The organism is Aminobacter sp. GW821-FHT11F06 (assembly GCF_058808215.1).
Map to the genome: position 1 here is coordinate 1 of NZ_JBXARL010000013.1, position 54913 is coordinate 54913.

The 54913-nt window shown below is 62.5% G+C and carries 54 protein-coding genes, 1 tRNA gene and 1 riboswitch (1 of these 56 cut by a window edge); of the genes, 25 read left to right on the forward strand and 30 right to left on the reverse strand.

Annotated features, from left to right (window positions below; all coding sequences use genetic code 11):
* Positions 1-70: 70 nt before the first annotated feature.
* Positions 71-376: an Arc family DNA-binding protein gene (locus AC1RTB_RS24170; protein ID WP_492881715.1), complete on the reverse strand. Its 306-nt coding sequence runs from the start codon at positions 374-376 to the stop codon at positions 71-73.
* 91 nt (positions 377-467) lie between these two features.
* Between AC1RTB_RS24170 and AC1RTB_RS24175 the strand changes: the two genes are divergently transcribed.
* From AC1RTB_RS24175 to AC1RTB_RS24190, 4 genes are read left to right on the forward strand one after another with little or no spacing between them, the layout of a single operon-like run.
* Positions 468-812: a hypothetical protein gene (locus tag AC1RTB_RS24175; RefSeq protein ID WP_492881716.1), complete on the forward strand. Its 345-nt coding sequence runs from the start codon at positions 468-470 to the stop codon at positions 810-812.
* Positions 805-1020, forward strand: a complete 216-nt coding sequence (locus AC1RTB_RS24180; RefSeq protein ID WP_492881717.1) for a hypothetical protein — start codon at positions 805-807, stop codon at positions 1018-1020. Before AC1RTB_RS24175 ends, AC1RTB_RS24180 begins: the two co-directional genes overlap by 8 nt.
* Complete coding sequence (locus AC1RTB_RS24185; protein WP_492881718.1) at positions 1013-1282, forward strand: hypothetical protein; 270 nt, start codon at positions 1013-1015, stop codon at positions 1280-1282. Before AC1RTB_RS24180 ends, AC1RTB_RS24185 begins: the two co-directional genes overlap by 8 nt.
* A complete protein-coding gene (locus tag AC1RTB_RS24190; RefSeq protein ID WP_492881720.1) occupies positions 1275-2318 on the forward strand; it encodes a tyrosine-type recombinase/integrase in 1044 nt (347 codons plus the stop codon). Before AC1RTB_RS24185 ends, AC1RTB_RS24190 begins: the two co-directional genes overlap by 8 nt.
* A 93-nt stretch (positions 2319-2411) precedes the next feature.
* Here AC1RTB_RS24190 and AC1RTB_RS24195 read toward each other — a convergent pair.
* The 3 genes from AC1RTB_RS24195 to AC1RTB_RS24205 all read right to left on the reverse strand — a co-directional run bounded on the left by AC1RTB_RS24195 (position 2412) and on the right by AC1RTB_RS24205 (position 5780).
* Positions 2412-2486, reverse strand: a tRNA-Glu gene (locus AC1RTB_RS24195).
* 73 nt (positions 2487-2559) lie between these two features.
* Positions 2560-3741: a YcbK family protein gene (locus AC1RTB_RS24200; RefSeq protein WP_492881721.1), complete on the reverse strand. Its 1182-nt coding sequence runs from the start codon at positions 3739-3741 to the stop codon at positions 2560-2562.
* 209 nt (positions 3742-3950) lie between these two features.
* Positions 3951-5780, reverse strand: a complete 1830-nt coding sequence (locus AC1RTB_RS24205; RefSeq protein WP_492881722.1) for a PHA/PHB synthase family protein — start codon at positions 5778-5780, stop codon at positions 3951-3953.
* 99 nt (positions 5781-5879) lie between these two features.
* Between AC1RTB_RS24205 and AC1RTB_RS24210 the strand changes: the two genes are divergently transcribed.
* The 5 genes from AC1RTB_RS24210 to recJ all read left to right on the forward strand — a co-directional run bounded on the left by AC1RTB_RS24210 (position 5880) and on the right by recJ (position 11901).
* On the forward strand, positions 5880-6263 hold the full coding sequence (locus tag AC1RTB_RS24210) for a hypothetical protein (protein ID WP_492881723.1): 384 nt from the start codon (positions 5880-5882) through the stop codon (positions 6261-6263).
* Positions 6264-6308: 45 nt separating this feature from the next.
* Positions 6309-7526 carry an LL-diaminopimelate aminotransferase gene (locus AC1RTB_RS24215; protein WP_492881724.1) on the forward strand — a complete coding sequence of 406 codons (1218 nt, stop codon included), beginning with the start codon at positions 6309-6311 and terminating at the stop codon, positions 7524-7526.
* A gap of 48 nt (positions 7527-7574) precedes the next feature.
* A complete protein-coding gene (locus AC1RTB_RS24220; RefSeq protein ID WP_492881725.1) occupies positions 7575-8888 on the forward strand; it encodes a homoserine dehydrogenase in 1314 nt (437 codons plus the stop codon).
* A gap of 191 nt (positions 8889-9079) precedes the next feature.
* The gene (gene glpX / locus AC1RTB_RS24225; RefSeq protein WP_492881726.1) at positions 9080-10054 is read left to right on the forward strand and encodes a class II fructose-bisphosphatase; all 975 of its coding nucleotides are present in this window, start codon (positions 9080-9082) and stop codon (positions 10052-10054) included.
* 56 nt (positions 10055-10110) lie between these two features.
* Positions 10111-11901, forward strand: a complete 1791-nt coding sequence (recJ, locus tag AC1RTB_RS24230) for a single-stranded-DNA-specific exonuclease RecJ (RefSeq protein WP_492881727.1) — start codon at positions 10111-10113, stop codon at positions 11899-11901.
* Here the strand turns inward: recJ and AC1RTB_RS24235 are convergent.
* The 3 genes from AC1RTB_RS24235 to folE all read right to left on the reverse strand — a co-directional run bounded on the left by AC1RTB_RS24235 (position 11898) and on the right by folE (position 14181).
* On the reverse strand, positions 11898-12863 hold the full coding sequence (locus AC1RTB_RS24235; RefSeq protein WP_492881728.1) for a patatin family protein: 966 nt from the start codon (positions 12861-12863) through the stop codon (positions 11898-11900). The genes recJ and AC1RTB_RS24235 overlap by 4 nt on opposite strands.
* Positions 12864-13052: 189 nt before the next feature.
* Positions 13053-13505: a phosphoribosyl-AMP cyclohydrolase gene (gene hisI / locus AC1RTB_RS24240; protein WP_492881729.1), complete on the reverse strand. Its 453-nt coding sequence runs from the start codon at positions 13503-13505 to the stop codon at positions 13053-13055.
* 37 nt (positions 13506-13542) lie between these two features.
* The gene (gene folE / locus AC1RTB_RS24245) at positions 13543-14181 is read right to left on the reverse strand and encodes a GTP cyclohydrolase I FolE (protein ID WP_492881730.1); all 639 of its coding nucleotides are present in this window, start codon (positions 14179-14181) and stop codon (positions 13543-13545) included.
* 235 nt (positions 14182-14416) lie between these two features.
* Here folE and AC1RTB_RS24250 point away from each other — a divergent pair, with 235 nt between their 5' ends.
* Positions 14417-14857 carry an iron-sulfur cluster assembly scaffold protein gene (locus tag AC1RTB_RS24250; RefSeq protein ID WP_492881731.1) on the forward strand — a complete coding sequence of 147 codons (441 nt, stop codon included), beginning with the start codon at positions 14417-14419 and terminating at the stop codon, positions 14855-14857.
* On the opposite strand, the gene AC1RTB_RS24255 is transcribed toward AC1RTB_RS24250, so the two are convergent.
* On the reverse strand, positions 14854-15768 hold the full coding sequence (locus AC1RTB_RS24255) for a LysR substrate-binding domain-containing protein (RefSeq protein ID WP_492881732.1): 915 nt from the start codon (positions 15766-15768) through the stop codon (positions 14854-14856). The genes AC1RTB_RS24250 and AC1RTB_RS24255 overlap by 4 nt on opposite strands.
* A 94-nt stretch (positions 15769-15862) precedes the next feature.
* Here AC1RTB_RS24255 and AC1RTB_RS24260 point away from each other — a divergent pair, with 94 nt between their 5' ends.
* The 4 genes from AC1RTB_RS24260 (at position 15863) to thrS (ending at position 19612) form a co-directional block, all read left to right on the forward strand.
* A complete protein-coding gene (locus AC1RTB_RS24260; RefSeq protein WP_492881733.1) occupies positions 15863-16027 on the forward strand; it encodes a hypothetical protein in 165 nt (54 codons plus the stop codon).
* Between the two features lie 71 nt (positions 16028-16098).
* Positions 16099-16491, forward strand: coding sequence for a membrane protein insertion efficiency factor YidD (gene yidD / locus AC1RTB_RS24265; protein WP_492881812.1), 393 nt, complete (start codon positions 16099-16101; stop codon positions 16489-16491).
* Between the two features lie 218 nt (positions 16492-16709).
* Positions 16710-17474, forward strand: coding sequence for a class D beta-lactamase (gene blaOXA / locus AC1RTB_RS24270; RefSeq protein WP_492881734.1), 765 nt, complete (start codon positions 16710-16712; stop codon positions 17472-17474).
* Positions 17475-17635: 161 nt separating this feature from the next.
* Positions 17636-19612 carry a threonine--tRNA ligase gene (gene thrS / locus AC1RTB_RS24275; RefSeq protein WP_492881735.1) on the forward strand — a complete coding sequence of 659 codons (1977 nt, stop codon included), beginning with the start codon at positions 17636-17638 and terminating at the stop codon, positions 19610-19612.
* Positions 19613-19701: 89 nt separating this feature from the next.
* Here thrS and AC1RTB_RS24280 read toward each other — a convergent pair whose 3' ends face one another.
* Positions 19702-20670: an RgsD C-terminal domain-containing protein gene (locus AC1RTB_RS24280; protein WP_492881736.1), complete on the reverse strand. Its 969-nt coding sequence runs from the start codon at positions 20668-20670 to the stop codon at positions 19702-19704.
* A gap of 137 nt (positions 20671-20807) precedes the next feature.
* Here AC1RTB_RS24280 and AC1RTB_RS24285 point away from each other — a divergent pair, with 137 nt between their 5' ends.
* Together AC1RTB_RS24285 and AC1RTB_RS24290 are read left to right on the forward strand one after the other, a co-directional pair.
* The gene (locus tag AC1RTB_RS24285; protein WP_492881737.1) at positions 20808-21392 is read left to right on the forward strand and encodes a nitroreductase family protein; all 585 of its coding nucleotides are present in this window, start codon (positions 20808-20810) and stop codon (positions 21390-21392) included.
* Positions 21393-21396: 4 nt separating this feature from the next.
* Complete coding sequence (locus tag AC1RTB_RS24290) at positions 21397-22002, forward strand: flavin reductase family protein (protein ID WP_492881738.1); 606 nt, start codon at positions 21397-21399, stop codon at positions 22000-22002.
* Here AC1RTB_RS24290 and AC1RTB_RS24295 read toward each other — a convergent pair.
* Positions 21999-22874 (reverse strand): HpcH/HpaI aldolase/citrate lyase family protein, encoded by an 876-nt coding sequence (locus AC1RTB_RS24295; RefSeq protein WP_492881739.1) that lies wholly within the window; start codon positions 22872-22874, stop codon positions 21999-22001. The genes AC1RTB_RS24290 and AC1RTB_RS24295 overlap by 4 nt on opposite strands.
* Before the next feature lie 4 nt (positions 22875-22878).
* Complete coding sequence (locus tag AC1RTB_RS24300; RefSeq protein ID WP_109578485.1) at positions 22879-23331, reverse strand: MaoC family dehydratase; 453 nt, start codon at positions 23329-23331, stop codon at positions 22879-22881.
* 147 nt (positions 23332-23478) lie between these two features.
* On the opposite strand from AC1RTB_RS24300, the gene AC1RTB_RS24305 reads away from it, so the two are divergent.
* The gene (locus AC1RTB_RS24305) at positions 23479-24600 is read left to right on the forward strand and encodes a DUF2336 domain-containing protein (protein ID WP_492881740.1); all 1122 of its coding nucleotides are present in this window, start codon (positions 23479-23481) and stop codon (positions 24598-24600) included.
* A gap of 14 nt (positions 24601-24614) precedes the next feature.
* Here AC1RTB_RS24305 and parE read toward each other — a convergent pair whose 3' ends face one another.
* Positions 24615-26675, reverse strand: coding sequence for a DNA topoisomerase IV subunit B (parE, locus tag AC1RTB_RS24310; protein WP_492881741.1), 2061 nt, complete (start codon positions 26673-26675; stop codon positions 24615-24617).
* Positions 26676-26996: 321 nt separating this feature from the next.
* On the opposite strand from parE, the gene AC1RTB_RS24315 reads away from it, so the two are divergent.
* On the forward strand, positions 26997-28100 hold the full coding sequence (locus AC1RTB_RS24315; RefSeq protein WP_492943846.1) for a GGDEF domain-containing protein: 1104 nt from the start codon (positions 26997-26999) through the stop codon (positions 28098-28100).
* Positions 28101-28209: 109 nt separating this feature from the next.
* Here AC1RTB_RS24315 and gcvP read toward each other — a convergent pair whose 3' ends face one another.
* The 9 genes from gcvP to AC1RTB_RS24360 all read right to left on the reverse strand — a co-directional run bounded on the left by gcvP (position 28210) and on the right by AC1RTB_RS24360 (position 37605).
* On the reverse strand, positions 28210-31020 hold the full coding sequence (gcvP, locus tag AC1RTB_RS24320) for an aminomethyl-transferring glycine dehydrogenase (RefSeq protein WP_492881743.1): 2811 nt from the start codon (positions 31018-31020) through the stop codon (positions 28210-28212).
* Positions 31021-31034: 14 nt separating this feature from the next.
* The gene (gene gcvH / locus AC1RTB_RS24325) at positions 31035-31403 is read right to left on the reverse strand and encodes a glycine cleavage system protein GcvH (RefSeq protein WP_492881744.1); all 369 of its coding nucleotides are present in this window, start codon (positions 31401-31403) and stop codon (positions 31035-31037) included.
* Positions 31404-31408: 5 nt separating this feature from the next.
* On the reverse strand, positions 31409-32509 hold the full coding sequence (gene gcvT, locus AC1RTB_RS24330; RefSeq protein ID WP_492881745.1) for a glycine cleavage system aminomethyltransferase GcvT: 1101 nt from the start codon (positions 32507-32509) through the stop codon (positions 31409-31411).
* 148 nt (positions 32510-32657) lie between these two features.
* A riboswitch (glycine riboswitch) is annotated at positions 32658-32744 on the reverse strand.
* A 155-nt stretch (positions 32745-32899) separates the two neighbouring features.
* Positions 32900-33691 (reverse strand): molybdopterin-binding protein, encoded by a 792-nt coding sequence (locus AC1RTB_RS24335; protein ID WP_492881746.1) that lies wholly within the window; start codon positions 33689-33691, stop codon positions 32900-32902.
* 1 nt (position 33692) lies between these two features.
* The gene (locus AC1RTB_RS24340; protein ID WP_492881747.1) at positions 33693-34568 is read right to left on the reverse strand and encodes a cytochrome b/b6 domain-containing protein; all 876 of its coding nucleotides are present in this window, start codon (positions 34566-34568) and stop codon (positions 33693-33695) included.
* A 124-nt stretch (positions 34569-34692) separates the two neighbouring features.
* Positions 34693-35370, reverse strand: a complete 678-nt coding sequence (locus AC1RTB_RS24345; RefSeq protein WP_492881748.1) for a DUF1345 domain-containing protein — start codon at positions 35368-35370, stop codon at positions 34693-34695.
* A gap of 17 nt (positions 35371-35387) precedes the next feature.
* A complete protein-coding gene (locus AC1RTB_RS24350) occupies positions 35388-35861 on the reverse strand; it encodes a YaiI/YqxD family protein (RefSeq protein ID WP_492881749.1) in 474 nt (157 codons plus the stop codon).
* A 146-nt stretch (positions 35862-36007) separates the two neighbouring features.
* The gene (locus AC1RTB_RS24355) at positions 36008-36478 is read right to left on the reverse strand and encodes a GNAT family N-acetyltransferase (protein ID WP_492881750.1); all 471 of its coding nucleotides are present in this window, start codon (positions 36476-36478) and stop codon (positions 36008-36010) included.
* A complete protein-coding gene (locus AC1RTB_RS24360) occupies positions 36478-37605 on the reverse strand; it encodes an S-(hydroxymethyl)glutathione dehydrogenase/class III alcohol dehydrogenase (protein ID WP_492881751.1) in 1128 nt (375 codons plus the stop codon). Before AC1RTB_RS24360 ends, AC1RTB_RS24355 begins: the two co-directional genes overlap by 1 nt.
* A gap of 302 nt (positions 37606-37907) precedes the next feature.
* On the opposite strand from AC1RTB_RS24360, the gene dnaE reads away from it, so the two are divergent.
* Complete coding sequence (gene dnaE / locus AC1RTB_RS24365) at positions 37908-41357, forward strand: DNA polymerase III subunit alpha (RefSeq protein ID WP_492881752.1); 3450 nt, start codon at positions 37908-37910, stop codon at positions 41355-41357.
* Here the strand turns inward: dnaE and AC1RTB_RS24370 are convergent.
* Complete coding sequence (locus tag AC1RTB_RS24370; protein ID WP_492881753.1) at positions 41354-42676, reverse strand: RNA polymerase sigma factor; 1323 nt, start codon at positions 42674-42676, stop codon at positions 41354-41356. The genes dnaE and AC1RTB_RS24370 overlap by 4 nt on opposite strands.
* Positions 42677-43090, reverse strand: a complete 414-nt coding sequence (locus AC1RTB_RS24375; RefSeq protein WP_492881754.1) for a YciI family protein — start codon at positions 43088-43090, stop codon at positions 42677-42679.
* A 191-nt stretch (positions 43091-43281) separates the two neighbouring features.
* Between AC1RTB_RS24375 and AC1RTB_RS24380 the strand changes: the two genes are divergently transcribed.
* The 4 genes from AC1RTB_RS24380 (at position 43282) to AC1RTB_RS24395 (ending at position 46413) form a co-directional block, all read left to right on the forward strand.
* Complete coding sequence (locus AC1RTB_RS24380) at positions 43282-44292, forward strand: methyltransferase (RefSeq protein ID WP_492881755.1); 1011 nt, start codon at positions 43282-43284, stop codon at positions 44290-44292.
* Between the two features lie 104 nt (positions 44293-44396).
* Positions 44397-45350, forward strand: a complete 954-nt coding sequence (locus AC1RTB_RS24385) for an ABC transporter substrate-binding protein (protein ID WP_492881756.1) — start codon at positions 44397-44399, stop codon at positions 45348-45350.
* 31 nt (positions 45351-45381) lie between these two features.
* Positions 45382-46059: a L,D-transpeptidase gene (locus tag AC1RTB_RS24390; RefSeq protein ID WP_492881757.1), complete on the forward strand. Its 678-nt coding sequence runs from the start codon at positions 45382-45384 to the stop codon at positions 46057-46059.
* Between the two features lie 45 nt (positions 46060-46104).
* Entirely contained in the window at positions 46105-46413 is a 309-nt protein-coding gene (locus AC1RTB_RS24395) for a hypothetical protein (RefSeq protein ID WP_492881758.1), read from the forward strand.
* A 26-nt stretch (positions 46414-46439) separates the two neighbouring features.
* Here AC1RTB_RS24395 and AC1RTB_RS24400 read toward each other — a convergent pair whose 3' ends face one another.
* Positions 46440-47768 carry a DNA polymerase IV gene (locus AC1RTB_RS24400; RefSeq protein ID WP_492881759.1) on the reverse strand — a complete coding sequence of 443 codons (1329 nt, stop codon included), beginning with the start codon at positions 47766-47768 and terminating at the stop codon, positions 46440-46442.
* 67 nt (positions 47769-47835) lie between these two features.
* Between AC1RTB_RS24400 and AC1RTB_RS24405 the strand changes: the two genes are divergently transcribed.
* Positions 47836-48411, forward strand: coding sequence for a GNAT family N-acetyltransferase (locus AC1RTB_RS24405; protein WP_492881760.1), 576 nt, complete (start codon positions 47836-47838; stop codon positions 48409-48411).
* A 4-nt stretch (positions 48412-48415) separates the two neighbouring features.
* On the opposite strand, the gene AC1RTB_RS24410 is transcribed toward AC1RTB_RS24405, so the two are convergent.
* Both AC1RTB_RS24410 and AC1RTB_RS24415 read right to left on the reverse strand, forming a co-directional pair.
* Positions 48416-48961, reverse strand: coding sequence for a DUF924 family protein (locus AC1RTB_RS24410; protein WP_492881761.1), 546 nt, complete (start codon positions 48959-48961; stop codon positions 48416-48418).
* A 2-nt stretch (positions 48962-48963) separates the two neighbouring features.
* A complete protein-coding gene (locus AC1RTB_RS24415; protein ID WP_492881762.1) occupies positions 48964-50820 on the reverse strand; it encodes a monovalent cation:proton antiporter-2 (CPA2) family protein in 1857 nt (618 codons plus the stop codon).
* 267 nt (positions 50821-51087) lie between these two features.
* On the opposite strand from AC1RTB_RS24415, the gene AC1RTB_RS24420 reads away from it, so the two are divergent.
* Positions 51088-51354: a hypothetical protein gene (locus AC1RTB_RS24420; protein WP_492881763.1), complete on the forward strand. Its 267-nt coding sequence runs from the start codon at positions 51088-51090 to the stop codon at positions 51352-51354.
* Between the two features lie 72 nt (positions 51355-51426).
* Here the strand turns inward: AC1RTB_RS24420 and AC1RTB_RS24425 are convergent, their stop codons facing one another.
* The 4 genes from AC1RTB_RS24425 to AC1RTB_RS24440 all read right to left on the reverse strand — a co-directional run.
* Positions 51427-51945: a hypothetical protein gene (locus AC1RTB_RS24425; protein ID WP_492881813.1), complete on the reverse strand. Its 519-nt coding sequence runs from the start codon at positions 51943-51945 to the stop codon at positions 51427-51429.
* A 108-nt stretch (positions 51946-52053) separates the two neighbouring features.
* Entirely contained in the window at positions 52054-53142 is a 1089-nt protein-coding gene (locus tag AC1RTB_RS24430; protein ID WP_492881764.1) for a YcjF family protein, read from the reverse strand.
* A complete protein-coding gene (locus AC1RTB_RS24435; protein ID WP_492881765.1) occupies positions 53139-54611 on the reverse strand; it encodes a YcjX family GTP-binding protein in 1473 nt (490 codons plus the stop codon). Before AC1RTB_RS24435 ends, AC1RTB_RS24430 begins: the two co-directional genes overlap by 4 nt.
* Positions 54612-54678: 67 nt before the next feature.
* A protein-coding gene (locus AC1RTB_RS24440; protein WP_492881766.1) for a SixA phosphatase family protein crosses the window boundary here: on the reverse strand, positions 54679-54913 show its final stretch. It continues 269 nt past the right edge of the window; 235 of the gene's 504 nt are visible here — the last part of the coding sequence; its start codon lies off the right edge, out of view — the gene reads right to left on this strand; the stop codon is at positions 54679-54681.

The window sequence follows — 54913 nt, forward strand, 5'->3', positions numbered from 1 at the left end:
TACTGGATTTCGATGGTCAGGGGCGCTCTGCCGTCTATGACCACGGTTTCCGGCTTGCCGTCTTCAAGCGTCAAGTAATCCCCTCATTTTCTTCCGCCGTTACCATTTTCAGCTTTTTCTTGATGGCGACGATCTCGTTTGCCAACACTTCTATGTTGGCTTCAAGCATTTCCATGCGTTTTACATCAGTAAAATTAGGAACGGCACCGTTCCCGATCTTCAGTGACATTTCAAGGCGCTGAATTATTTCAGCGGTCAATGACCGATTGTTTGTGCGGGCAATTTCGTCCAGCCGGTCCCGCAGGTCCGACCCCTCCGGAAATCGTATGAGCAGTTGTTGCCCGGTTTGCTTGCGTCGTTCGTTAGCCATATTCATCCCTATCTCAAAGCTATCTCACTGATGTTGACGACTAACTATCTCATCGATATCTTAAAGCTAGCATAATGCACAGACTGAAGGGAGCCAAATGCCTACCAGCCAACAAGTACAGAAGCTCATTCGCGTATCTCCGGATATGGATTTTTGGCTTCAGATTCGCAGGAAAGAGAACAACCGCAGCTTTAACGCTGAAGTCCTTGACGCCATTCGTGAGGCAATGAAGCGCGACCCGCTTCTCATTTACGTCCGCGAATGCAACGCACCTGATGGCAAGTTCTACAGCGTCGCCGTCTCGCTCGACGGGGATTTCTTAGAGACGGAAGACCGCGAAAAGGCGTTCGTCGCCGCACGCGGCAAGGCCGCAGAACTTGGCCTTTCCCGCAATGCCATCCGTTTTGAAACCGAAGATTTCACGGGAACAGCCCATGCCTGACAACATCGTCAATCTTGCCGACAAGCAGCGCCACATTGCGACCATCCGCTATGCGCTGGAAATCGAAGAGCAAGACGAGGCCAGCGGCGCTTCGCGCAAGGTCGCCATGCTGGCTTTCAATACCTACGAGAAATGCTTTGCCGAGGCTCAACGGCTTGGCATCATCATCGTGGATCACGTCGGCGGCGGAGAACCAGCCAATGCCTGATAGCTCCCTCGACAAGCTCGCGCAGCACAAGTCCCCTCCTTCCGGGGGGCTTGGCTTTCTGAAGATGATCAAGCCGCCGAAGCCCCAGAAGCCCGCATTCACCCTTCCGAAGATGAAGCAGGTGGCGAAGCTGGCCGAGAGCATGGGGAAAGCCGTCACCGGCTTCACGGTCAACGGCGACGGCGGGTTTACCGTGACCACTGCCGAACCGGCCAAAGCCGAGAAGTCGGGCTATTGGGAGAAGGTGCTGAAGGATGGCTAAGCACAAGCGCCCGAAATACGTTCACGCCTACGATGACAGGCACGGCAGGCCACGCATCTACTTCAACAAACCGGGCCAACCCAAAATCCCATTGCCAGGGCCGCTCTATTCGGAAGCGTTCTTCATTGCCTATCACGCGGCCTTGGCGGGCGCTCCGAAGGCCACGGAAGGAGCTGGGGCATCCAAGACCATCAAGGGCAGCGTCAATGACCTGATCGCCCGCTACTACGCTTCGGCGGGCTTCACGTCGAAGGCAGCGGCCACGCAACGGAATTACAAATCCGTTTTGGAACCGTTCCGCAAGGAACATGGTGACGGTCCCGTTGCGGAGATCAAGACCAAGCACATTGACGCCATCCTTGGCGAGGTTGCCGCCCGCTCGACATCGGCGGCGCACAACCTCCGAAAGCGTCTCTTACTCTTGTTCCGGCTGGCTGTGAAATGGGAGTTCCGCGAAGACAACCCCTTGTTGCTTGCCGACCGCGTACAGCACACCACCACGGGTTACGAGACGTGGGAGGAGGAAGACATCACCAAGTTCCGCGAGCATTGGAACATCGGCACGACGCAACGGCTTGCGTTTGAAATCCTCCTGAACACAGGCTTGCGTGTCAGCGATGCTGTGAGGCTGGGGCCGCAACATCTGAAGAATGGCTATCACACCATCGTCACCCAGAAGACCAAGAAACAGGTGAACATTCCAATGCACCCCGAACTTTTGCCGGTACTGGATGCGATCACCGACAAGCACCTGACCTATCTCGCTACGAAGCAAGGCCGTTCGCGGTCATCTAAGGCGTTCACAAACTACGTCATCGATGCGGCGAAGGACGCTCACTTGCCGCCGCATAGATCGGCGCACGGATTGCGCAAGGCCATATGTGTTCGGCTGGCGGAAGTCGGATGCGATGCGCTCCGCATCATGGCAATCACCGGCCACCAAAACCTTGCCGAAGTGCAGACTTACATCGCGGCAGTGAACAGCAAGAAGCTGGCACAAGAGGGCATGGACAAGCTGTCCACGATGGCCGGATGAGAACGGCGGGAGAACAGAAATCTGCTAACCCAGACACCCGGTTAGCACATTCCGCCCGCAAGAGCTTGAAATCATTGGAGGGGTGCGGGGGAGTGGTACGCCCAAGGGGAATCGAACCCCTGTTACCGCCGTGAAAGGGCGGTGTCCTAACCGCTAGACGATGGGCGCGCTCAGGTGAAGCGGTGTATAATTGGCTTGTTCGCAGCAGGCAACCCGTCTTTTTGCTGCTTGCAAAGTTTTTTTAGCTGCCCCTGCGGCAACGCCAGTTCCAGTCGCGCTCAGGTCCAATATCGACGTGAACGGAGTTGGTGTGGCAGTAGGTGCCGACGCCGCCACGGCCCGGCATCGAGCGCAGGAAGGTTGCCAGTTCCCATTTGCCGACGCCGGGAACCTGAATGTCGGCGGCCGCGCAATACATGTGCTGCGAGTTCTTGGCACCGCGCGCGCGACGGTTGCGTTCCGGATTGCGATAGCCGGAGGTGACTATCATCTTCTTGCCGTAGCGCTGCTCGACCGTCTTGAGAATGCGCACCAGAGACGGTTTGAGGCAGGCGACGTCGACGCTTTCGGTCTGCCGGAGCAAGCCGTTGGGGGCGAGTCGCGCCATGCCGGCAGCCGAGGCCACCTGGAGGCCTGGATCTTCTTCTTCGTGCAGGTCGACGTCGCTGTCGTCGTCAATGCCCGACTTGCGCTTGATTTCGAACAGATCGGTGGTGCGCACGCCGGGAAGGGCAAAGTCGCCACCGGACGACGCACCGCCTAGCGAGGCCAGCGCCACCGGCTTGGCATCGGACTTGGCCGAAGCAAGCGTGATGATCGGCTTGGCTTTTTGCTCGGTGGCTGCGGGGGCGGGCGCTGCGGCGGCAGTTGCGATAAGCGGCTTGGCCTTGTGCTCGGCAGGAGCTGCCTTGGCGGGAGCTGAGCCGAAAAACGAAGCAAGGAAGCCCTTTTTCTGCGGCGGTTCGGGCTTTTCGGCTGCCGGGCCGTTGGTCAGGTAAAAGCCCGTATCCTGCTGCACCGGCGGCTTTGCTGTCTTGGCTTCTGCGGTCTGGGGGGCTGCGGCTTCCGTCTTCGGCTGCTCCGCTGCGGCGACGGGTGCTGCCTGCTGCTCAGCGCTGGCGAGCGCGACTTCCGCTGGTGTCGTAGCAGCTGGATTGGCAAGGGGCACGTAGCCGACCTGGTCGGGAAGGGCAGTGTTGCCGTCAGCGTTCATCGCAAGATTGGCGGCCGCGGGCGTCCCGCCGGTGGCGGTCGCGGCTCCAGGCGACGTGGCCTGGCTGGTGGCATCGGCGGTGAGGGCAGGGTTTGCGAGCTGCAGATTGGGCTCGCCCGTTGCGGTGCAAGAAACAGCAAGCAGCGAAACCAGTACGGTCAGCGCAACGCCGCATCGCCGGTCTGCGAATCGCAGTTGTCCTGACGTCAAAGCGGTCCCCTCTCATGCACTGCAGGCCAACGATCACGCTTGGCGATTGAAATCTACGCAACCACGCTTCAAAGCAAGAAGCGGCACCTAGTCATATGGCGATGATCCCCCAGCAACGGAGCTAGGCGCCAAATAAGGCAAGATCATGATAGGCGCCACGTTTTCGCCCCCTTTGTTAAGGGCGTCAACTCACCACGCATTACAGCGAGTTACACGCGGACCTTCACATAGCTGCCAGGGGCATCGCCTAGCACGTGGCCGCTTACGCCAGGCTTGCGCGCCTCGACGCGGGTATCGTCCTTGGCTTCGACCCAGCGCTGCCAGTGCGGCCACCACGAGCCAGATGTTTCGGCTGCGCCCTTGAGCCATGCGTCGAAATCGCCTGTCGGCTTGCCGTTCGACCAGAATTGATACTTGCCGGCGGCAGGCGGATTGACCACGCCCGCGATATGCCCCGAACCGGCAACGACATAGTCGACGTCGCCGCCAAAATACTGGCAGCCAAGGAAGACCGAGCGTGCCGGGGCGATGTGGTCTTCGCGCGCAGCGAGGTTGTAGACCGGGATGGTGATGTCGGCGAGCGAGATGGTGCGGCCGGCAAGTTCCATCCTGCCTTGCGACAGGTTGTTCTCAAGATAGCAATTGCGCAGGTAGAAGGAGTGGTTGGCGGCTGCCATTCGCGTCGAATCGGCATTCCAGTAGAGCAGATCGAACGGCAACGGGTCCTTGCCGCGCATGTAGTTGTTGATGACATAGGGCCAGATCAGGTCGCCTGAGCGCAGCATGTTGAAGGCGGTCGCCATCTTGGTGCCGTCGAGGTAGCCCTTGTCCTTCATCGCCCCTTCGAGCGCTGTGATCTGGTCCTCGTCGACGAACACCTTGAGATCGCCGGCATAGGTGAAATCGACCTGGGTGGTGAAGAAGGTAACCGAGCGGATGCGGTGATCGCCCTCCTGCGCCAGCAGCGCGAGCGCTGCGGCCAGCAGCGTGCCGCCGACGCAATAGCCGATGGCGTTGACTTCGCGCTCGCCGGTCGCCTGCTCGACAGTGTCGAGACCATATTGCAGGCCCTCGCGGATATAGGCCTCCCAGTCCTTCAGGCCGTGGCGCTGGTCGGGATTGATCCAGGAGATGACGAAGACCGTGTGGCCCTGTTCGACCGCCCAGCGGATGAAGGACTTTTGCGGGTTGAGGTCGAGGATGTAGAACTTGTTGATCCATGGCGGGCAGATCAGCAGCGGTCGCTTCACCACCTTGTCGGTGGTTGGCGCATACTGGATGATCTCGGCGACATCGCTGCGGCCGACGACCTTGCCGGGTGTCATGGCGATATTTTTGCCGATCTCGAAGCTGGAATAGTCAGCCTGCCTGAGCTTGAGGTCGCCCTTGCCGGCCATGATGTCCTCGGCGAACATCTTCATGCCGCGCACCAGGTTTTCGCCATTGCTGGCGACGGTTTCGCGGAACAGCTCCGGATTGGTCAGGATGAAGTTGGACGGCGAGATCGCATTGGCGACCTGCTTGACATAGAATCCGGCCTTGTGGCGTGTGTGTTCATCGAGGCCATCGGCATGCTCGACCAGATCGCCAGCCCAACGCGCGGTGACCAGATAGGCCTGCTTGAGGAAGTCGAAGAAGGCGTTGCGGCCCCATTCGGGATCGAGGAAACGCTTGTCGCCGGTGGCGGGTTTCACCGCGTCGTCGACCTCGTCGCCCCCCATACGCTGGACCGACTTGCTCCACACTTCGAGATAGCCGGAAAACAGCCTCGTCTGGGCTTCGAGCGCGCGCTGCGGGTCGGACAGCCAGTATTCGGTGAGCTTGGAGAAGGTCTTGACCATATCGGTCATCGGCTCGGCGACGGTGTCGCGGAGTTCGCCCTTCTCGCGCGGTTCGGCCCAGGCGGAGGCCGCCTTGCCGGCCTGCTCAATCATGCGCGCCATATTGAGCGCAAAGCGTTCGGGATCTTTGACGAGATATTGCTCGACGGAGGAGGGGGAATCGCCGGTTGGCTTGTCCGAATCGTCTACCTTCGCCATGGTCTTTGCAGGTCCTCCCAAAGGGCCCTTTATTGACATACTATCATGTGACGTCTTACCGGGTCCAACGCGCTCTACCGCGCCTGTCGGGGAAACTTTATGACATATAGTGTTGGTCGGCATGTTTTTTTCTGCGCCCGCGCGGTTCTTTTTGCCGGCGTGCTGGCTTTGCCTGTTGCCGCCAGCGGCTGCACCAGCACTGCGGCGACCAGCCCTACGCCGGTTGGCGCCCACGGTGCACAAGACACCGGCACATTTCCCAATCTCAACATCCCGCCGCAGTCCGCGGCCCCTCAACTCACCGAGGAGCAGAAGGCGGCCAAGCTGGCCAGCCTTCATGCCGCGCAGGGGCGCCAGGGCGCCAGGGCGGGCGTTGCTGCAGACAATTCAGCAGCGATGACCACGCTGGCCAGAAAGCATGGCGACGACACGCTGAAGGCCATCGAAGGCGAGTGCCAGGCTATCGACCCTGCCTGCAAATGAGTGTATATCGCGCACGCAAAGCGCCCCCGTTTACCTGGAACTGACATGGAAGAATTTCACAAGGTCCGCCGCCTTCCGCCTTATGTCTTCGAGCAGGTCAACCGGCTGAAGGCCTCCGCCCGATCGCGCGGTGCCGACATCATCGATCTCGGCATGGGCAATCCCGATCTGCCGACGCCGACCGCCATAGTCGACAAGCTGTGCGAAGTGGTTCGCGACCCGCGCACCCACCGCTATTCGTCATCGCGCGGCATTCCGGGCCTGCGCCGCGCCCAGGCCAATTATTATGCCCGCCGCTTCGGCGTGAAGCTCAATCCCGACACCCAGGTCGTGGCGACGCTCGGCTCGAAGGAAGGCTTCGCCAACATGGCGCAGGCGATCACGGCACCCGGCGACGTGGTGCTGTGCCCCGATCCGACCTATCCGATCCATGCCTTCGGTTTCATCATGTCCGGCGGTGTCATCCGTTCGCTCCAGGCGAAGCCGGATGACGGCTTCATTCCGGCGCTCGAACGCGGCGTGCGCCATTCGATCCCCAAGCCGCTGGCGCTGATCCTCAATTATCCGTCGAACCCGACGGCGCATGTGGCGACGCTCGACTTCTACAAGGACGTCGTCGCCTTCGCGAAGAAGAACGACATCATCATCCTGTCGGATCTCGCTTATTCGGAGATCTATTTCGACGGCAATCCGCCGCCTTCGGTGCTGCAGGTGCCGGGCGCGATCGACGTCACCGTAGAATTCACCTCGATGTCGAAGACCTTTTCGATGCCGGGTTGGCGCATGGGCTTTGCGGTCGGCAACGAACGCCTGATCGCCGCGTTGACGCGGGTGAAGTCATATCTCGACTATGGCGCGTTCACGCCGATCCAGGTGGCCGCGACCGCCGCACTCAATGGCGATGGCACCGATATCGCGGAAGTGCGCGAGGTCTATCACAAGCGCCGCGACGTGATGGTCGATGCGTTTGGCCGCGCCGGCTGGGAAATCCCGGCACCGGCGGCAACGATGTTTGCCTGGGCGCCGATCCCCGAGCCGTTCAAGCATCTTGGTTCGCTCGAATTCTCCAAGCTGTTGATCGAGCATGCCGACGTGGCGGTGGCTCCGGGCATTGGCTTTGGCGAGCATGGCGACGACTATGTGCGTCTCGCACTCGTCGAAAACGAGCACCGGATCCGCCAGGCGGCGCGCAACATCAAGCGCTTCCTGACGACCACCGGCAAACAGCCCAACAACGTGGTTCCGCTCGCAGCACATCGCTGAGCGCACCGCGATAATCCTGAAATACCGAAATAAGAGGCGCCGTCGACCATGGCTGAAGCATTGCGTGTTGGAATTGCCGGTCTCGGCACGGTCGGTGCTTCGGTGGCGCGCGTGCTGCGCGACAAGGGAGCCGAGCTCACCCGCCAGTGCGGCCGCGAGATCGTTGTCACCGCTGTTTCAGCCCGCGACCGTTCGCGCGACCGTGGCATCGACCTGAGCGGTGCCAAGTGGTTCGACGATCCGATCGAACTGGCCGAGAAAGCCGACATCGATGTCTTTGTCGAGCTGATCGGCGGCGACGAGGGTGCTGCGCGTGCCTGCGTGCGTGCAGCACTTGATGCCGGTCGCCATGTCGTCACCGCCAACAAGGCGCTGCTCGCCAAACATGGCGTGGCACTCGCCGAAGTCGCCGAGAAGAAGGGCGTTCTGCTCAACTACGAGGCGGCCGTGGCAGGCGGCATCCCCGTCATCAAGACGATGCGCGAGGCGATGGCCGGCAACACGGTCACCCGGGTCTTCGGTATCCTCAACGGCACCTGCAACTACATCCTGACGCGCATGGAAGCAGAGGGACTGACCTTCGACGCTTGCCTCAAGGACGCACAGCGGCTGGGTTATGCTGAGGCCGATCCGACCTTCGACATCGAAGGCAACGACACCGCCCACAAGCTCGCCATCCTGACCAGCCTGGCCTTCGGCTCGAAGATCGCTGCCGACGACATCTATATGGAAGGCATCTCCAACATCACCCAGGCCGACATTCGCGCTGCTGCCGAGCTCGGATATCGCATCAAGCTGCTCGGCGTTGCCCAGCGCACCGAAAGCGGCATCGAGCAGCGTGTGCACCCGACAATGGTGCCGACGGCCTCGGTCATCGCGCAGGTGCACGGCGTCACCAATGCGGTCGCCATCGAGACCGACATTCTGGGCGAGCTGCTGCTGTCCGGCCCCGGCGCCGGTGGTAACGCGACCGCATCGGCCGTTGTCGGTGACATTGCCGATATCGCCAAGAGCCGTCCCGGCTTCCAGCATGGGCCGGTGTTCGGCCGCCCGGCCAAGGAATTGAAGCCTTACAAGAAGGCGCAGATGCGCAGCCATGCCGGCGGGTATTTCATCCGTCTGACGGTGCATGACCGTATCGGCGTGTTCGCGGCGATCGCCAAGCGCATGGCCGACAACGACATTTCGCTGGAATCGATCGTCCAGCACGCCAATGGCTCGGACGGTGCGGCGCAGAAGACGGTGATCCTGGTGACTCACGAGACCACCGAAGCCGCCGTGCGCAAGGCTGTCGACGGCATCACCAAGGACGGTCACCTGACCGACAAGCCGCAGGTCATCCGCATCGAACGTGCCGGCTAAAGCCGGCCTGACGGCGAGGGCGGAAATGCGTCGCCCTTCGGGCAGTCAAGCCTCGTTTCCCTTTCAATCGATTGATATTGTTTCGCTTTCGATAAAGCGGGCAACAGGTCTTGCCGTTGTCATGTGGGTTTGACAATAAGGGCCGGCCCGGTTCGGGCGCTCCGAATTCTTTGACTTCAGGACCCAGAATTATGGCGAAAAGCGTTGTTGCCGGCCTCGACCGGATTCTCACCATGGAACTCGTGCGCGTCACCGAGCGTGCCGCTGTCGCCGCAGCAAGGCTGCGCGGACGTGGCGACGAGATGGCCGCCGATCAGGTCGCTGTCGATGCCATGCGCCAGGAATTGAACCGCCTTGCCATCAAGGGCACCGTCGTCATCGGCGAGGGCGAACGTGATGAAGCGCCAATGCTTTACATCGGCGAGGAAGTCGGCTCGGGCGGCCCGGAAGTCGACATCGCGCTTGACCCGCTCGAAGGCACCACCATTTGCGCCAAGAACCTGCCCAACGCGCTCGCCGTCATCGCGATTGCCGAAAAGGGCAGCCTGCTGTTCGCGCCCGACGTTTACATGGACAAGATTGCTGTCGGCCCAGGCTACCCTGACGGCGTGATCAACATCGACGCTTCGCCGGCCGAAAACATCGCCAGCGTCGCCAAGGCCAAGGGTGTGCCGGTCGAAGAGATCACTGCCTGCATTCTCGACCGCCCGCGTCACGCCAAGCTGATCGAAGCCGTGCGCGCCACCGGTGCCGCCATCCGTCTGATCGGCGATGGCGACGTTGCCGGCGTCATCCACACCACCAACCCTGATGAAACCGGCATCGACATCTATCTCGGTACCGGCGGTGCGCCCGAAGGCGTGCTGGCAGCCGCAGCACTGCGCTGCACCGGCGGTCAGATGCAGGGCCGCCTGCTGCTCGACAGCGCCGAAAAGGTCGCTCGCGCCGCCACCATGGGCATCACCGACCCCAACAAGGTCTATCGCATCGAAGAAATGGCGCGGGGCGACGTGCTGTTTGCCGCAACCGGCGTCACCGACGGCAACATGCTTGCCGGCGTGAAGTTCGGCCGCGATTCGATCACCACCCACACCATCGTGCTGCGTTCGTCGTCCAAGACGGTGCGCGAGATCAAGGCACGCCATCAGGATCTGGAAAAATTCTGATTACGCGCTGGTTCCGGTCGCCTATGGTCGATCCGAAGCGGGTGGACCAGGTTTGAATGGCGACTGAAAAGCGTAATTTCCTCGGCGTTAGGCGTTCGGCCACCGGTGTTTCATGGGAGCACCGGTTGACCGAACGGCAGGATATGTTGGCGCTCGCCATTGCCCAGGGGCATGGCGTGCCCGACATCGTCGCGCGCGTACTCGCCGGGCGCGGTGTCACCGCTGAGGATGCCGAGCGCTTTCTCGATCCGACGATCCGCGACCTGTTGCCCGATCCGGCGTCCTTGACCGACATGGACAAGGCCGCCGAGCGCATTGCCGATGCCGTGCTGCGCAAGGAGAAGGTCGCGATCTTCGGCGACTATGACGTCGATGGTGCGTCATCCTCGGCGCTGATGAAGCGCTTTCTCACGCATTTCGACATCGAATCCGAAATCTATATTCCCGACCGCATTTTCGAAGGCTACGGCCCCAATCCAGACGCGATGCGCGAGCTGATCGGTCGCGGCGCCAGCCTGATCATCACTGTCGACTGCGGCACCAATAGTGCGGCCTCGATCGATGCGGCCAACGAAGCCGGTGCCGATGTGGTCGTGCTCGACCACCATCAGGTCGGCGGCCCGTTGCCGAATGCGCGCGCGGTGGTCAATCCGAACCGCGATGACGATCTTTCCGGCCAAGGCCATCTCTGCGCTGCCGGCGTGACCTTCCTGACGCTGGTCCAGACCGCCAAGGTGTTGAGGCAGAAACTGCCTGACGCCCCGCGCCCGGACCTGCTGTCGCTGCTCGACCTCGTGGCTTTGGCGACCGTTTGCGACGTCGTGCCTCTGACCGGCGTCAATCGCGCCTTTGTCGTCAAAGGGCTGCAGGCGATGCGCCAGCAAAACAATGTCGGCTTGACCGCTCTTGCCCGCGTTGCCCGCATCGGCGAGCCGCTCAACAACTTCCATCTCGCCTTCCTGCTTGGGCCCCGCATCAATGCCGGCGGGCGCATCGGCGATGCCGCTTTGGGCAGCAAGCTGCTCGCCACCGACGATCCGGTCGAGGCCGGAACGATTGCCGAGACACTCGATCGCCTGAACCAGGAGCGGCAGGCGATGGAAACCGAGATGCTGGCCGAGGCGCGCGCCGAAGCCGACGCCGAGATTGGCGCGGGGCCCGGCCCCGCCGTGCTGGTGACGGCGAACACGACTTGGCATCCCGGTATCGTGGGCTTGCTGGCCTCGCGGCTCAAGGATCATGCGCGGCGTCCGGCCTTCGCTATCGCCTTTAACGGAAATGGCATCGGCACCGGTTCTGGCCGTTCGGTGTCGGGTTTCGATCTTGGCCGGATGGTGCGCGAGGCGGTCGACGCCGGACTGCTGGTCAAGGGTGGCGGCCACGCCATGGCGGCCGGCATCACGGTCGAGCGGGCAAAGCTCGGCGAACTGCGTGCCTTCTTCGAGCAGCGGGCCGCGGCGGATGTGTTCCGCCTTCAGGACGAAGAAAGCCTCAAGATCGATGGCGCGCTGGCAGCCGAAGGCGCGACCTTGAACCTTGTCGATGCGCTGGAAAAGGCCGGGCCGTTCGGGGCAGGGCATGTGGCACCCATCTTCGTCTTGCCGCGCCACCGCATTGCCGACGTCCGGCTTGTCGGTACGGCACATATCCGCGTCGATTTGCGCTCAGAGAGTGGTGGCCGCCTGCAGGGCATCGCTTTCAGGGCAGCGGAAACGCCGATCGGCGACTTCCTGTTCAGGAACCGCGACCGCACGGTTCATGTTGCCGGCTCGATTTCGGTCAATCACTGGAATGGCAGCTGCACAGCCCAGTTCAGGATCATCGACGCAGCGTTGGCTGGGCCCTAGCCGAGCACGGCCTGCAGCCGGAGGATCTCTTCCATCTGGGCCTTGGTCGCCTCATAGCCGAGGCGGATGGCCTCGTCGGCACGGTGGAATTCCGACAGGCCGATAAGGCCGAGCTTGGGCTGGATCGAAAGATCGGGCGGATCGCCGGCCAGGCGGGCGCGCGAAATGCGGTCCTGGATGATGTTGAAGGCCTCGACCATCACGCCGGTGATGCCAAGCCTTGTCTCGCGCTCGCTGTAGCCGGGCGTCTCACCTGGCCTTGCCGGACGCTCGACCACCAGTTCGCCAGCGCTGTGCTTGATGACAGCAGCACGGCCAAACAGGTCGTAGTGAAGGTTGACGGCCACCACCAGTGGCTGCTCGTTGGCGCGGCAGACCGAGACCGGAACCGGATTGACCAAAGCACCGTCGACCAGCACGCGCCCGTTGCAACTGACCGGCTCGAACACGCCGGGCAGGGCATAAGACGCGCGCATCGCCTTGATCAGCGAACCGCTCGACAGCCAGATCTCATGGCCGGTGCGGATTTCGGTGGCAACGCAGACGAACGGCTTGGGCAGGTCCTCGAAGGTCACACTGCCCATGTGTTGCTGCATGCGGGCGTCGAGTTTCATGCCGCCGAACAGGCCGTTGCCGCCGAGCTTCAGGTCGAACAGGCCGAATAGCCTGCGCTTGGTCAGGCTGCGGGCGAACTGCTCCAGTTCGTCGAGCCGGCCGGCGAGGTAACAGCCGCCGACCAGTGCGCCGATGGAGGTGCCGGCGATCATGTTGATGCGGATCCCGGCTTCATCCAGCGCACGCAGCACGCCGATATGGGCCCATCCCCGCGCGGCGCCGCCGCCCAGAGCAAGGGAAATGCCGGCCTCTTTTGGATTCTTTTTGTCGCTAGAACTGCCGCCCGAGGAAAAGCCATTGGCTTCCCGGACGTTCTGGCGCGCGTGGAATGACGCCCACTCGAGCATCACAATCTCCCTGCAGCGCCGCGCACCCGTTCGGACGCGCTAACGACGCTGCGACACCTTGAATCGGTGCATGATCCCTCGCGAAAATCGAGTCCAACTTTCGGAGCATGCACAGTCCCACACCCAGACTACATCCAGGCCGTATCGAAATCGTGAATCTTAGTGTCGCAGGGGCGTCAGGAGGGTTCACTATTCTTTGCGGTAGATTTCGTCTGCGTCAAACAGGGGTAGGCTGCCGTCTGAATTGAGTGTCGCGACGCCGTCCTTGAGCCCCACCGTCCGATAAAAGCAGGAACGCCTGCCGGTGTGACAGGTTGCATCGTGGCCGGTAACTTTTACGCGCAGCCACACAGCATCCTGGTCGCAGTCGGTGCGCAATTCGGCGACGTGCTGGAAATTGCCCGATGTCTCGCCCTTCTTCCACAACGAGCCGCGCGAGCGCGACCAGTAGTGGGCGATGCCGGTCTCGATGGTCAGCGCCAGCGCTTCGGCATTCATGTGCGCGACCATCAAAAGCGTGCCATCCGCAGCGTCGGTGACAACGGCGGTGACGAGGCCGTTGGCGTCGAAGCGCGGCGTGAACGTCGCGCCCTCTTCGAGCGCACGCTTGTCGTTGGAAGCTTGGGGAAACTGCAGGGTCATCGCCGGGTCCTAAATCGGGGGCACCGGCGATAGGAAATCAGATCCCGCCGCCGGCTCGCACCATGGTCACGAACCGGACCTGTTCTTCGGGAGTATCCCGGAAAACGCCGGTGAAGGTGGAAGTCAGGGTCGTCGAACCCTGCTTGCGAATGCCGCGCATGGCCATGCACATATGCTCGGCCTCGATCATCACGGCAACGCCGCGCGGATTTAGCACGTCCTGGATGACACCGGCAATCTGCGCCGTCATCGCTTCCTGCGTCTGCAGGCGGTGGGCGAAGATGTCGACCACGCGGGCGATCTTGGACAGGCCGACAACCTTGCCATCCGGCAGGTAGCCGACATGCGCCTTGCCGATGATCGGCACCATGTGGTGTTCGCAATGCGAGTGGAACTTGATGTCGCGCACGATGACGAGGTCGTCATAACCGGCCACTTCCTCGAAGGTGCGGCCAAGCTCGTCGGCCGGGCACATGTCGTAGCCGTTGAACATTTCGCGGAACGCCTTGGTCACGCGCTTGGGCGTGTCGATCAGGCCTTCACGCGCCGGGTTGTCGCCCGTCCAGCGCAAAAGCACCTTAACCGCGGCTTCGACCTCCGCCTCGCTCGGGCGGTCAGTCGCAGGCATATCCATATACGCTGATTGCGGCATCAGCTTCTTGGCAACGGCATCCATATCAGGCGTCTCCAGTAGTCCCTGTCAAAGCAGGGACGAGTTGAACGGACACAGCCACTTTAGGGATCACCGGACCAGTGCCGTACCCAAAGCTGCTCATCTTGCCCTCCTCCCGACGGCATTTCTACTGCCTTGTCGGAAGGCGAGCACAGCCATTATATATGGGTGAAGACGACGATTGAAAGATGCATCAGCGACAAGAGTTGTTCACCACACGCACTCAGAGTGAAAAAAGTTGATCGACGACATCTACAACACGAAAATTCTCGGTTTCGCCGGCAATATCGGCCGGCTCGGGCGTCTCGAAAATCCCGATGCAAGCGCAACGGCTCATTCCAAGCTGTGCGGATCGACTGTCACTATCGATCTCAAGATGGAAGATGGCGTGGTCACCGACTTCGCCCATGTGGTCAAGGCCTGCGCGCTAGGGCAGGCATCGTCATCGATCATGGCCGAACATGTGGTTGGTGCGAGCGCCGATGAGCTGCGCGCGGTGAGAGACGCCATGCTGCGCATGCTCAAGGAAGGTGGCACGCCGCCCGAGGGCCGCTTTGGCGACCTCAAGTATCTCGAGCCGGTGCGTGACTACAAAGCACGCCACACGTCGACCATGCTGACCTTCGACGCGGTGGTCGATGCCATCGGCCAGATCGAGCGCAAACAGGCCGCGGCTTAACAATCCTCGAGATCGCGCAGGCTTTCGGCGAACTCGGCCCTGATCCAGTCGGCGAAGGCCTGTGCGGGCTCTGATAGTTTGCGCAGGTTTTTTGCCACCAGCCAGTAGCCGCCGCACACGACGTTGGTCTCAAACGGTTTGACCAGCGTTCCAGCCTTGAGTTCCTCACGCACAAGCAACAGGTCGCCAAGGGCTACGCCGTGGCCGAGCATCGCTGCCTGTTTCGACAGCGCGGCGTCGGCCAGCAGCGGTCCGCGATCGGGAACAGGGGCTTCGGTGGCACCCGCGGCCTCGAACCAGCGCGCCCAGCCCTGGCGGTTTTCTTCATGCAAAAGCGTGTAGCGGCGCAGATCGCCAGGGCTTTGCAAAGCCGGGCCAGATGCGAGCAGGGCAGGCGAGAGTACTGGCGAATCGACGACCGGCCCCAACAGTTCCGCTTCACTGCGCGGCCACGACGTGTTGTGCGCGCTGAACCGCAAGGCGAGTTCGGCCTGGTCGTTGCGGAAATCGATCAGGCGCGGATCGACATCGAGCACGATGTCGATGTCGGGCCGCAGTTCGCGGAACCTGTTGAGGCGCGGCACCAGCCAACTGGCCGCCAGCGACGGCTCGACGCTGACGCCGGCCACCGATTGCGTACGCGCGCCGGCCAATTCCGACAGCAGCTGATCGATATCGTCGAAGCTTTTGATCAGCTGCTGCAACAGCTTCTGGCCCGGCTCTGTCAGCTCGACGCGGCGGTGATAACGCACGAACAGCGGTAGGCGCAGGAATGTTTCCAGCTCGCGTATCTGACGGCTGATGGCGGCCTGGGTGACAAAAAGCTCTTCCGCCGCGCGGCTGAAACTCAGATGCCGGCCGGCCGCCTCGAAACTTCTCAATGCCGTCAGCGGCAGCCGCCCGCGCTTCATTCGCATAATCTCAGGTTATCCAAGGCGGACGTTATACTCGTTTGAAGCAGACAGCTAGAGGCAGTCTAATCCTCCCATCCAAGGAGGCAAAACAATGCCAACGCTCTTCAACGCTTACGCCGAGATGTTCCGCATCGCGACGTTTCAGCCCGACCATTCCACCCGTAGCGCGAAGCGCTGCGGCGCCGAGTGGAAACAGTTCGCCACCCCGCAACGGCGGTGCCCCCACCGCTGGGCGAAGCTTGGCTGGCTTGCGTGACATGGCGCCGCAGCGCCGTGGTCCTAGAGGCTCAACATTGCGTATGCATGTCGGAATTGACATCTATGATGATGAAATTCCGATCGGCGGAGACGATGGACCACGGCCACGACCACACACACAGCATTGCCGCCCGCGGCCGCAACTGGGCCGGGCCATGGCGCAAGACGCCGGGCCGCGTGCTCGGCACGTCGCTGGTACGGCTTTATCAGCTGACGCTTTCGGGTTTCATCGGCAATTCATGCCGGCACTTGCCGACCTGCTCGGAATACGCCCACGAGGCGATCGCTCGCCACGGCCTGTGGGCCGGCGGCTGGATGGGACTCTTTCGTGTTGTTCGCTGCGGCCCGTGGGGCACCCATGGCATCGACCGCGTGCCGGAAAAACTTGACCGGCGCTACGCCTGGTACACGCCCTGGCGCTACTGGCTCATCAGCAAGAAGCCGCCCGAAAACCGTACGTGACGGCAGTACGTTTGCCGCAGGTTAGCCGGCCTGCGGGCCGCTTTACGATTTGGTTAGCGTAAAGACAGACGGTCCAAGTTTAGTCATATTCGAGACAAGGCGACAGTCTAGGACTTCTGGCACCAACCGCCAGAGGGAATTGCCACGTGCGCCACGCCGATCTCCGCCTCCCGTTCGTCGCTGCAATAGGTTTCATCGCGGCGTCGCTGGCGGCAGCGATGCCAGCCTCGGCAAAGTCGGCCACGCCAAACCAGGCCTTCGAATGCAATCTGATCGTCGATGCGGCAAGTGGCGAGACAGTTTACCAGAGCGGTGTCTGCGACCAGCGGGTCAGCCCGGCCTCGACCTTCAAGCTGCCGCTGGCGCTTGTCGGTTACGACGCGGGCATTCTTGCCGACGAGCATACGCCGAGCTGGGACTACAAGCCTGAGTTCAAGGCGTTCCAGCGAGACCAAAGGACCGTCGATCCGACGATCTGGGAAAGGGATTCGGTTGTCTGGTTCTCGCAGGAGATCACCCGGCGCCTGGGCGACAAGCGTTTCGCCGCCTACATCGACAAATTCGGCTATGGCAACAAGGACATCTCAGGCAATGCCGGCAAGAAGGATGGCCTTACCCATGCCTGGTTGAGCTCGTCGCTGAAGATTTCGCCGGTTGAGCAGATCGGCTTGCTGCGCGACATTGTTGGCCGCAAACTGCCGGTGTCGGCCAAGGCCTACGACATGACCAATGCCATCATGCCGGCATTCCAGGCCGGCGACTGGCATGTGCAAGGCAAGACCGGCAGCGGCTGGCTCCCCAACAAGGCCGGCAAAGTCGACGCGAACCGGCCCTTCGGCTGGTTCATCGGCTGGGCCGAAAAGGATGGCCGCAAGCTGGTGTTCGCGCGTCTGGTCGTCGGCAACGAGCGGGCCAAGACCCGTATGGGCCTCCAGGCACGCGATGATTTTCTGCAGCAGCTGCCGAAGCTGGTGAAGAAGTGAGGTCTGCAGGCAGGCCAAGTTTCACGTCGTAGCGAATTTCAAATCTCATCGCCGTCAGTCTTTACGAGGCGGAAAACTCGCCATAAAAGACCTCTCGCTGCCGGACGTATCCGGCTTTTAACCACCCGCGCTCGTTTGCGGGACTGGATAGGAGAAGAGCTTTGTCGAATTCCGTTTCCCTGACATTTCCCGATGGTTCCGTCCGCGAATATGACGCGGCGCTGACCGGTGCTGGCCTGGCCGAGTCGATTTCGAAGTCGCTTGCCAAGAAGGCCGTCGCCTACGCCGTCGACGGCACCGTGCGCGACCTGTCCGACCCGCTTGGCAAATCGGGCAAGGTCGAGATCATCACCCGCGAGGACCCGCGCGCACTGGAGCTGATCCGTCACGATACCGCACACGTGTTGGCGGAAGCCGTCCAAGAGCTGTGGCCAGGTACCCAGGTGACCATCGGTCCTGTCATCGACAACGGCTTTTATTACGACTTCGCGCGCAACGAGCCTTTCACGCCCGAGGATTTCCCGGCGATCGAAAAGAAGATGCGCGAGATCATCGGCCGCAACAAGCCGTTCACCAAGCAGGTCTGGTCGCGCGACAAGGCCAAGCAGGTGTTCCGCGACAAGGGCGAGGCCTACAAGCTCGAGCTGATCGACGCGATCCCGGAAGACCAGGATCTCAAGATCTATGCGCAGGGCGAGTGGTTCGACCTGTGCCGTGGCCCGCACATGGCGTCGACCGGCCAGATCGGCAGCGCCTTCAAGCTGATGAAGGTGGCTGGTGCCTATTGGCGCGGCGATTCCAACAATCCGATGCTGACGCGCATCTACGGCACGGCCTGGGCTGATCAGGTCCAGCTCGACCAGTATCTGCACATGCTGGAAGAGGCCGAAAAGCGCGACCATCGCCGGCTTGGCCGCGAGATGGACCTGTTCCATTTCCAGGAAGAGGGGCCGGGCGTCGTCTTCTGGCACGCCAAGGGCTGGAAGATGTTCCAGAACCTGGTCAGCTACATGCGCCGCCGCCTCGACCAGCAGGGCTACCAGGAAGTCAACGCGCCGCAGGTGCTCGACAAGTCGCTTTGGGAGACATCGGGCCACTGGGGCTGGTATCGCGATGCCATGTTCAAGGTGACTGTCGCTGGTGACGACACCGACGATGAGCGTGTCTTCGCGCTCAAGCCGATGAACTGCCCGGGTCACGTGCAGATCTTCAAGCATGGCCTGAAGTCTTATCGCGATCTGCCGGTGAAGCTTGCCGAATTCGGCAATGTGCATCGCTACGAACCGTCGGGCGCGCTGCACGGGTTGATGCGCGTGCGTGGCTTCACGCAGGACGATGCGCACATCTTCTGCACCGAAGAGCAGCTGGCGGCCGAGTGCCTGCGCATCAACGACCTGATCCTGTCGACCTATGCCGACTTCGGCTTCGATGAGATTTCCGTGAAGCTGTCGACCCGTCCCGACAAGCGTGTCGGCTCGGACGAGGCATGGGACCACGCCGAAGAGATCATGGGCAATGTGCTCAAGACCATCGAGGCGCAGTCGGGCAATCGCATCAAGACATCGATCAATCCGGGCGAGGGCGCCTTCTACGGTCCCAAGTTCGAATATGTGCTGCGTGATGCCATCGGCCGCGAATGGCAGTGCGGCACGACCCAGGTCGACTTCAATCTGCCCGAGCGTTTCGGCGCCTTCTACATCGGCTCGGATTCGGAAAAGAAGCAGCCGGTCATGATCCACCGCGCCATTTGCGGCTCGATGGAGCGGTTCCTCGGCATCCTGATCGAGAATTATTCGGGTCACTTCCCGCTGTGGTTTGCGCCGCTGCAGGTGGTGGTGGCGACGATCACGTCTGACGCCGATGACTATGTCCGCTCTGTCGTGGCCAAGCTCAAGGCAGCCGGCCTTTCGGCCGAGGCCGATCTGCGCAACGAGAAGATCAACTACAAGGTCCGCGAACATTCGCTGGCCAAGGTTCCGGTCATTCTCGTCTGCGGCAAGCGCGAGGCGGAAGAGACAACTGTCAACGTGCGCCGTCTCGGCTCGCGCGACCAGCATTCGATGACGCTTGACGAGGCGGTTGCCTCGCTTCGCGACGAAGCGACGGCACCGGATCGGCGCGGCGAAGTGCAGGGTTGAGTGGTCAGATACAAGAAGGGCGGCTGTGATGCCGCCCTTTTTATTTGTCTGCTGCGTTCAGCCGGGGAAAATGGCGACCCTCCGCCAGATCAATCAGCACCTTCGTTGGGGTCGATCGCGGCGTCTTCTGAAGCAACCACCTCGACGTCCTGGTTGTTTCCGGCAACGACGGTAAAATCGCGCTGGTAGATGCGGTCGCGGTTCTTGGCGATGATCGTGTAGTCGCCTTCCGAAAGCACCATCGAGGCAAAGGCGCCGACAGCTTCGCGCAGCGGGTCGCCGGATTCGGTCAGCACCGACCATGATGTGTCGGCGATGGCTTCGCCGCCGGCCTCGCGCACCAGCTTGAAGGTGACATCGGCAGCGCGGTGTTCGACGGTTGCTTCAGTGAGCTTGCCTGCCTCGACGCGGATGTCGGAGCGAATGACGGCGTTGACGCTGCCATAGGTCGAAACGACGTGGTAGGTGCCGGAGTTGAGGCGCACCACCGAATTGGGCGCGACATTGGGGATGACCAGCGCGCGTTCGCCGTCGCTGCCAGGGTCGGCTTCGTAGATCGAGAATTTGAGCTTTGCCGGCGGGATACGCACGCCGCCCGAAATCACCGCGTCGAGCTTGAGGCCGCCGGCGTCGAGCACCAGGCTCTCGCGCTTGCCTTGCTTGCCGACGGTGATGCGCTTGGTGGCGCCCGCGCGGCCATAGGAGGCGTGGACGAGATAGCTGCCGGGCGGCAGCTGGAACATGCTGGTGCCGCCTTGCGCCGAGGCAACCAGCGGCAGCTTGCCGTCCGGGCCTGCCTCGGGGCGGAACACGCGCCAGACCAGGCCGCGACTGATGTCCTTGCCCTTGTCGGTCAGCTGAGCGGTAAGCGTGATTTCGCCCTGCGCGCCGGTTGCCAGCGGTTCGTCGCCGCGTGGCGAGGCAAAGCTCGATATGCCGGGCAGGGTCAATCCTTCGAGCGCGGTCGCGCCATCCTGCGCGAAACCAGCCGAAGGCTGCACCGTAAACAGTGTGGCACCCAGAATCGGCACGAAAAGTCGGAAGTATCCCCTGGACATGCCTTGTTTGAAGCGCAAGGCGGTGGCAATTTCAAGGCTATTCCGGCGCGACGGATTCTCAACCGCTATGCGCCGCTGCCAGAGTTGCCGCCATTTCGGCCGGCGCTTCAGCCCAAAACCCAAGGAGCGCCTGCGCCATGCCATCGCCGATCATCGATTTTTTGCTGACCCGCAATTCCGCCCCCATCCCTGAACTGCGGGCGCCTGCGCCTTCCGACACTGAGATCGAGACGATGCTGCGTGCCGCAAGCCGCGTGCCGGATCACGGCCGGCTGGAGCCCTGGCGCTTCATCATCTATCGCGGCGATGTCCGCATCGAGATTGGCCAGAAGCTGGCCGAACTTGCCGAACGCCGCGAGGGTCCGCTTGCGGAAGGCCGGCGCAACCAGGAGCTGGCGCGGTTTTCGCGTGCTCCATTGGTCATTGGCGTGGTGTCGAGCCCCAAGGATCACCCCAAGATTCCGCAATGGGAGATGTTCGTGTCGGGTGGCATGGCGGCGATGAACCTGATCACCGCTGCCAACGCGCTCGGCTATGGCACCAATATGATCACCAACTGGTACTCCGACAACGAGGAAGGGCGCGCGCTACTGGGCCTGGCACCGCACGAGCGCGTCGTAGGCTTCATCCACATCGGCAGCTATGATGGCCCAGCACCCGAGCGGCCGCGCCCGGACGTGGCTAAGCTCTATTCCGACTATTCGGGCCCCTGGGAAGGATAGGCACGTGTTCTACGAGCCGTCGAAAGGCCATGGCCTGCCGCATGATCCGTTCAAGGCGATCGTTTCGCCCAGGCCGATCGGCTGGATTTCGACGCTCGGCAAGGATGGGGCGCTCAATCTGGCGCCCTATTCGTTCTTCAACGCCTTCTCCAGCCATCCGCATCTGGTCTGGTTTTCGTCGGAAGGTCCAAAGGACAGCGCCACTTTCGCGGGCGAGACCAGGGAGTTCGTTGCCAATCTTGTTGGCCGGGATCTGGCTGAAAAGATGAACCGCAGTTCAGTCAATGCGCCGCGTGGCATCAGCGAGTTCGGTTATGCTGGTCTCACGCCTGCGCCATCGCGGCTGGTGGCGCCGCCACGCGTCGCCGAAGCACCTGCCGCGCTCGAGTGCAAGGTGACCGAGATCTTTCGCCCGAAGGGACTGGACGGCAACGACGCGGGTGTGTTCGTCGTCATTGGCGAAGTCGTCGGTGTCCATATCGACGAGGCGTTCCTGACCGACGGGCTGTTCGACACGGTCAAGGCCGGCAATGTCGCGCGCCTCGGCTACATGGATTATTCGACCGTCGACGCGGTCTTTCCGATGCGCCGTCCGCGCTGGGAAGATTAGATACCAGCCGCCTTTGCGCGTGCCAAAAGACGCTCGGCGCGGCGCAAATGCGGGCGGTCATACATCTGGCCGTCAATGCCGACGACGCCAGGATTACCCGCCGCCCGAAAAGCCGCGACCACGGCGTTGGCGTGTTCGAGGGCTTCGCCCGACGGCGTGAACGCCTCGTTGATGACAGCGACCTGGGCAGGATGGATCGCCATCTTGGCGGTAAAACCATCGCGTTCGGCGTCCAGGCATTCGGCGCGCAGGCCTTCGGCGTCTCGGAAGTTGACAAAGACCGTGTCGATGGCCGCGACATCGGCTGCCGCGGCACCCAGCACCGTCATGGCCCGTGCCAGGCGGAACACGTCGGTGTAGCGGCCAGCATTGTCGCGCGTGGCGCGTGCGCCGATCGCGGCTGAGAGGTCTTCCGCACCCCAGGTCAGGCCGGAAATCCGGGTGCTTGCCCCGGCATAGCTCCCGGTTGCGAGCACGCCGCCGGCCGTTTCGGTGATGATCGGAATGATACGGATCGCACCGTCCGGCAGGCCGTTTTCGGCCTCGTGCACACGCAGCTTGGCGGAGAGATGCTGGACATCGGCGCCTGAGTTCGACTTGGGCAGCATGATGCCGTCTGGCGCGATCGGCACGATCGCCCTGAGGTCGTCGTCGGCAAGCCCAGTCGACAGATCGTTGACGCGAACATAGATCGCGGCGCGTGTTTCGGTTCGGTGGCTGGCGATGAAATCGGCAGCGACGCCGCGCGCATGCGCCTTGTTGTCCGGTGAAACAGAATCCTCGAGGTCGACGATGACCACGTCGGCCCCGGAGGAAAACCCGCGTTCAAGCTTCTTTTCCGAATCGCCCGGGACAAACAGCAGGGAACGCATCGCCTCAAGCAGCCTTCTTTTTCATCATGGCCTGGCGCTGGCATTTGGCGACCAGCACACCGTCCTGATTATAAGCGCGATGCAGGAATTCGACGATGCCGCGGTCAGCTTTCGATTTCGATTCGCGCACCGACAGGATCTCGGTCTCGACGCGGATCGTGTCGCCATGGAAGACCGGATGCGGGAAGGTAGTTTCGGTCATGCCGAGATTGCCGATGGTCGTGCCCAGCGTGGTGTCGTGCACCGAAATGCCGATCATCAGGCCAAGCGTGAACAGCGAATTGACCAGCGGCTTGCCCCACTCGCTCTTGGCGGCGAAGTCGAAATCGATGTGCAGCGGCTGCGCATTCAGCGTCATCGTAGAGAACAGCATGTTGTCGCTCTCGGTGACCGTTTTGGTGAGCTGATGCCGGATGACCTGACCAACCACGAATTCTTCGAGATACAGTCCAGCCATCGGCATTTCCTCCTGTTGTGAGGGCTTGATAGGCGTTGCCATGGCAGGCGGCAAGCGGGTTAACGGATATGGTGAACCGTTCGTAAACCTTTTCTTCCTAGGGTCGCTTCTGGGGATTGGCATCGGCTGCCGGGGGCGAAAAAGCGAATGGTTGTCTCGCATTTCTTGCGATGGATCGACACCGCCAAGGTGAGCGAGCGCGTGGCTGCCGCGGCTGCCTTGGCGAGCGCCTATGTTAACCGCGAGATGCCTTTCGAAGACCGCTGTGCCGCCGAAGCGGCCTTGACGTTGCTGCTCGACGATCCGTCATCGAAGGTGCGCCAGGCGCTGGCCGAGGCGCTGTCGATGAGCACGCATGCGCCGCTTCAGATCATTGCGGCTCTTGCCGCTGATCAACCCGACGTCGCGGCAATGGTCATTGCGCGTTCGCCCTTGCTGACCGATGCCGACCTGATCGATCGGGTGGCCTCGGGTTCACCTGCCATTCAGAAGCTCATTGCCGACCGTGCCGTCGTTTCGATGTCGCTTGCAGCCGCAATCGCCGAAGTCGGAGAGGCGGACGCCTGCGTCGTCCTGCTGCGGAATTATGGCGCCAACATCGCCTCGATGAGCTTTCGGCGGATGGCCGAACGCTTTGGTCATGATGCGCGCATACGCGAGGCACTGGCCGCCGATCCGCGCCTGCCATCCGAGTGTCGGCACCTGCTCCTGGTCAAGCTTGGCGAGGCCTTGAGGGCATCGCCCTTCGTCACGGCGCTGATGGGTGCTGCGCGCGCCGAAAAGGTGACACGCGACGCCTGCGTGAAGGCTTCGCTGACGCTCATCGAAGGCACCCGCACCGACGAGCATATGGCGCTGGTGGAACATCTGCGCTTACGCGGCGATCTGACCCCGAGCTTCATCATCCGCATCCTTGCCCACGGCAAGGTCGACTTCTTTGGTGCCGCGCTGGTGGTTCTGACCGGCCGCGACGAGCCAAGGGTGAGAGCGCTGCTGTCTGCCGGACAGGATGTGGCGCTGACAGCCCTTTTCCGCTCCGCTGGCCTTGCCGATGCGACGCATGCGATCATCCTGCGCGCCCTGAAAGTCTGGCGCGAGGTGGCCAATGGCCGCCGTGTTGCCGGTGCCCAGGAAGTCAGCTGGCTGATGCTCAAGGAGTTGGGCGGCCAGTCAGCCGAGGGCGAACTGGCCGGATTGGTGAAGTCGATCCACCTCGAAGCGTTGCGCGAGAATGCGCGTGGCCATGCACTGGCGATAGCGGCCGCCTAAGCAGCCGGCACCACTCAGATATCCAGCACTTCCGTCTGCGCGAATTCGGCACGGTCCTGGATGAAGCGGAAGCGGGCTTCCGGCTTGGTGCCCATCAGCGCGTCGACGGCCGATTTGGTAACGTCTTCTGTATCAAGCACGTCGACCCGCAAAAGCGTGCGCTTCTTGGGGTCCATCGTGGTTTCCTTGAGCTGGCTCGCCATCATCTCGCCGAGGCCCTTGAAACGGCCGATCTCAACCTTGCCGCGCCCGCTGAACTCGGTGCGCATAAGCTCGTCCTTGTGGGCGTCGTCGCGCGCATAGCCGACCTTACCGCCCTGACGCAGGCTGTAGAGCGGCGGCACAGCCATGTAGAGATGGCCGTCGCGGATCAGCTGCGGCATCTCCTGGTAGAAGAAGGTGATCAGCAGCGAAGCGATGTGGGCGCCATCGACATCGGCGTCGGTCATGATGATGACGCGGTCGTAGCGAAGGTCTTCGTCGCGGTATTTCGAGCGTGTGCCGCAGCCCAGCGCCTGGATCAGGTCGGCGATCTGCTGGTTGGCGGTCAGCTTGTCGTGGCCAGCGCTGGCGACGTTGAGGATCTTGCCGCGCAACGGCAGGATCGCCTGCATCTTGCGGTCGCGCGCCTGCTTGGCCGAGCCACCTGCCGAGTCACCTTCGACGATGAACAGCTCGGCACCCGCGGCTGCATTTTGCGTGCAGTCGGCGAGCTTGCCGGGCAGGCGCAGCTTGCGCACGGCACTCTTGCGCGAAACTTCCTTCTCTTGGCGTCGGCGCACGCGTTCGTCAGCGCGCGCGATGACCCAGTCGAGCAGCTTGGAAGCTTCCTGCGGATTGTCAGCAAGCCAGTGATCGAACGGATCGCGGATCGCGGTCTCGACCAACCGCATGGCTTCGACAGTCGCCAGCTTGTCCTTGGTCTGGCCGACGAACTCGGGTTCGCGGATGAACACCGACAGCATGCCAGCCGCCGATATCATCACGTCTTCGCTGGTCATGATCGAGGCGCGCTTGTTGCCGACGAGGTCGGCATAGGCGCGCAGACCACGCGTCAGCACGTTGCGGAAACCCATTTCGTGGGTGCCGCCGTCGCCGGTCGGGATGGTGTTGCAGTAGGAATTGACGAAGCCGTCGCCGCCATACCAGGTGATGGCCCATTCCATCGCGCCGTGGCCGCCCTGCTTCTCGGTCTTGCCCGAGAAGATCTCGCGGGTGACCTGCATCTCGTCGCCGAGCGAGGCCTTGAGATAGTCGCCGAGGCCGCCGGGGAAGTGGAACACCGCCTTGGCCGGCGTCTCGTCTTTCTCCTTGAGCAGCGCGGGATCGCAGCTCCAGCGGATTTCAACGCCGCCGAACAGATAGGCCTTGGAGCGCGCCATCTTGCAGATGCGAGCTGGCTCGAAATGCGCGCCCTTGCCGAAGATGTCCGGATCGGGGTGAAAACGCGTTTTGGTGCCGCGCCGGTTGTGCACGTCGCCGAGCTTTTCCAGACCGCCTTGCGGAATGCCGCGCGAAAAGCGCTGCCGGTAGAGCTGGCGTCCGCGCGCGACCTCGACCTCGAGCTGGTCGGACAGCGCGTTGACCACCGACACACCGACGCCGTGAAGGCCGCCGGAGGTCTCGTAGACCTTGCTGTCGAACTTGCCGCCCGCATGCAGGACGGTCATGATCACTTCGAGGGTCGACTTGCCCGGAAATTTCGGATGGTTCTCGACCGGGATGCCACGGCCGTTGTCGGTGACGGTCAAAAAGCCTTCTGCATCGAGCTCGACTTCGATAAAGGTGGCATGGCCTGCAACCGCCTCGTCCATCGAGTTGTCGATGACTTCGGCGAAAAGGTGATGCAGCGCCTTTTCGTCGGTGCCGCCAATATACATGCCAGGCCGGCGGCGAACCGGCTCAAGGCCTTCCAGGACTTCGATGTCGGCCGCGCTATAGCCTTCGCTGCCATCCTTGGCTGGTGCGGGGCGCTTGGCTGCTGCGGCTGCCTGCACCAACGGATCCGCCGGGCGGGAAACGGGGCGGGGCGGCTGCTTGTCGAGGCTGCCGAAAAGATCGTTGCTATCGTCCATGCTCAATACGGTTTTTCCGATGCTGCGAATCAGTTTGCCAAGTGTGCCAGTTTTGCCAGCATCGCAATAGAAGTTCCTGATATGTTCGTGCGACACGTTGTCGGATGCGACCGCGCCTTGCAACCATTCGTAAACGCTATCCAGAATTGGCGGTTCACCATGACCGATGATTTCGCCTTAGGCGGTTGCTGGGCGGCAAAATGATTAATAACTGCTAGCCGATCAATTAAACAAGAAGGCGGGGGCCTCGTGCTTGATTTCGGTTCCCTTCTGCTCGCGACGGCACTGTCCGGCGCCTGCCTGAGCGGAACGATGCTCGCTATGTGGCTGACCGAACGCCAGGCGAGTTTCGTTCTTACGATGGCGCTCGGGATACTACTTCTCGTCGCCCATGTCATCGCCTTTTGGCAATATGGCCATGATGGCGGCACCTGGCTCGCGCCGCTCGTTTTGGTATTGCTGATAGCTGGCTTCTTCTTGGTTTTCAGCTCCTCGGATCAGTATCTCGACAAGACCCGCCACAAGGTTGTGGCGCTGCCGGTGTTGGCGGCGATGCTTTTGACCAGCGCCGTCACGGCTGCCGGTTTTGATGGCCTGGGGTTTGTGATCGCCTATTCAACCGTCACGGTTCTGCTGGTCATGACCGGCGGCGGTTTCTGGATCAGCGGAGCTCATGACTGGCGTATTCTTGCCGCCGTTTCGATGCTGGCGGGCAGTTGTGCCGTCTCGTTTGCGCTCTGTGCCCTGGTCCTCGCCGTAAACGGCCAATGGGTCCTCGACGGGGCCCCTGACAACTGGGCGGAACGGTTGAACACAGTCGTCGCCGTAGCCTGCATGACGGCACTGGGCGCGTTGACGATCTCGCTCCATCATTTGCGTACTCAAAACAAACTTACCGCCGAGGCGATGACTGACCCGCTGACCGGGCTGATGAACCGCCGGGCGTTGACCACGCTCTATGGCGGCACCCTGTTTGGGCCTTCGATGGCGGTGGCCATGTTCGATTTGGACCATTTCAAACGCACCAATGACGTTTTTGGTCATGCTGTTGGCGACAGGGTGCTGCAGCGCTTTGCCGAAGTGATCAAGGAACATGCGCAGGCCGGCGTGGATGGTTTCAGGCTCGGCGGCGAGGAGTTCGCCATCGTCATGTCAAGGATCGCCGAGGACAAGGCCCTTGAGATTCCGCGCGTGATCGGCACTGCTTTCGGTGCGGAGATCGTGGCGACCAAGCTCGGGCCGCTGCGCAGCACCGTCAGCGTCGGCATCGGCTTTGGCCAGGCAGATGGGAAGGCGCTGGAAGACGTTCTGGCCGCAGCCGACGCAGCGCTCTACGAGGCAAAACGCGCCGGCCGCAATCGGGTCGTCACAGCCAGTTCGTCAGGCAGTGTTCTGGCGTGCGTCCCCGAGCTCCTGTCCGCTTAAGCTCGGCGCTCATCCGGGGTGTCCGTCATGGAGGCCAGTCACGAACTGATCCGCCAAAAAGAAACGGCCGGACAGAGCGTCCGGCCGTTTCGTGGTGCTTTGAACCTGCTTACTCGGCGGCGCCGAGATATTCGCTCAGGGGTGGGCAGGCGCAAACCAGGTTGCGGTCGCCGGCGACGTTGTCGATGCGCGACACCGGCGGCCAGTACTTGGCCACGGTGTCGGGATCGCCGCCCGGATAGGCAGCTTCGAGGCGCGAGTAGGGGTGCTTCCACTCCCCAGCCAGCGTTTCCGTCGCGGTGTGCGGTGCGTTGGCCAGCGGATTGTCATCCTTCGGCCATTCGCCCTTTTCGACCTTGGTCGCTTCGTTGGCGATGGCGATCATCGCCGCGCAGAAACGGTCGATCTCACGCTTGGGCTCGGACTCGGTCGGCTCGACCATCAGCGTGCCGGCAACCGGCCACGACATGGTCGGTGCGTGGAAGCCATAGTCGATCAGGCGTTTGGCGATGTCTTCGACGGTGATGCCCGCACGATCCTTGAGCACCCGGGTGTCGAGGATGCACTCATGCGCGACGCGGCCATTCTTGCCCTTGAACAGCACCGGATAGTACGCTTCGAGCTTGGTCGCGATGTAGTTGGCGTTGAGGATCGCCGTTTCCGTCGCCTGCTTAAGGCCCGAGGCACCCATCATCCGGATGTACATCCAGGTGATCGGCAGGATCGAGGCGCTGCCGAAAGGTGCTGCCGAAACCGCATGAGCGCTGCCGATTTCGACGTGGCCGGGCAGGAACTGCGCAAGATGCGACTTGACGCCGATCGGGCCGATGCCGGGGCCACCGCCGCCATGCGGAATGCAGAAGGTCTTGTGCAGGTTCATGTGGCAGACGTCGGCGCCGATGTCGGCGGGCCGCGAAAGTGCGACCATCGCGTTCAGATTGGCGCCGTCGAAATAGACCTGGCCGCCATGTGCATGAACGATCTCGCAGATGTCGCGCGCGCCTTCCTCGAACACGCCATGTGTCGAGGGGTAGGTGAACATCAGTGCTGCAAGCCGGTCGGCATGCTGCTCTGCCTTGACCTTGAGGTCGGTGACATCGATGTCGCCGTCGTCGAGGCAATGCACAACCACAACTTCCATGCCCGCCATCGCGGCACTTGCCGGGTTGGTGCCGTGCGCCGAAGAGGGGATCAGGCAGATGTTGCGCTGGGTCTCGCCACGCGAATGGTGATAGCGGCGGATCGCCAGAAGGCCGGCATATTCGCCCTGGCTGCCGGCGTTCGGCTGCAGGCTGACAGCATCAAAGCCGGTGATCTCGCAGAGCCATGCTTCAAGATCGTCGGTCATCGCGCGGTAGCCAAGCGAATGGCTGGTCGGCGCGAACGGATGCAGGTTGGCGACCGACGGCCAGCTGACCGGCATCATCTCGGCGGCCGCATTGAGCTTCATGGTGCAGGAACCGAGCGGGATCATCGCGCGGTCGAGCGCGAGGTCCTTGTCGGCCAGCCTGCGCAGCAAGCGCATCATGTCGGTTTCCGAGCGGTTCTCATGGAACACCGGCTGGGTCAGGAACTCCTTGCCGCGCGGCTTGCCCGGCAGCGCGCGTTTGGCCTCGGCTGGAACCTTCGCACCAAACAAGGTGGCGATCGCTTCGAGATCGGCCCCTGTCGAGGTCTCGTCGAAGGCGACCGAAACATGGTCGGCGTCGATGACACGCAGCAGGCGGCCGGTCTTCTCGGCTTCCGCGGCGAAGCCTTCCGCCTTGCCCTTGGCTTCGATGGTGACGGTGTCGAAACGCTTGTCGCCAACCACCGACAGACCGGCGGCCTTGAGGCCTTCTGCGAGACGGCTGGCCAGCGAGTGGATGCGCTCAGAGATCGCCTGCAGCCCCGACGGGCCGTGCCAGATGGCGAAGGATGCCGCCATGTTGGCGAGCAGGGCCTGCGCGGTGCAGATGTTCGACGTCGCCTTGTCGCGGCGGATGTGCTGCTCGCGCGTCTGCAGTGCGAGGCGGTAGCCGGGACGGCCCTTGCTGTCGACCGACTGGCCGACGAGGCGGCCGGGCATCAGACGGGTCAGCTTGTCGGAAACGGCGCAATAGGCGGCGTGCGGGCCACCAAAGCCCATCGGCACGCCAAAGCGCTGCATCGAACCGGTGGCGATGTCGGCGCCAAGACTGGCCGGCGTGTCGGTGACGGTCAGGCTGAGCGGGTCGGAGACGAAGATGACGATCGCGCCGACGGCCTTGGCCTTTTCGATCGCTGCCTTGTGGTCGCCATAGACACCGTTGGTGTCGGGCCAGGAAACGATAAGCGCCGCGGTGTTGTCATCGATGGTTTCGCCGTCGATCTCGGTGCCGAGCGGCTCGGCGCGCGTGCGCACGACGTCGAGGACCTGCGGGTGGGCAGCCCCGGCAAGGGCGACGCGGCTGCGCTTGTCGCGGTGATGGCGCAGCGCGATGCCGACAGCTTCGGCAACCGCTGTCGCTTCGTCGAGCAGCGAGGCGGAAGCGACCGGCAGGCCGGTCAATTCGGCGACCAGCGTCTGGAAGTGGAACAGCAATTCCAGGCGGCCCTGGCTGATCTCGGCCTGGTAAGGCGTGTAGGCGGTGTACCAGGCCGGGTTTTCGAACAGGTTGCGCTGGATGACCGGAGGCACGTTGACGCCGTGGTAGCCGGCGCCAATGAAGCTCTTCAGCACCTTGTTGCGGCCCATCTTCTCGCCGAGCTCGGCGAGTGCTTCATGTTCGCTCGCGGGCGCCGGCAGATCCAGCGGGCGGTCGAGTCGGATCGACTTCGGAACCGCTTGCGAAATCAGCGTTTCCACCGAAGGCACGCCGATGGCGGCCAGCATGGCGCGGGTTTCGGCCGCGCCGGGCCCGATGTGACGGGCCGAAAATGGGTAAGGTGCAGTGGTCATCTCAGGCGATCCTGTCAACCGATATGGGCTTTGTAGCCCGCTTCATCCATCAGGCCTTCGAGCTGGCCCGCATTGGCGATTTTCATCTTCCACAGCCAGCCGTCGCCGGTGGCGGCAGAGTTGACGAGCGCCGGGTCGGAAGAGAGTGTTGCGTTGGCGTCGATGATCTCGCCGTCGAGCGGCGCATAGACGTCGGAAGCCGCCTTGACGGATTCAACGACAACCGCGACGTCGCCCTTGGCAATCTTGCGGCCGGTTTCGGGCAGGTCGACGAAAACGAGGTCGCCAAGCTGTTCCTGGGCGTAGTCGGTAATGCCGACAGTTGCGATGTCGCCTTCGACGCGCAGCCACTCATGATCTTCAGTGTAATAGGTCTTGGTCATTGAAATCATCCTTTGCGATAGCGATGCTGCGTGAAGGGAAGGGAATGGACGTCGACGGGCACCTTGGCGCCGCGCACGTCGGCGAAGACGCGGGTTCCGGCCTTGGCGAGCGGTGTCGAGACGTAGCCCATGGCGACGGGGAAGCCAGCCGAAGGGCCAAAGCCGCCGGAGGTGACGCGGCCGACAGGGTTGCCATCGGCGTCGAAGAGTTCGGCACCCGAGCGCACCGGCTGGCGGCCCTCGGGCTTGAGGCCAACGCGCTTTTGTCCTGCCCCGTCGGCGAGAATCTTGGCGAGCGCGGCTTGGCCGATGAACTTACCCTCAGCGCGCAGGTCTTTGGGGATCGCCCACATCAGGCCGGCACTTGCCGGGTCGGTGTCAGGCGTGATGTCGTTGCCGTGCAGGCAAAGACCCGCTTCAAGGCGCAGGCTGTCGCGGGCAGCGAGGCCGATCCACATGGCGCGCTCGTCGCCGAGCAGCTTGCCCAGCAGTTCGCGGGCGTCGGCTTCCGGCAGGCCGATCTCGAAACCGTCTTCGCCGGTATAGCCAGAGCGGCTCATGAACCAGTTGGCGCGTGGCTCGAAGCCCTGCATGAAGAACAGGTCGTCGGTGGCGATGCCGGCTTGTCCGAGCACGCTTGCTGCTTCCGGGCCCTGGATAGCGATGAAGACGCGGTCAAGCGGTTCGATCTTGGCGTCAAAACCCTTGGCGAGTGCGCGCAGATGCGCCTCGTCGGTTGCGGCGTTGCCGGCATTGGCAACGACCATGAAACGGTGTTCGCCGAGCCTGGTGATGATCAGGTCGTCAATGATGCCGGCCGTCTCGGTGAGGAAGAAGGTGTATTTCGACTGCTTGAGCTCAAGCGCCTTGGCGTCGAGCGGGCAGGCGCGGTTGAGCAAATCGGCGGCACCGGGGCCACTGACCACGAACAGCTTCATGTGGGAGATGTCGAACAGGCCGACATGCTCGCGGGTGTGAAGGTGCTCCTTCATCACGCCGGCAGGGTAGGTCAGCGGCATGTTCCAGCCGGCAAAGGCGCCAAAGCGCGCACCAGCGGCGGAATGCAGGTCTGCAAGGGGTAGTTGGTAGGTATGGTCGCCCGTCATGTCTTCTCCAGAGTCGCACGTGTCCAGCCGCTGCGGCGGCCATTCCGTGCCCCTCTGTCTGAAGCCTGAGAGACTCGCGCTCCGGAACTCTGTCGGCAGCGCTTACACCTTCGGCGCGGGATCAAAGTCCCGACTTTCCAGAGTGTCTTTCCCGTCTACGGTTCTTTTGCCTGAGAGATTTCGGGCGATTTCCCCTTCGGCGACAGCTTCCGCTGTTCTCTCCCGCAAACAGGTAGAGCCGGTTAAGGCCCTCGACGAGTCGTCAATATCCCAAGCACGACACTTTGTCACCTAGAGGCGCAGTGCTTATTCACCGGGAGGATAGTCCCATCCAATACTTCCGGGTAGTGGACGCACAGAACGGTCGGTCGGGTAGTCGGGTGAACACCGTCAGATGCCGCCATACCAGTCATAGCCGCGGTCTTCCCAATAGCCGCCCTTGCCGAGGCCCATGGCACTGAGACTGTCGACCAGTTCGATCTTGTTAACATATTTCGGCATCTTGTAGCCGAGCTGGCGCTCGACCCGCACGCGCAGCGGCGCCCCGTTCTCCACCGGCAGCGGCATTCCGTTCATGCCATAAGCGAGAATCGTTTGCGGATGGCGCGCGTCGATCAGGTCGATCGAGCCGTAATATTTGATGTCGCCCGACAGGCTTTGCTCGATCGTGTCGAGGCAGTGGAAGACCACATAACGTGCCTGTGGCTTGACCACCGCTTGGTCGAGCACCAGAGCCATCGGCACGCCGGTCCATTTTGCGATGCAGCTCCAGCCTTCGACGCAGTCATGGCGGGTGATCTGGGTGCGCGAGGGCATATCCATCAGTTGTTGCCGCGACAGCGACAGCGGCTTTTCGACAAGGCCTACGACCTCCAGCCGCCAATCGGCGAAGTCGTTGGACTGGAGCCCCAGATAGACGCTGTCATTGGGCGCTGTGATGCCGTTCGGCCGCTGCGGCTGGCGGATGTCGGCCTCGGTGAATTCCTGGGCGAGCGAGTCACGACCGGCGATCAGTCGCTGGGCGCGGTAGGTCAGGTCGTTGGCTCCGGTGAGGAAGTTGCGCACTTTGCTGTCGCGGTCCTGCAGGAAGTCGAAGGCATCGCAGCCCGACAGCGCAACGGTCGATGCCCCAAGCGTGGCGGCGGTGAGGAAACGCCTGCGGTTGAGCTGGAACTTTGGCATGTCAGGCGCTCCCTTCGGGACGGTCGTTTTCAGGCGGGTCGGTGCGATACCAGCCGGTGATGATCGAGCGCAGTTCGTTGATCGGCCCTGCCGCGAGGATCATCAGCATGTGGATGACGAAGAAGCCGACGATCAGCGTCATGGTGACGAAATGGATGGTGCGTGCCGTCTGCCGCCCGCCGAGCAGGTCCGCGAGAAAGGGGATCGCGGCGTTCATGCTGGGCGACATGGCGAGCCCGGTCAGGATCATCAGAGGCAGCAGCACGAACAAGACGCCGCCATAAGTGAGCTTCTGCAGTGTGTTGTAGTCGCGGCTGTGATGGAATTTCAGCCTGGCGTGGTCGGAAATGTCCTTGGGCAGTTGGCGCAGGTCTTTGACACCGGGTGCGAGATCGCGGCGCAGATGGCCGTTGAGCAGGCTGGCAAAGAGCCAAACGAGCAGCGTGCCTGATAAGAGCCAGGCGAAGAAGAAATGCACCACGCGCCCGGTCGCAAGGTCCTGGCCGGAGGGAATTGTCGCCCATGCCGGGAAGGCGCGGCCACTCGGATTGTCGGCCGGACCGGAAAGCCCAAGCACGCCCGACGTGTTGAAACGATGTCCGAGAATTGTGGTGTAACCGACTGGTCCTGTTGCTGTATTTTCCGCACCGATGGTCAGCACGTCATTGTTGAAAGCAAAGCCTGATTGCTGGCCGATATAGAGCGCGGGGTGGGCGTTGAAGATCTGCAGGCCACTGAGCAGCAGGAAAAACAGCGACAGCGCCCAGACCCAGTGGGTGAGGCGCGTCCAGCGCGTTTGCCGGTAGACGAGTTCGCCATCGGCGATCGGCGCGGGCTGCTCATCCGCCTGCTGCGCCATACGTGCCTGGCTTTCCATCGCACCTGACCTCCTGTGGCCTCAGCCATCACGGGGCGCCATTTTACGCCCCTTCGGAAGTGATTACGCTTGGAGATTGGGATTTGTTTCGTTGCCGCGATGATATTCGCGTGAAACTGGCGGCTCAATTGCCAAGCGTGACCGCCAGATTGACGGCCGCCGCCACGATCACCGTGTTGAAAAAGAACGATACGACGGAGTGCAGGATCACCATCCGGCGCATGCGCGTTGTGGTGATGCCGGTGTCGGCGGTCTGCGCGGTCATGCCGATGACCACCGAGAAATAGAGGAAATCCCATCCCTGGGGCGGCTCGTCGCCGGGAAACTGCAACCCGCCGACCGGCTGCTTGACTGGCCGGCCCCTGGCGTCGCGCACTTCGTCGTCGTCGCGCCAGTAGACGTGAGCGTAATGCAGGGCGGCCATTGTGTGGATGGTGAACCAGCCAAGCGGCAGCGACAACAACGCTATCAGAAGTTCAAGCGGTGGGTGGCGGTGGCCGCCATTGATGATGAGGAACAGCGAGCCGACGGCGACGGCGACGACAATAAAGGTGACGGCAAAGATGACCCGCACCGGCAGGTCGCTGGCCCGGGCCCTGCGGCTGAGATAGGTGGCCGTCAGATGCGGCATGCGCCGCAGCATCATGCCGATATAGACAATGAAAAAGGCGTCCGCGCCGATCGAATATGCGATCGCGATCTTGAAATAAAGCGCGATGGCCAGCGCCACGATGCCGACGCATGCGGACAAGCCAAAAGGCAGGAGGCGGTTGGTGGTAATCTTGTTGGGCAAAGTGACCATGGCTGGCGCTGACGATTTCAGCCCGGTGTGGCGGATTTGAGCGCGCGCCGCAAGATACGATCGAGTTCTCCAAGAAAACGCGAACGGTCCTGCGGTGAAAAGGAGGCGTTGTAGCCCTTGCTCTCGCCGGTTTCGCGCAGATGCTGCTTGAGGTCGCGCATGGCCACCGCCATGCCGATGCTTTCGGGCGTGAACGGCCTGCCGGTTGGCCCCAGCACATGGGCGCCAAGCGCTACCGCTCTGGCAGCCAGCGGAATATCGGCGGTGACGACGATGTCGTTGGCGTGTGCATTCTCGACGATCCAGTCGTCGGCTGCATCCGCGCCCTTGGAGACGACGACGTTGCGGATCATCGGGTCGCGTGACGGCCTGAGCCCACCATTGGAGACGAAGGTGACGACAACATCCAGCCGTTCGGCGACCTTCACCACCTCGTCCTTCACCGGACAGGCGTCGGCATCGACATAGATGACAGGATGCGTATTGGTCATTCAGGCTCTGGTTCCGGCAAGCGCGGTGTTTGGCTATGGTCCGTCTCGTCCAACGGGAGCGAGGTCGAACATGGCATATGTCATCAACCGCGAGCAATGGTTGAGCCGCCCGGCACGCGGCAGCGACGCGGCTGGCCGGCTGGGTTTCAGGCTGGAGGGCTGACCGGCCGCAGCATGTCGATGTGGGGAATATCGTCTTCCAGATACTCTTTCGAGACGGTAGCAAAACCGAAGGAAGCATAGAATTTTTGGAGATGGCTCTGCGCCGACAATGCGATCGGGCTCCCCGGAAACAGCCGCTCGCAGGCGGCGATCGATTCGGCCATCAGCTTGTCGCCGAGCCGCCTGCCGCGATGCTCGGGTGACACGACGACCCTGCCGATATAGGCCGGGTCGTTGGGGTCGGACGGGGCGATGATGCGCGTGCTCGCCAGCAACTCCGTGCCGGCCAGCAACCTGAGATGCAGGGCATCGGGGTCCTGGCCGTCCAACTCGGGGAACGCGCATTTCTGTTCGACGACGAATACGTCGATGCGCATTTTCAGCATCGCATAGAGGTCGCGCGGAGTTAGTTCGTCCAGGCTCCTGACGTCGACCTCATATGCGATCCCGCTCATCAGTAAACCACGACGCTGCGGATGCTTTCGCCTGAATGCATCAGGTCAAAACCCTTGTTGATGTCTTCGAGCTTGAGCGTATGCGTGATCATCGGGTCGATCTGGATCTTGCCTTCCATGTACCACTCGACGATCTTCGGCACGTCGGTGCGGCCGCGCGCGCCACCAAAGGCGGTGCCTTTCCAGGTCCGGCCGGTGACCAGCTGGAATGGCCGCGTCGAGATCTCCTGGCCGGCACCGGCGACACCGATGACGATGCTCTCGCCCCAGCCGCGATGGCTCGCTTCCAGCGCCTGGCGCATGACCTTGACGTTGCCGGTGCAGTCGAAGGTGTAGTCGGCGCCGCCGATCTGGTCGGCCCCGCGCTTGGTCATGTTGACCAGATAGGGCACGATGTCGCCGTCGACTTCCTTCGGATTGACGAAATGCGTCATGCCGAACTTTTCGCCCCAGGCCTTGCGCTCATTGTTGATGTCGACGCCGATGATCATGTCGGCGCCGGCAAGGCGAAGACCCTGCAGCACGTTGAGGCCGATGCCGCCGAGGCCAAAAACGATGGCGGTCGCGCCGATCTCGACCTTGGCGGTGTTGATGACAGCACCAATGCCTGTCGTAACCCCGCAGCCGATGTAGCAGATCTTGTCGAAGGGCGCGTTTGGATTGACCTTGGCGAGCGCGATCTCGGGCAGCACGGTGAAGTTCGAAAACGTCGAGCAGCCCATGTAGTGGAAGATCTTGTCCTTGCCGATCGAAAACCGGCTCGAACCATCCGGCATCAACCCTTGCCCTTGCGTCGAGCGGATGGCGGTGCAGAGGTTGGTCTTGCGGCTGAGGCAAGACGGGCATGAGCGGCATTCGGGCGTGTAGAGCGGGATGACATGATCGCCCTTCTTGAGCGAGGTCACACCCTTGCCGACATCGACGACGACACCGGCACCCTCATGGCCAAGGATCGCGGGAAAAATGCCTTCGGGATCGGCACCCGACAGCGTGAACTCGTCGGTGTGGCAGATGCCGGTCGCCTTGATCTCGACCAGCACTTCGCCCTCGCGCGGCCCCTCCAGATCGACCTCCATGATCTCAAGCGGCTTTCCAGCTCCAATGGCGACTGCGGCGCGGGTTTTCATGACGGTGTTCCTTCAAGCAAGTCAGGGGGCAAAAGTTTGGCGGTAGGGTTTCAGGTTTTGTAAAAGCGATCAACCTGGAAGGCGACACCTGGCGGTCGTAAAGCGGCGCCTGCGATGGTACTCCACAAGGCGTTGCCGGCGCGACCCCTTGCGGGATGGACATGGTGGCGGGCGTGACGGAACATGGCGGCGGAAATCTCCCTTGCAAGGCAAACGATTCGATGTCGAGTGACAGGCTCCCGCGCGATCCGCTCAAGCGCGAAGCGTTAAAAAAAGCAGAAAAGCCAGAGGTTTCGTCGCGGATGTTCATTCATCTTCGCGTCCATTCGGCCTATTCGCTGCTCGAAGGCGCCTTGCCGCTCGATAAGGTCGTGGCCCATGCCGTAAAGGATGAGGCGCCGGCGATCGCCGTCACCGACACCAATAACCTGTTTGGTGCGCTCGAATTCGCCCAGAAGGCGACCAAGGCCGGCGCACAGCCGCTGATCGGTTGCCAGGTCGACATCGACTTCGCCGATGGCGGTGACGACACCCAGCGCAGCCATGGCTGGAAGCAGGCGCTCGTCCTGTTCCCCGTCGTGCTGATCGCCGCCACCGAGGCCGGCTACGCCAATCTCGTGCGTCTGGTCAGTCGGCTCTATCTCGAAACGCCACCAGGTGACCCGGTGCATGCGACGCTCGATTGGCTAGCCGCTTCAGCTGAAGGCATCATCTGCCTGACCGGCGGACCGCGCGGGCCGATCGGGGCTGCGATCAAGAGCGATCACGCGGCACTCGCCGAAAGCCGTCTGCTGAGCCTCAAGGCGTTGTTCGGCGACAGGCTCTATGTCGAAATTGAACGGCTGGCCGGTTATGACCGCGTTGTCGAGGCGGCAACCATCGAACTCGCCTATCGCCACTATCTGCCGCTGGTCGCCACCAACGAGGCGTTTTTTCCGGCGCGCGCCGACTATGAGGCGCATGACGCCCTTATTGCCATTGCCGAAGGTTCGGTGGTCGCCGAAGACAATCGCCGGCGGTTGACGCCCGACAACTTTCTCAAGACGCAAAAGGAGATGGCGGAGCTTTTTGCCGATCTGCCTGAGGCGATTGACAATACTGTCGAGATCGCCCGGCGCTGCTCGTACTATCCCAAGAACCGCGATCCGATCCTGCCGCGCTTCACCGGTGGCGACATCGCAGATGCGGCTGCCGCGGTTGCAGCCGAGGCCGAGGAGCTGACGCGGCAGGCCCACGAAGGCCTGGCCATGCGGTTAGCCTCGCGCGGGCTGGCCGACGGCTACACATCGGAGCAATACACCGAGCGGCTGGAATACGAGCTCGGCATCATCGAACGCATGAAGTTCCCGGGTTACTTCCTGATCGTTGCCGACTTCATCAAATGGGGCAAGATGCAAGGCATCCCCGTCGGCCCCGGTCGTGGCTCGGGCGCGGGTTCGCTGGTCGCCTATGCGCTGACCATCACCGACGTCGACCCGCTGCGTTTCTCGCTGCTGTTCGAGCGCTTCCTCAATCCCGACCGCGTCTCGATGCCCGACTTCGACATCGACTTCTGCCAGGACCGGCGCGAAGAGGTGATCCGCTACGTCCAGGGCAAGTATGGCCGCGAGCAGGTCGGGCAGATCATCACCTTTGGAACGCTGCAGGCGCGCGCGGTGCTGCGCGACGTCGGGCGCGTGCTGCAGATGCCCTACGGCCAGGTCGACAAGCTGTGCAAGATGGTGCCGCAGAACCCGGCCAATCCGGTGACGCTTGGCCAGGCCATCGAGGGCGAACCGCGTTTCGCCGAAGAGGCCGAGCGCGAGCCGATCGTTCAGACGCTGCTCGACATGGCACAAAAGCTCGAAGGGCTCTATCGCCATGCCTCGACGCATGCCGCCGGTATCGTCATCGGCGACCGGCCGTTGTCCGAACTGGTGCCGATGTACCGCGATCCACGCTCGGACATGCCGGTCACCCAGTTCAACATGAAATATGTCGAGCAGGCCGGGCTGGTGAAGTTCGACTTTCTTGGCCTGAAGACGCTGACAGTGCTGCAGAAAGCGCTGCAGTTCATCAGCCGGCGTGGTGTCGACATCGACCTAGCGCTGATCCCGCTCGACGATCCGCTGACCTATGCCATGCTGTCGCGCGGCGAGACTGTCGGCATCTTCCAGGTTGAAAGTGCGGGCATGCGCAAGGCGCTGATCGGCATGAAGCCCGACCGCGTCGAAGACATCATCGCGCTGGTCGCGCTCTATCGTCCAGGCCCGATGGAGAACATCCCGACCTACAACGCCCGCAAGCACGGCGACGAGGAGATCGCCTCGATCCATCCGATGATCGACCATCTGGTGAAGGAGACCCAAGGGGTCATCGTCTACCAGGAACAGGTCATGCAGATCGCGCAGGAACTGTCGGGCTATTCGCTAGGCGAAGCTGACCTTCTGCGTCGTGCCATGGGCAAGAAGATCCGCGCCGAGATGGACAAGCAGCGCGAGCGCTTCGTCACCGGTGCGATGGAAAAGGGCGTCTCCAAGCCGCAGTCCAATTCCATCTTCGATCTGCTCGCCAAGTTCGCCGACTACGGCTTCAACAAGTCGCACGCAGCAGCCTACGCCATCGTTTCCTACCAGACGGCGTATCTGAAGGCGCATTACCCGGTCGAGTTCCTCGCGGCCTCGATGACCTACGATATGTCCAACTCGGACAAGCTGAACGATTTCCGCCAGGACGCCATGCGTCTCGGCATCGATGTCGTTCCGCCATCGGTGATGACAAGCTTCCGCGACTTCGAGGTCGGCGAAAAGAAAATCTTCTACTCGCTCGCGGCCATCAAGGGCGTCGGCGAAGCGGCGGTGCAGCATATCGTTGCCAAGCGCGCCGAAAAACCCTTCGCCAGCCTTGCCGACTTCTGCGAGCGCGTCGACCCGAAGGTCGTCGGCAAGCGTGTCTTCGAAAGCCTGATCATGGCGGGCGCGCTCGACTGCTTTGGCCATGAGCGCGCGGCGATGATGGCGGGCGTCGAGCGTATGATGGGCCTGGCCTCGCGCGCCCACGAAAACGCCACGCTCGGCCAGTCCGACATCTTCGGCAGTGCAGCTTCTGGACAAGCGCCGTCGCTGCACCTGCCGGTGGCAGATGCCTGGCTGCCGGCCGATCGCCTGCACCGCGAGTTCCAGGTCGTCGGCTTCTACCTCTCGGCGCATCCGCTCGACGAGTACAAGTCAGCGCTCGAAAAGATGCGTGTCCAGAACTGGACCGATTTTGCCGCGGCTGTGAAACGTGGCGCGACCGCCGGCCGCCTCGCCGGAACGGTCACCACCAAGCAGGAGCGCAAGACCAAGACCGGCAACAAGATGGGCGTCATCCAGTTCTCCGACGTCTCGGGGCAATACGAGTCGGTGCTGTTTTCGGAAGCGCTGGCGCAGTATCGCGACCTGCTCGAGCCGGGCAGATCGGTGGTCATCACCGTCGCAGCTGAGGACCGCCCGGAGGGTGTCAACCTGCGTATCCAGACCGTGCAGTCGCTGGAGGACGAAGCAAGCCGGGTGCAAAAGACGCTGCGCATCTTCGTGCGCGACGCAGCGCCCCTCAACATGTTGTCCAACCAGTTGACCGTGCGCGGCGAGGGCGAGGTCAGCTTCATCGTGCTCAAAGGCGAGGCGCAGGGCGAGATCGAGATCGAACTGCCCAATCGCTATCGCATCACGCCGTCGATCGCCTCGGCGATGCGGGCTGTGCCGGGTGTCGTTGAGGTAGAGCTGGTCTAGCTTTTGTTTGGGTCTTCGCAGGCCAGCGCGCGCTGAAGCAATTGCGCGCGCTCGCGCTCGTTCTGGGTGAGCGAAGCGGCACGGTCGAATTCCGCGCGCGCTTCATCGCGCCGGCCGAGTTTCATCAACAGGTCGGCGCGCACGCTCGGCAGTAAATGATAACCGCGAAGAGCGGGATCGCGCGCCAACTGATCGGCCAGTTCCAGGCCGGTTGCCGGACCGAAGGCCATGCCAAGGGCGACAGCGCGATTGAGCTCGACAACCGGCGAGGGGATTTGCGTGGCCAGTGCCGCGTAAAGTGCCGAGATGCGCACCCAATCGGTTTCATCGGCACTTCGGGCGCGCGCATGGCAGGCCGCGATTGACGCCTGCAAGGTGTAGGGTCCGGGCCGCGCCGAGAGCATTTCGGCACGGGCAAGCGCCGCAAGCCCGCGCTTGATGAGCAGCCGGTCCCACCGCGCCCGGTTCTGGTCGAGCAACAAAACCGGCGTGCCGGCCCGATCGGTGCGGGCGGCAAAACGCGACGCCTGCAATTCCATCAATGCGACGAGGCCGTGGACCTCCGGCTCGGTTTGGACAAGGCCGGCCAGGATACGGCCCAGCCGCAGCGCTTCCTCGCAGAGCTGGGGCCTGATCAGATCCTCGCCCTTGGTGGCGGAATAACCTTCGTTGAAGATGAGGTAGAGAACTTCCAGCACCGACGACAGGCGTTCGGCCCTGTCTGCACCTTGCGGCAGCTCGAAGACGAGCTGGGCCTCGGCAAGGCTGCGCTTGGCGCGCACGATACGCTGTGCCATCGCCTGCTGGGAGACTAGAAAGGCGCGCGCGATCTCCTCCGTCGTCAGTCCGCCGATCAATCGTAGTGTCAGCGCAACTCGCGCTTCGGGCGGCAATATCGGATGACAGGCGATGAACATGAGGCCCAGCAACTCGTCGCCGACATCGTCGTCGCTTGTCTCGAACGCGCTATCGGTCTCGGCGTCGATTTCGAGCAGGCTCATCTTGCGCGCGGCCATCTTGCCGTGGCGGAAATGGTCGATGGCGCGCCGCTTGGCGCTGGCGATCAGCCAGGCGCCAGGCTTGTCGGGAACGCCGGCGTCAGGCCAATGCCGAAGAGCCGCGATCAGCGCGTCCTGGGCGAACTCTTCCGCGAGGTCGACATTCCGCGTCAGGCGGGCGACGGCTGCGATGATCCGTGGCCGCTCGATGCGAAAGACCGTCTCGATGGCGCGGTGCGTCGCACGGCTCTTCGCCAGGCTTGCAGTCTCCTCCCGGGCCGGCAAGGCCGGCCGGGGAGGGTATTGATGATTGGTGGGCATCTATTTCTTTTCGTGCGCAATACCCATCTCGCGGAAGCGATCGATGGCTTCAATGTATTCGAAGTCCTCAAGCTCGAACATCTGGCGGATTTCGAGCTCGCCATCTTCAAGCTGCGGATTGGGAAACCGGTTGGCCCATTCCATAGCTTCCTCGCGCGTCTTGACCTGGATGATGGTGTAGCCCGCGATCAGTTCCTTGGTTTCGGCGAACGGGCCGTCGGTAACCGTCTTCTTGCCGCCGCTCCAGCTGATCCGCCAGCCCTTCGAACTCGGCTGCAACCCGCTGCCGTCAAGCAGCACGCCAGCCTTTGACAGCTCTTCGTGATAGTCGGCCATGGCCGTGATCAAATCGGGCGGCGGCATGATGCCCGCCTCGGAATCCTTGCTGGCTTTGACAACGAACATGAAACGCATGGTCTGTGCTCCCAGGTTGCGAGACCGGGCACCCATTGCCCGACCCTCGATCTGCCAACACGACGAATGGAAAACAGCAGAATCGACACGTCAAAGTTTTTTCTTCGATGCCGCCAAACGAAGGCGCGTTGCCGGTGGCAACCTGTGCTGGTACTTTAGCTATTCCTCATGTTGGAAGCCGGAGTATCGTCATGGACGAGAATGCCGCCGCCACTCAGCTCATGCAGATGGTCAACGGATATCAGGTGTCCCAGGCGATTTGCGTTGCCGCAGCCCTTGGCGTCGCCGATCAGCTGAAGGACGGCAGCCGCACCAGCGACGATCTGGCCACGGCCACGCATTGCCATCCGCAGACGCTTTACCGGCTGCTGCGCGCACTGGCTTCTGTCGGAGTGCTGCATGAAGGCGACGACCGTCGGTTCTCGCTGACCGCGCTTGGATCAGGGCTGCGTTCGGATGCACCACGATCCGTGGCGCCTTGGGCTCGTCTCGTCGAACGCTCCAACTATCGCCAGGCATGGAGCGAATTGCTGCACAGCGTGCGCACCGGCGAGAACGCATTCCAGCATGCGCATGGCAAGGGCGTCTGGCAGTATCGGGTGGAGCATCCCGAGGAGTCGGTTATCTTTGACCGGGCGATGACGGCGTTGTCGCGCCTGGTGGCTGACGCGGTGCTTGCTGCCTATGATTTTGGCCAATTCGAAGTCGTCATGGATGTCGGTGGCGGGCAGGGCGCACTTCTCGCCCAGATCCTTTCGCGAAATCCCGGCCAAAGAGGCATCCTGTTTGACCAACCGCAGGTGGTGGCTGGTGCTGCCTCGACGCTTCAGGCCGCCTCGGTCGCGGACCGCTGCCAAATTGTCGGCGGCGACTTTTTCACCTCGGTTCCTGACGGTGCCGATGCGCATGTCATGAAGTGGATTATCCATGACTGGGACGACGAGCGTTCCATCGCAATCCTGAAAAGCTGCCGGCATTCGATACGGCCAGGCGGTACGCTGCTGGTACTGGAGGCTGTGCTGGCGCCGCCCAACGAAGGCGCGCCTGTCAAATTCGCCGACCTCAACATGCTGGCGGTGCCCGGAGGGCAAGAAAGGACCGCCGAGGAATTCGCAAAACTCTTCGAAGCTTCCGGCTTCAGGCTGACGCGCACAATCGGCGCCGGCCCGCGTATCAGCATCATCGAAGGTAAGCCTGCCTGAAACAGCTGATTTTGGGCCGCCACTGATTGTCGCGGAACGCGGCTTGACTTGGCATCGATAAGAATAAATCCTGCCCATCAGCGGAAACGAGGCAGGCGGACGATATGAAGCCCCTATTGCGAGGTGTCTGCGTTGCGGCTGTGATCTCGGGAGGAGCCCTCCAGGCGTCGGCTGCCGATCTGGTCGTGGCGATGCCCAACTGGCCTTCTGGACAGGCATCCGCGAACATCATCAAGGCCGCGCTGGAAAAGTCCCTTCAGGTCAAGGTCGACGTCCAGGAGATGGGGACGATGATCGCCTTCACTGGCCTGGATTCAGGCACTGTCGATGTCTACCCCGAAGTCTGGCAACCCAATTTCGACAAGCTCATCCAGAAATTCAGCACTGAGCGCGGGACCGTCCATCTCAGCTCGCGCAACGTGGCGGCGACCCAGGGGCTTTGCGTCACGCAGAAAACCTATGATGATTTTGGCATTCACGATGTCGCCGATCTGAAGGACCCTGCCAAGGCCAAGGTCTTCGACACCGATGGCGACGGCAAGGGCGAGATGTGGATCGGCGCCCGCGGTTGGCTGTCGACCGATGTCGAGCGCATTCGCGCCAAGAGCTACGGCTATGCCGACACCATGACGCTGCTCGAAATGCCCGAGGAGGTTGCCATGTCGGCGGTCGATGCCGCGGCCGCTACCGACAGGCCGATCATTTTCTACTGCTACAGCCCGCATCACGTGTTCGAACTTCACCAGATCAAGCAGCTGAGCGAGCCGGCTTTCGATGCTTCGAAATGGAACGTCGTCTTGCAGGCGGACGATCCGATGTGGCTGTCGAAGTCGGAAGCGCCGGTGGCCTGGAAGCCGTCAAGTTTCAGCTTGGCTTATGCGACGGCCCTGTCCAAGCGCTTGCCGCAAGTTGCCAAGTTCCTCGACAACATCGATTTCACCGCCGACGAAGTGACCGCGATGAGCTACGCCATCGAAGTCGAGCGGCAGGATCCGGCGAAGTTTGCCGAGCAATGGGTGGCGAGCCACGAAGATCGCGTGAAGGCATGGCTGCAGTAGGCCGGACAGGCGGCAAACGGGGACAAGCTCAATGACAGGCATATCGCGTCTACGTGGAAGGTTGGGCCAGGCCGTCGCACTGTCCGTCGCCATCGGGCTCGGAACGACGCTGGCGCTGGCCGATCAGACGCAGATCTTCGATCCGAAGACGCACAAGTGGATCAACTACGATCGCAAGAAGGCGCGGCAATACTACGCCGCCCATGGCCAGGTTCCCGACGCCTTCCGGCGCCAGATTGTCGACTTCCGCACCGCCGAGAAGCCTGGGACGATCATCATCGATGGCAACCAGCACTTCCTCTATCTCGTGTTGCCGGGTCTCAAGGCGGTGCGCTACGGTATAGGCGTCGGCCGCGATGGTTTTGGCTGGGCCGGCATCGTGCGCGTCGGGCGCATGGCGGAATGGCCGACCTGGACGCCACCGGCCGAGATGGTCGCACGCGATCCGAACGCGGTGAAGTTCGCTGGCGGCATGCCCGGCGGTCCCGACAATCCGCTCGGTGCGCGGGCGCTCTACCTTTACCAGGGCGACCAGGACACCATCTATCGCATCCATGGCACGCCCGAACCCTGGACGATCGGTCTCGACGTTTCGTCGGGCTGTATCCGAATGAACAATGACGACATCGTCGACCTGCATTCGCAGGTCCAGGTGGGCGCCAAGGTCGTGGTGCTGATGCAAGGGGCCGCGCTCTACAAGGGGGTGTGAGCGCCGCCGTCCGATAACAACAAACGCGTGCAACGAGGGGATATCATGCGAACGACTTTGCTTGCCGGGACTGGCTTGCTGATCGGCCTTGCGGCCGCAGGCTGTTCCTCTACCGCGCCCGAACCGCAGAACATGGCGCGGACCACCGTGCAGACCGCTCCGGCCGATCTGCAGCTGATGTGTGCCAGTGCGGCGGCAACGCAGGCCGGCGTCGATGCCAACAAGGTGCTGCCGGTCGGCTCGTCGCAGCTGGACGCCACCAGATATCAGGTCGATCTCAACGCATCGGGCCAGAAATACACCTGCGTCGTCGACAATATGGGCACGGTGAGCTCGGTGCAGAAGGCCGCCTGAGCAAGGCTAAATCCCGTCGCGGTGCTTTAATCTTCGAGCGGCTCCGGTGGATGGGCGTTGCGGCCCTTGCCGAAAGTATAGCCTGTCTCGACGGCCTTCCGGCCGAACTTGTCACGCAGCGCATCGATGGCGCCTTCGGCGAGCGCGCGCTTGCGTGACTGGACGTCGACAAGATCGGGCGGGTCGGCACGTTCGTCGTCGGACAGGTCGCTGACGCCGATGCCGAGCAGGCGATATTTGGTGCCGTCGGTCTCCTTCTCCAGCAATTGCATCCCGGTCTGGAAGATGCGGTCGGCGAGCCGTGTCGGATCGGCGAGCTGGCGGTTGCGTGTCCTTGTCTTGAAGTCCTGCGTCTTGAGTTTGAGCACGACTGTGCGGCCGGCGATGTTCGCTTTCTTCAGCCGGGCCGAGACTTTTTCCGACAGCGCCCGCAACACCGGCACGAGGTCCGCCGCCGAGGCGAGATCGCTGTCGAAGGTGGTTTCGGCAGAAACGCTCTTGGCCTCGTGGTCGGGCGAAACCTGCCTGTCGTCCTGGCCGCGCGACAGATGGAAGAGCCGGCTGCCCATGACGCCGTAGCGGCGCATCAGGTCGCCGCGATCCATGCGCTGCAACTGGCCAATGGAGCGGATGCCGTCGCTTTCAAGCGTCGCGGCAAACGCCTTGCCGACACCCCAGATCATCGTCACCGGCTGTTGCGCCAGGAAGCCGACAGCCTCGGCTTCGCCGATCACGGAAAATCCACGCGGCTTGCGGAAGTCCGAGGCGATTTTGGCGAGGAACTTGCAGTAGGACAGCCCGGCGGAGACGGTGATGCCGATCTCCTTTTCCACCGTGATTGCAAAGCGGGCGAGCACCAGCGCCGGTGGCAGGCCATGCAGCCGCTCGGTGCCGTCGAGGTCGAGGAAGGCCTCATCGATGGAGATCGGCTCGACCAACGGCGTCAGCGCCTGCATCATCGTACGCACCTCGCGCCCGACGCGGACATATTTTTCCATATCGGGTTTGACGACCACAGCTTCGGGACAAGCCTCCAGTGCCTTGAACATCGGCATCGCCGAGCGTACGCCATGGATGCGGGCGATGTAGCAGCAGGTCGAGACCACGCCGCGCTTGCCGCCGCCGATGATCACGGGTTTGTCCTTCAGGTCGGGATTGTCGCGCTTTTCCACCGCCGCATAAAACGCATCGCAGTCGATATGGGCGAGATGCAGCTTGTAGAGCTCGGGATGGCGCAACAGGCGCGGGCTGCCGCAGGCATGGCAACGCGGCCCCGCGCCGCGCTGAAGGGCAAGGCAGTCGCGGCAGAAACCGTGGCTGGGATCGTTGACAGGCATTGCCTTCGCTGCGAACATAAAGAGAACAGATGCGATTTTATGTCAGCTGCCCCGCCGGGACAAGGCTGCGTGACGGAGCCATGCCATGACTATTGCCATCTCGCCGCTGACGCCCGATCTGTGGCCGCATTTCGAGGACCTGTTTGGCAAGCAGGGCGCCTGCTACGGCTGCTGGTGCACCTATTTCAGGCTGCCGCCGGCGGCACGCCGCCAAAACAATCGCGAGAGCAACAAGGATCATATCAAGGCGCGCATCGAGGCCGGCCCGCCGCCGGGTCTGCTTGCTTTCGAAGATGGTGAGGCGAGCGGCTGGATGCAGATCGGTCCGCGTGCCGACGTGCCGGAATTCAACAATGCGGGCAGGGGCTCGGCACCGTTCGAGCCAGGCGATGCCAGCGATCCGCTTGTTTGGGCGATTTCGTGCTTCTTCATCCGCAACAAGGCGCGCGGCCAGGGGCTGACGCACCGACTTGTCGATGCCGGCGTCGCGTTCGCCAGGCAATCGGGCGCGCGCGTTGTCGAAGCGTGCCCGATGGACCAGTCGAAGGACTCGCGCTCGGTCGGACTGTTCGTCGGCTCCACGCGGGTGTTCGAAAAGGCCGGCTTTGCGCGTGCCGTCGAACGCCGGCCCGGACGCCCCTTGATGCGCCTGGAGCTTTGAAGGCTCAGCCGGAAAAGCCGCCCGCCTCCAGGAATGCCAGCTCCTGTTCGCTCGATTCGCGGCCGAGGATGAAGTTGCGATGCGGGAAGCGGCCGAAACGCGCGACGATGTCGCGATGGCCGATGGCATGTTTCAGGTATTCGCCGCCAAGGGCAGTCGAGCGCTCAAGCGGGATGTCGTGGTCGGCGAGCGACTCGGAATGCGAGAACGGCAGATAAAAGAACACCCGGATCGGCGCATCGGTGGCGAGGTCATGGCCATCGGCATTCGCCTTGCGCGCGAAGTGGCGGGCGAGCGGATCGGTGGCATACATGTGGCCGCTGCCGCGGAAGCAATTGCGCGGAAACTGGTCGAGCAGGATCATCAGCGCCAGCGCGCCTTCCGCGTCTTCCGCCCAGGCATCACACCGGCGCTTGGCTGCCGCCATATGCAGGTCGCCGAAACGGCTGCGGAAACCGTCGTCGAACATGTCGTCCTTGCGGAACCAGCCGTCGGGGCCGGCCTCGCGCCAATAGGCGACAATCTCGGTTGCGCGCTGCCTGTCCACCATCGTCAGTTCCTTTCCGTCTTTTCCGTTGTCTTCTTGGCGATCATGCTCGCGGCTTCCTCATTGAGCGCCTTGGCGGCGCGGCGCGGCGGTGTCAGCGGTGTCGGCACAGGCCCTGGAATATTGCCCTGCAGGTAGTCGCCGCCCGAGCTGATATCACCGGCGAACTGCATTTCCAGCCGGGCGGCGTCGCGGCGGCGCACTTCTTCGATCACCTCGGCGACATCGTCTGGATCCTCGCCGAGCTTTTCGAGCGTGGCGCCGCCAAAGACGATGGCCGATTCGAATGTCTCGCGCAGCTGGTAGTCGACGCCGGCACGAATGAGCTGGATCGCCGTGCCGCGGTCATAGGCGCGGGCCAGCACGGGCACCAGCGGGAACTCGGCGGCGAGGTTTTCAGCGATGCGGACCGCGACATCCTCCTTGTCGACGCAGATCAGCACGGCGCGCGCTCGCCCCGCACCCGCCGCATGCAGGATATCGAGCCGGGTGCCATCGCCATAATAGATCTTGAAGCCGAAGTCGGCCGCCGCCTGGATCATCTCGACGTCATTGTCGATGATCGAGACGTCGACGCCGCGCAACAAAAGCGGTTGGCTGGCGATCTGGCCAAAACGTCCGAAGCCGATGACCAGCACCGTGCCGCTGAGTTCGGCCGCCACGTCGACGTCTTCGAGCGACTGTTCGTCCTGGGGCGTGAAGCGGCGCAACACCGCAATCGCCAGCGGGGTCAGCACCATCGAAATGATGATGATGGCGGTAAGCACCGCATTGGCTTCGCCGTCGATGATGCCGACCGCAAGGGCGGAGGAATAAAGCACGAAGGCGAATTCGCCACCTTGCGCCATGATCACGGCGCGCTCCAACGCCTCGCGATGGCCTGACTGCAGGAAACGGGCAACGATGTAGATGCCAAGGCCCTTCATCAGCATGTAGACTACGACGTAGAGCGCTATCAGCTGCCAGTTGGCGACGACCACCATAAGGTCGAGCGACATGCCGACGGCAATGAAGAACATGCCGAGCAGGATGCCGCGGAAAGGCTCGACATCGGCCTCGAGCTGATGACGGAAGGTCGATTCGGACAGAAGCACGCCGGCGAGGAAGGCGCCCATCGCCATGGAGAGGCCACTGAGCTGCATGGCAAGTGCCGACCCGAGCACGACCAGCAGAGCGGCGGCCGTCATGACCTCGCGGGCGCGCGAATCAGCAAGGACGCGAAACAGCGGGTTGAGCAGATAGCGCCCGGCGATCACCAGACCGGTGATCGCCGCGATGCCGATGCCGATCTCGGTGAGCCGGCCTGCCCAGCCTGTACCCAGATCATCGGCCGCAACCGGCGCGAGGAAGGCCACCAGCGCCAGCAGCGGCACGATGGCGAGATCTTCGAGCAGAAGAATCGAGACCATGCGCTGGCCCTTTGGCGTCGACATCTCGCCGCGCTCGTCGAGCAACTGCATGACGATTGCGGTAGAGGTCAGCACGAAACCCGCGCCGGCAACGAAGGATTGAGCGACCGAAAAGCCGCCCGCCAGCCCAACTGTGGTCAGCAAAAGCGCGCAAATGCCGACTTGGAGGGCGCCAAGCCCGAAGATTTCGCGGCGCAGGCCCCATAGCCGAGATGGCTGCATTTCGAGACCGATGATGAACAGGAACATCACCACGCCGAGTTCGGCGACGTGCAGGATAGTCTCGGATTCCGAGAAGATGCCGATGCCGAACGGGCCGATGATCACACCGGCGGTGAGATAGCCAAGGATCGAGCCGAGGCCGAGGCGTTTGAAGATGGGAACGGCAATGACGCCTGCCGCGAGCAGCGCCACCACCGGAACCAGGTCGACACCCGATGCTTCTGCTGCCATGCGCCTTGTCGATCCTTATGCGTGCGGCAGCTGCCGCTTTGGCGGAAAGGGCCAAGATAAGTGCTTCGGGGGCAGCCGAACAGCCCGAACGTCCAATCGAATCGCCGGGTTTCGAAATGTCGGTGGTTTCGACGTCCGGCGCGGCAGTCCTGGCCTCGCAACTTGCCATTGCGTCTCACAGGTCATGCCGCTATGGCGGGCGTGGTTTCGACCAGCGGAGGTCGAAATGCTGCCGGCATTTCCTGCCGGTTACGAGGGAAGACTGACATGAAAAATATTCTGCTTGCTGTTCTTGGCGTTGCTGCACTTGGCCTTTCGGCCTGCTCGAAGGCGCCGGAATGCACCACCGAGATCATGGCCAAGAAGAGCCAGGACGTAGCAACCGCCCTTCAGGAAGCCATCACCAAGGATCCGGCCAAGGCGGCCGATCTGTCTGCCAAGGTGACGGAAGTTGCATCCAAGTTCAGCGGTGCGACGACTTCGGCGGACGCCTGCAAGGCTTATGACGAGCTGCTGACGGCCATCAAGGGTTGATTCTTCAGCCTTAAAAAGCAAAGGGCGGCGCCTCAGGTGCCGCCCTTTTTTTTGTTGGGTCTGAGGCAAGAATCAGTTCTTGGCGATGGCGCCGACCGCCGTGCCGTCGACTCGCGACAGCTTCATGCCGATCACCGGCACCAATTGCTTGTCGACGCGCACCGAAATGGTGACATTCATGGAGTTGTCGTCCGGCACGCGCGCCTGCATCACGCCGTTGAGCTGATTGCGGTTGATCGCAAGCACGACCTTTCGGCCATCGACGACACTGCCGGAAACGATGTCGAGGCCCTTGCCTTCCGAGCCGTCGAGGAATTTGCCGCTATAGCCGCTGCGGCCCTTCTGCTCGATGGTTGCCGACATCTTCTGGGTGAACACGCCGACGCGGCAGCCACCGTCAAGCGACATGCCGACCTTGCTGTCTGGTGTCGAGCCGGTGAAATTGCAGGTGAATTTGGTGCCCTTGTATTTGCCGGCAACGATCTCGCCCGGGCCGACCCATTCGCCTTCGACTGATTTGAAGAACTTCTTGTCGCTCTCAGGCGCCTTGATTGTCTCCGCGTGCACCACAGATGGCAGCGCTACCGCCATGGCAGGCAGGACAGCGGACAACAACAAGCGCTTCATGGGTACACCCGACAGCAGGAAACTGGAACAATTGGCTGTTAGGACCATGACCAAGAATGGTTAATGCTTCGTCTATTTGGCCTTTTCAGTGGTCTTGTCCTTGGTCGCGAATGTGGTGAGCGCCGCAAGGAAATCGCCCATGCCGGGGCGTTTTACGGCGGCAAAGGGCAGGGCGCGCGCGGTCTCCATCGCAGCTATGCCGATGCGCGCCGTCATCATGCCGTTGACCACGCCTTCGCCGAGCTTGGCCGACAGTTTCGCGGCAAGGCCGTGGCCGACCAATTGCTGGACGAAACTGTCGCCGACGGCGATCGAGCCGGTGACGGCGAGGTGGGCAAGGGCTGCGCGGGTAAGCCGGAAGAAGCCGAGCGTGCCGGGACGCCCGCCATAAAGCTCGGCCAGCCTGCGGATGAGGCGTCCGGCTTCGAACACCACATAAGCGATGTCGACCAATGCGCGCGGGCTGACCGCCGTCACCAGCGACACGCGTTTGGCGGCATCGAGGATCAGGATCTTTGCCTGTGCATCGAGGGGCGTCAGGATCTCGGTCTCGGCGAGCCGCACGAGATCGGCGCCATCAATCACGTCGCCGCGCAGATCGGCAAGCGTGCGCCGCCCGGCGGCCGTTTCGGGCTTCGACGCCAAAAGGTTCGACAATTCATCGACGACATTGCGCGCCAAGCCAGGGTCATTGCGTTCGATGGCGTCCGTCGCCCGGTTGCGCAGCCGCTCGACAGAAGCGAGGCGAAAGACGGCGAGAAGCTCGCGGACAAGAATGACCAGCAATGCAAACGCCGCGATACCAGCGGCGCCTATAGCGAGCCAGCCGAGCCAGTCGGCGCGGGTGAACAGGTCCCGGATCAGCCGGTCGGTCCAAAGGCCGACGCCGAGCGAGATCAGGACACCTGCAGCGGCAAGGAAGATCGCGCCGATGCGAGACTTACGCTTGGGTGCGGTCGCCGGCGGCGGTTCGGCGGCGGCGATGTCGGCCTCGTCGAAGACATCGAACTCCGCAGGCGTGACGATTGCAGCTTCAGCGGCCAGCGCGCGCGGCTTGCGCTCGACGGGCTGGGGCGCATGCGCCTTCTTGCTCGCAGCTACGTCCGGCGCTGCGATTTCCGGCTCGATGCGAAATGCAGCGGGTTTTCGGGGAGCGCTCATGCGAGGTGATCTCCGATGAGAAACTGCAGGGCGCGGTCGAGCCGAATATGCGGCAGCGACAGCGTCACGCCTTCGGCCGTGCGCTCAAGCCGGGGAGGGAGGAACCGCACGAAGCGGATCGTCGGGTCGTTCGCGTCCTGGCGATGATTGGTGCCGAAATCCTGAAACACGACATCGGCCTTTTCCGGTAAGTCACCGGGAAATATCGCGGTTTCGGTATTGCCGTCGAAACGGTCCTTGCCGATGGTTTCGCCTTCGATCGGCGTTCCGATGATGACGGGCAGCGTTTCTCGGCCTTGCTTGACAGTGCCCTCGCGCGTGGCGCGGACAGCGGCCAACGCGAGAACGTCAACCTCGGCGCCTGAGAGATTGGCACGTGCGACGGCGCGATCGGTCAGCCGCCGCACGATCGACTGCAGCTTGTCGTGGCTCTCATGGTGCAAATGATCGGCCTTTGTCGCCGCGACCAGGATGCGGTCGATGCGCCGCGAAAACAGGTCGGTGAACAAATTGCCACGCCCGGGACGGAAGCAGGCGAGGATTTCCGTCACCGCGCGTTCGAGATCGGCGATGGCGCCTGGGCCGGCATTCAACGCCTGCATTGCATCGATCAGCACGATCTGCCGGTCTAGCCGGGCGATGTGTTCGCGGAAGAACGGCTTCACCACATGGGTCTTGTAGGCCTCGTAGCGCCGCTCCATCATCGCATGCAGCGAGCCGGGGCGGGCGCGCTGGGCAAGGCCGGGCAGCGGTGCGAATGTCAGCGCCGGCGAGCCCTCGAGGTCGCCCGGCATCAGGAAGCGCCCCGGAGGCAGCGTCGACAGCGCGCGCTCGTCATCCTTGCACGCCTTGAGATAGGCGGCGAAGCTCTCGAAAAGGCGTCGCGCCGTCATCTCGTCGGCATCCGCATCGGGCTTCACTGTGGCGGCAAGCTCGCGCCAGTCTTCCGACAGATCGGCGCGAACCGGTAAACTTGCGAGCTCAAACGCCTCTCTCGAGAAATCGTCGTAGCTTTTGCCCAGCAGCGGCAGGTCGAGCAGCCATTCGCCGGGGTAGTCGACCAGGTCGACCGACAGCTTTCCCGCTGAAAACATGCGGTTCCAGCCTGAAGCCGACTCGAATTCTATTGTCAGCCTGAGTTCCGAGATGGCGCGGGTCGAGTCCGGCCAGATGCGCTGGTCGACGAGGGCGGCGACGTGATCCTCGTACTGGAAGCGGGGCACTGCGTCATCGGGCTGCTCTTCGAGGAAAGCGCGTGAAATGCGGCCCGATTTCTGTGCCTCGAACAGCGGCAACCGGCCGCCATGGATCAGATTGTGCACGAATGCGGTGATGAACACGGTCTTGCCGGCGCGTGAAAGGCCGGTGACGCCAAGCCGCAGCGAAGGCGCAAACATGCCCGTGGCACGGCCGGAAAGCGTGTCGAGGGCAATGCGCGCCTCGTCGGTGAAAGTGGTCAGAGACGCCAATCGTCGATCCCCATGCGGTCGCCTCCGATATAGGTGGCGCCGGCCGGATTTGAAATGGCGTGTGATTTCAAAGATCGGCCGGCGTGAGGAAGGCTTCGAGATAACCTTGACCGAGCTCGGCTGTGGAAAGCTCGCCTTCGAACCGAACCACTGCCAGGCCCGACGTCGGAAAACCTGTTTGCAGCGTATGCATCGCGGCCTCATCGCCGTCGCCGGTAACGGCCATGGCCAGATCTTCCATCATCGGATTGTGTCCGATGACCAGCACCGAGCTGTGCCGGCCATTTTCGCGGATTTTCGCA

Bases quoted from the DNA above. Each gene is read 5' to 3' on its own strand.
- AC1RTB_RS24420 (WP_492881763.1), top strand. From the start codon at position 51,088: ATGAAAAATATTCTGCTTGCTGTTCTTGGCGTTGCTGCACTTGGCCTT.
- AC1RTB_RS24360 (WP_492881751.1), bottom strand. From the start codon at position 37,605: ATGAAAACCCGCGCCGCAGTCGCCATTGGAGCTGGAAAGCCGCTTGAG.
- AC1RTB_RS24285 (WP_492881737.1), top strand. From the start codon at position 20,808: ATGCCATCGCCGATCATCGATTTTTTGCTGACCCGCAATTCCGCCCCC.
- AC1RTB_RS24305 (WP_492881740.1), top strand. From the start codon at position 23,479: ATGGTTGTCTCGCATTTCTTGCGATGGATCGACACCGCCAAGGTGAGC.
- AC1RTB_RS24355 (WP_492881750.1), bottom strand. From the start codon at position 36,478: ATGAGCGGGATCGCATATGAGGTCGACGTCAGGAGCCTGGACGAACTA.
- gcvT (WP_492881745.1), bottom strand. From the start codon at position 32,509: ATGACGGGCGACCATACCTACCAACTACCCCTTGCAGACCTGCATTCC.
- AC1RTB_RS24400 (WP_492881759.1), bottom strand. From the start codon at position 47,768: ATGTTCGCAGCGAAGGCAATGCCTGTCAACGATCCCAGCCACGGTTTC.
- AC1RTB_RS24340 (WP_492881747.1), bottom strand. From the start codon at position 34,568: ATGGAAAGCCAGGCACGTATGGCGCAGCAGGCGGATGAGCAGCCCGCG.
- AC1RTB_RS24210 (WP_492881723.1), top strand. From the start codon at position 5,880: ATGACATATAGTGTTGGTCGGCATGTTTTTTTCTGCGCCCGCGCGGTT.
- AC1RTB_RS24375 (WP_492881754.1), bottom strand. From the start codon at position 43,090: ATGCGTTTCATGTTCGTTGTCAAAGCCAGCAAGGATTCCGAGGCGGGC.
- AC1RTB_RS24235 (WP_492881728.1), bottom strand. From the start codon at position 12,863: ATGCTCGAGTGGGCGTCATTCCACGCGCGCCAGAACGTCCGGGAAGCC.
- AC1RTB_RS24180 (WP_492881717.1), top strand. From the start codon at position 805: ATGCCTGACAACATCGTCAATCTTGCCGACAAGCAGCGCCACATTGCG.
- AC1RTB_RS24345 (WP_492881748.1), bottom strand. From the start codon at position 35,370: ATGGTCACTTTGCCCAACAAGATTACCACCAACCGCCTCCTGCCTTTT.
- AC1RTB_RS24280 (WP_492881736.1), bottom strand. From the start codon at position 20,670: ATGTCCAGGGGATACTTCCGACTTTTCGTGCCGATTCTGGGTGCCACA.
- AC1RTB_RS24415 (WP_492881762.1), bottom strand. From the start codon at position 50,820: ATGGCAGCAGAAGCATCGGGTGTCGACCTGGTTCCGGTGGTGGCGCTG.
- AC1RTB_RS24335 (WP_492881746.1), bottom strand. From the start codon at position 33,691: ATGCCAAAGTTCCAGCTCAACCGCAGGCGTTTCCTCACCGCCGCCACG.
- yidD (WP_492881812.1), top strand. From the start codon at position 16,099: ATGAAATTCCGATCGGCGGAGACGATGGACCACGGCCACGACCACACA.
- gcvP (WP_492881743.1), bottom strand. From the start codon at position 31,020: ATGACCACTGCACCTTACCCATTTTCGGCCCGTCACATCGGGCCCGGC.
- AC1RTB_RS24300 (WP_109578485.1), bottom strand. From the start codon at position 23,331: ATGGCTGGACTGTATCTCGAAGAATTCGTGGTTGGTCAGGTCATCCGG.
- AC1RTB_RS24260 (WP_492881733.1), top strand. From the start codon at position 15,863: ATGCCAACGCTCTTCAACGCTTACGCCGAGATGTTCCGCATCGCGACG.
- AC1RTB_RS24220 (WP_492881725.1), top strand. From the start codon at position 7,575: ATGGCTGAAGCATTGCGTGTTGGAATTGCCGGTCTCGGCACGGTCGGT.
- parE (WP_492881741.1), bottom strand. From the start codon at position 26,675: ATGGACGATAGCAACGATCTTTTCGGCAGCCTCGACAAGCAGCCGCCC.
- AC1RTB_RS24410 (WP_492881761.1), bottom strand. From the start codon at position 48,961: ATGGTGGACAGGCAGCGCGCAACCGAGATTGTCGCCTATTGGCGCGAG.
- recJ (WP_492881727.1), top strand. From the start codon at position 10,111: ATGGCGACTGAAAAGCGTAATTTCCTCGGCGTTAGGCGTTCGGCCACC.
- glpX (WP_492881726.1), top strand. From the start codon at position 9,080: ATGGCGAAAAGCGTTGTTGCCGGCCTCGACCGGATTCTCACCATGGAA.
- AC1RTB_RS24170 (WP_492881715.1), bottom strand. From the start codon at position 376: ATGAATATGGCTAACGAACGACGCAAGCAAACCGGGCAACAACTGCTC.
- AC1RTB_RS24175 (WP_492881716.1), top strand. From the start codon at position 468: ATGCCTACCAGCCAACAAGTACAGAAGCTCATTCGCGTATCTCCGGAT.
- AC1RTB_RS24315 (WP_492943846.1), top strand. From the start codon at position 26,997: ATGTGGCTGACCGAACGCCAGGCGAGTTTCGTTCTTACGATGGCGCTC.
- AC1RTB_RS24190 (WP_492881720.1), top strand. From the start codon at position 1,275: ATGGCTAAGCACAAGCGCCCGAAATACGTTCACGCCTACGATGACAGG.
- dnaE (WP_492881752.1), top strand. From the start codon at position 37,908: ATGTTCATTCATCTTCGCGTCCATTCGGCCTATTCGCTGCTCGAAGGC.
- AC1RTB_RS24185 (WP_492881718.1), top strand. From the start codon at position 1,013: ATGCCTGATAGCTCCCTCGACAAGCTCGCGCAGCACAAGTCCCCTCCT.
- AC1RTB_RS24385 (WP_492881756.1), top strand. From the start codon at position 44,397: ATGAAGCCCCTATTGCGAGGTGTCTGCGTTGCGGCTGTGATCTCGGGA.
- gcvH (WP_492881744.1), bottom strand. From the start codon at position 31,403: ATGACCAAGACCTATTACACTGAAGATCATGAGTGGCTGCGCGTCGAA.
- AC1RTB_RS24205 (WP_492881722.1), bottom strand. From the start codon at position 5,780: ATGGCGAAGGTAGACGATTCGGACAAGCCAACCGGCGATTCCCCCTCC.
- AC1RTB_RS24390 (WP_492881757.1), top strand. From the start codon at position 45,382: ATGACAGGCATATCGCGTCTACGTGGAAGGTTGGGCCAGGCCGTCGCA.
- AC1RTB_RS24425 (WP_492881813.1), bottom strand. From the start codon at position 51,945: ATGGCGGTAGCGCTGCCATCTGTGGTGCACGCGGAGACAATCAAGGCG.
- AC1RTB_RS24370 (WP_492881753.1), bottom strand. From the start codon at position 42,676: ATGCCCACCAATCATCAATACCCTCCCCGGCCGGCCTTGCCGGCCCGG.
- AC1RTB_RS24395 (WP_492881758.1), top strand. From the start codon at position 46,105: ATGCGAACGACTTTGCTTGCCGGGACTGGCTTGCTGATCGGCCTTGCG.
- AC1RTB_RS24255 (WP_492881732.1), bottom strand. From the start codon at position 15,768: ATGAAGCGCGGGCGGCTGCCGCTGACGGCATTGAGAAGTTTCGAGGCG.
- hisI (WP_492881729.1), bottom strand. From the start codon at position 13,505: ATGACCCTGCAGTTTCCCCAAGCTTCCAACGACAAGCGTGCGCTCGAA.
- folE (WP_492881730.1), bottom strand. From the start codon at position 14,181: ATGGATGCCGTTGCCAAGAAGCTGATGCCGCAATCAGCGTATATGGAT.
- AC1RTB_RS24295 (WP_492881739.1), bottom strand. From the start codon at position 22,874: ATGCGTTCCCTGCTGTTTGTCCCGGGCGATTCGGAAAAGAAGCTTGAA.
- blaOXA (WP_492881734.1), top strand. From the start codon at position 16,710: ATGCCAGCCTCGGCAAAGTCGGCCACGCCAAACCAGGCCTTCGAATGC.
- AC1RTB_RS24350 (WP_492881749.1), bottom strand. From the start codon at position 35,861: ATGACCAATACGCATCCTGTCATCTATGTCGATGCCGACGCCTGTCCG.
- AC1RTB_RS24405 (WP_492881760.1), top strand. From the start codon at position 47,836: ATGACTATTGCCATCTCGCCGCTGACGCCCGATCTGTGGCCGCATTTC.
- AC1RTB_RS24380 (WP_492881755.1), top strand. From the start codon at position 43,282: ATGGACGAGAATGCCGCCGCCACTCAGCTCATGCAGATGGTCAACGGA.
- AC1RTB_RS24430 (WP_492881764.1), bottom strand. From the start codon at position 53,142: ATGAGCGCTCCCCGAAAACCCGCTGCATTTCGCATCGAGCCGGAAATC.
- AC1RTB_RS24215 (WP_492881724.1), top strand. From the start codon at position 6,309: ATGGAAGAATTTCACAAGGTCCGCCGCCTTCCGCCTTATGTCTTCGAG.